At 63.6% G+C, this 55,170-nt stretch carries 58 protein-coding genes, 1 tRNA gene and 1 pseudogene; 17 read left to right on the top strand and 43 right to left on the bottom strand.

All coding sequences use genetic code 11. The features are described 5' to 3' along the window. Positions 1-259 precede the first annotated feature (259 nt). Positions 260-637, top strand: a complete 378-nt coding sequence (locus tag KHC24_RS02795; RefSeq protein ID WP_213359151.1) for a transposase — start codon at positions 260-262, stop codon at positions 635-637. Between the two features lie 114 nt (positions 638-751). Here the strand turns inward: KHC24_RS02795 and KHC24_RS02790 are convergent, their stop codons facing one another. Continuing rightward, the gene (locus KHC24_RS02790) at positions 752-1,735 is read right to left on the bottom strand and encodes a LysR substrate-binding domain-containing protein (protein ID WP_213359149.1); all 984 of its coding nucleotides are present in this window, start codon (positions 1,733-1,735) and stop codon (positions 752-754) included. A gap of 161 nt (positions 1,736-1,896) precedes the next feature. On the opposite strand from KHC24_RS02790, the gene KHC24_RS02785 reads away from it, so the two are divergent. The 9 genes from KHC24_RS02785 (at position 1,897) to KHC24_RS02745 (ending at position 11,005) form a co-directional block, all read left to right on the top strand. Next, on the top strand, positions 1,897-3,390 hold the full coding sequence (locus KHC24_RS02785; protein ID WP_213359146.1) for a sugar ABC transporter ATP-binding protein: 1,494 nt from the start codon (positions 1,897-1,899) through the stop codon (positions 3,388-3,390). Then, on the top strand, positions 3,387-4,370 hold the full coding sequence (locus tag KHC24_RS02780; RefSeq protein WP_213359144.1) for an ABC transporter permease: 984 nt from the start codon (positions 3,387-3,389) through the stop codon (positions 4,368-4,370). The genes KHC24_RS02785 and KHC24_RS02780 overlap by 4 nt, the downstream gene beginning before the upstream one ends. Then, positions 4,367-5,344 carry an ABC transporter permease gene (locus KHC24_RS02775; protein WP_213359141.1) on the top strand — a complete coding sequence of 326 codons (978 nt, stop codon included), beginning with the start codon at positions 4,367-4,369 and terminating at the stop codon, positions 5,342-5,344. The genes KHC24_RS02780 and KHC24_RS02775 overlap by 4 nt, the downstream gene beginning before the upstream one ends. Then, positions 5,341-6,294 (top strand): substrate-binding domain-containing protein, encoded by a 954-nt coding sequence (locus KHC24_RS02770; RefSeq protein ID WP_213359139.1) that lies wholly within the window; start codon positions 5,341-5,343, stop codon positions 6,292-6,294. Before KHC24_RS02775 ends, KHC24_RS02770 begins: the two co-directional genes overlap by 4 nt. Before the next feature lie 17 nt (positions 6,295-6,311). Beyond that, the gene (locus tag KHC24_RS02765; protein ID WP_213359137.1) at positions 6,312-7,220 is read left to right on the top strand and encodes a polysaccharide deacetylase family protein; all 909 of its coding nucleotides are present in this window, start codon (positions 6,312-6,314) and stop codon (positions 7,218-7,220) included. Beyond that, a complete protein-coding gene (locus KHC24_RS02760) occupies positions 7,217-8,077 on the top strand; it encodes an aspartate dehydrogenase (protein ID WP_213359136.1) in 861 nt (286 codons plus the stop codon). Before KHC24_RS02765 ends, KHC24_RS02760 begins: the two co-directional genes overlap by 4 nt. Before the next feature lie 12 nt (positions 8,078-8,089). Beyond that, positions 8,090-8,875 carry an SDR family oxidoreductase gene (locus KHC24_RS02755; RefSeq protein WP_213359135.1) on the top strand — a complete coding sequence of 262 codons (786 nt, stop codon included), beginning with the start codon at positions 8,090-8,092 and terminating at the stop codon, positions 8,873-8,875. Positions 8,876-8,892: 17 nt separating this feature from the next. Further along, positions 8,893-9,594 carry an RraA family protein gene (locus tag KHC24_RS02750; RefSeq protein WP_213359134.1) on the top strand — a complete coding sequence of 234 codons (702 nt, stop codon included), beginning with the start codon at positions 8,893-8,895 and terminating at the stop codon, positions 9,592-9,594. A 73-nt stretch (positions 9,595-9,667) separates the two neighbouring features. Next, positions 9,668-11,005: an amidase family protein gene (locus KHC24_RS02745; protein ID WP_213359132.1), complete on the top strand. Its 1,338-nt coding sequence runs from the start codon at positions 9,668-9,670 to the stop codon at positions 11,003-11,005. 605 nt (positions 11,006-11,610) lie between these two features. Here KHC24_RS02745 and KHC24_RS02740 read toward each other — a convergent pair. After that, complete coding sequence (locus KHC24_RS02740) at positions 11,611-12,867, bottom strand: M20 metallopeptidase family protein (protein WP_213359130.1); 1,257 nt, start codon at positions 12,865-12,867, stop codon at positions 11,611-11,613. Next, positions 12,864-14,687, bottom strand: a complete 1,824-nt coding sequence (locus tag KHC24_RS02735) for a phospholipase D-like domain-containing protein (protein WP_213359128.1) — start codon at positions 14,685-14,687, stop codon at positions 12,864-12,866. The genes KHC24_RS02740 and KHC24_RS02735 overlap by 4 nt, the downstream gene beginning before the upstream one ends. A 413-nt stretch (positions 14,688-15,100) precedes the next feature. Between KHC24_RS02735 and KHC24_RS02730 the strand changes: the two genes are divergently transcribed. Further along, positions 15,101-15,858, top strand: a protein-coding gene (locus tag KHC24_RS02730; RefSeq protein WP_213359125.1) for an IS5 family transposase whose coding sequence is annotated in 2 segments (ribosomal slippage) — positions 15,101-15,434 and positions 15,434-15,858 — 759 coding nt in all. Because the reading frame shifts where the segments join, the coding sequence is not laid out codon by codon here. Positions 15,859-15,920: 62 nt separating this feature from the next. Here KHC24_RS02730 and KHC24_RS02725 read toward each other — a convergent pair. Continuing rightward, entirely contained in the window at positions 15,921-18,956 is a 3,036-nt protein-coding gene (locus KHC24_RS02725) for a class I SAM-dependent methyltransferase (RefSeq protein WP_246546083.1), read from the bottom strand. 157 nt (positions 18,957-19,113) lie between these two features. Continuing rightward, positions 19,114-19,764: a hypothetical protein gene (locus KHC24_RS02720; RefSeq protein WP_213359122.1), complete on the bottom strand. Its 651-nt coding sequence runs from the start codon at positions 19,762-19,764 to the stop codon at positions 19,114-19,116. Between the two features lie 138 nt (positions 19,765-19,902). On the opposite strand from KHC24_RS02720, the gene KHC24_RS02715 reads away from it, so the two are divergent. The 4 genes from KHC24_RS02715 to KHC24_RS02700 all read left to right on the top strand — a co-directional run bounded on the left by KHC24_RS02715 (position 19,903) and on the right by KHC24_RS02700 (position 27,319). Next, positions 19,903-20,139, top strand: a complete 237-nt coding sequence (locus KHC24_RS02715; protein WP_213359119.1) for a helix-turn-helix domain-containing protein — start codon at positions 19,903-19,905, stop codon at positions 20,137-20,139. Positions 20,140-20,793: 654 nt separating this feature from the next. Continuing rightward, entirely contained in the window at positions 20,794-23,055 is a 2,262-nt protein-coding gene (locus KHC24_RS02710) for a hypothetical protein (protein ID WP_213359117.1), read from the top strand. Positions 23,056-23,662: 607 nt separating this feature from the next. After that, entirely contained in the window at positions 23,663-25,753 is a 2,091-nt protein-coding gene (locus tag KHC24_RS02705) for a helix-turn-helix domain-containing protein (protein ID WP_213359115.1), read from the top strand. A gap of 348 nt (positions 25,754-26,101) precedes the next feature. Continuing rightward, positions 26,102-27,319, top strand: a complete 1,218-nt coding sequence (locus KHC24_RS02700; RefSeq protein WP_213359113.1) for an MBL fold metallo-hydrolase — start codon at positions 26,102-26,104, stop codon at positions 27,317-27,319. Positions 27,320-27,406: 87 nt separating this feature from the next. Here KHC24_RS02700 and KHC24_RS02695 read toward each other — a convergent pair. The 3 genes from KHC24_RS02695 to KHC24_RS02685 form a co-directional block, all read right to left on the bottom strand. Then, positions 27,407-28,164 (bottom strand): IS5 family transposase gene (locus tag KHC24_RS02695; protein WP_213359111.1). Its coding sequence is split into 2 segments (ribosomal slippage): positions 27,407-27,831 and positions 27,831-28,164, totalling 759 coding nucleotides; the frame shifts between segments, so codons are not numbered across the junction. Positions 28,165-28,264: 100 nt separating this feature from the next. Continuing rightward, positions 28,265-29,719, bottom strand: a complete 1,455-nt coding sequence (locus tag KHC24_RS02690) for an argonaute/piwi family protein (protein ID WP_213359108.1) — start codon at positions 29,717-29,719, stop codon at positions 28,265-28,267. Beyond that, positions 29,716-31,038, bottom strand: coding sequence for a DUF4365 domain-containing protein (locus KHC24_RS02685; RefSeq protein WP_213359106.1), 1,323 nt, complete (start codon positions 31,036-31,038; stop codon positions 29,716-29,718). Before KHC24_RS02685 ends, KHC24_RS02690 begins: the two co-directional genes overlap by 4 nt. A 925-nt stretch (positions 31,039-31,963) precedes the next feature. On the opposite strand from KHC24_RS02685, the pseudogene KHC24_RS02680 reads away from it, so the two are divergent. After that, a pseudogene (locus tag KHC24_RS02680) lies at positions 31,964-33,061 on the top strand (recombinase family protein); the annotation flags it as partial. A 51-nt stretch (positions 33,062-33,112) separates the two neighbouring features. On the opposite strand, the gene KHC24_RS25510 reads toward KHC24_RS02680, so the two are convergent. The 3 genes from KHC24_RS25510 to KHC24_RS02670 all read right to left on the bottom strand — a co-directional run bounded on the left by KHC24_RS25510 (position 33,113) and on the right by KHC24_RS02670 (position 34,094). Next, a complete protein-coding gene (locus KHC24_RS25510; protein ID WP_309299356.1) occupies positions 33,113-33,310 on the bottom strand; it encodes a hypothetical protein in 198 nt (65 codons plus the stop codon). A gap of 261 nt (positions 33,311-33,571) precedes the next feature. Then, positions 33,572-33,646, bottom strand: a tRNA-Glu gene (locus tag KHC24_RS02675). Between the two features lie 97 nt (positions 33,647-33,743). After that, on the bottom strand, positions 33,744-34,094 hold the full coding sequence (locus tag KHC24_RS02670; RefSeq protein WP_213359105.1) for a DUF1428 domain-containing protein: 351 nt from the start codon (positions 34,092-34,094) through the stop codon (positions 33,744-33,746). A 65-nt stretch (positions 34,095-34,159) separates the two neighbouring features. Between KHC24_RS02670 and KHC24_RS02665 the strand changes: the two genes are divergently transcribed. Then, on the top strand, positions 34,160-34,660 hold the full coding sequence (locus KHC24_RS02665) for a MarR family winged helix-turn-helix transcriptional regulator (RefSeq protein ID WP_213359104.1): 501 nt from the start codon (positions 34,160-34,162) through the stop codon (positions 34,658-34,660). Between the two features lie 445 nt (positions 34,661-35,105). Here KHC24_RS02665 and KHC24_RS02660 read toward each other — a convergent pair whose 3' ends face one another. The 32 genes from KHC24_RS02660 to rpsJ all read right to left on the bottom strand — a co-directional run bounded on the left by KHC24_RS02660 (position 35,106) and on the right by rpsJ (position 55,013). Then, entirely contained in the window at positions 35,106-35,876 is a 771-nt protein-coding gene (locus KHC24_RS02660) for a polysaccharide deacetylase family protein (protein ID WP_213359103.1), read from the bottom strand. A gap of 481 nt (positions 35,877-36,357) precedes the next feature. Next, positions 36,358-37,443, bottom strand: a complete 1,086-nt coding sequence (locus KHC24_RS02655) for an RluA family pseudouridine synthase (RefSeq protein WP_213359102.1) — start codon at positions 37,441-37,443, stop codon at positions 36,358-36,360. A gap of 46 nt (positions 37,444-37,489) precedes the next feature. Continuing rightward, positions 37,490-37,870, bottom strand: a complete 381-nt coding sequence (crcB, locus tag KHC24_RS02650) for a fluoride efflux transporter CrcB (protein ID WP_213359101.1) — start codon at positions 37,868-37,870, stop codon at positions 37,490-37,492. Positions 37,871-37,911: 41 nt separating this feature from the next. After that, the gene (locus KHC24_RS02645) at positions 37,912-39,228 is read right to left on the bottom strand and encodes a replication-associated recombination protein A (protein WP_213359098.1); all 1,317 of its coding nucleotides are present in this window, start codon (positions 39,226-39,228) and stop codon (positions 37,912-37,914) included. 7 nt (positions 39,229-39,235) lie between these two features. Beyond that, positions 39,236-40,663, bottom strand: coding sequence for a Do family serine endopeptidase (locus KHC24_RS02640; RefSeq protein ID WP_213359096.1), 1,428 nt, complete (start codon positions 40,661-40,663; stop codon positions 39,236-39,238). Positions 40,664-40,812: 149 nt separating this feature from the next. After that, positions 40,813-41,241: a 50S ribosomal protein L17 gene (rplQ, locus tag KHC24_RS02635; RefSeq protein ID WP_213359095.1), complete on the bottom strand. Its 429-nt coding sequence runs from the start codon at positions 41,239-41,241 to the stop codon at positions 40,813-40,815. A gap of 73 nt (positions 41,242-41,314) precedes the next feature. Then, a complete protein-coding gene (locus tag KHC24_RS02630) occupies positions 41,315-42,340 on the bottom strand; it encodes a DNA-directed RNA polymerase subunit alpha (protein ID WP_370638254.1) in 1,026 nt (341 codons plus the stop codon). Positions 42,341-42,461: 121 nt separating this feature from the next. Beyond that, positions 42,462-42,851, bottom strand: a complete 390-nt coding sequence (gene rpsK, locus KHC24_RS02625; RefSeq protein WP_213356507.1) for a 30S ribosomal protein S11 — start codon at positions 42,849-42,851, stop codon at positions 42,462-42,464. 115 nt (positions 42,852-42,966) lie between these two features. Continuing rightward, complete coding sequence (gene rpsM, locus KHC24_RS02620; protein WP_213359093.1) at positions 42,967-43,335, bottom strand: 30S ribosomal protein S13; 369 nt, start codon at positions 43,333-43,335, stop codon at positions 42,967-42,969. A 198-nt stretch (positions 43,336-43,533) separates the two neighbouring features. Further along, positions 43,534-44,118, bottom strand: a complete 585-nt coding sequence (locus KHC24_RS02615; RefSeq protein WP_213359092.1) for an adenylate kinase — start codon at positions 44,116-44,118, stop codon at positions 43,534-43,536. Next, positions 44,115-45,446 carry a preprotein translocase subunit SecY gene (secY, locus tag KHC24_RS02610; RefSeq protein WP_213359091.1) on the bottom strand — a complete coding sequence of 444 codons (1,332 nt, stop codon included), beginning with the start codon at positions 45,444-45,446 and terminating at the stop codon, positions 44,115-44,117. Before secY ends, KHC24_RS02615 begins: the two co-directional genes overlap by 4 nt. A 52-nt stretch (positions 45,447-45,498) precedes the next feature. After that, positions 45,499-45,990 (bottom strand): 50S ribosomal protein L15, encoded by a 492-nt coding sequence (gene rplO / locus KHC24_RS02605; RefSeq protein ID WP_213359090.1) that lies wholly within the window; start codon positions 45,988-45,990, stop codon positions 45,499-45,501. 22 nt (positions 45,991-46,012) lie between these two features. After that, positions 46,013-46,204, bottom strand: a complete 192-nt coding sequence (rpmD, locus tag KHC24_RS02600; RefSeq protein WP_213359089.1) for a 50S ribosomal protein L30 — start codon at positions 46,202-46,204, stop codon at positions 46,013-46,015. Positions 46,205-46,233: 29 nt separating this feature from the next. Next, complete coding sequence (gene rpsE / locus KHC24_RS02595; protein WP_213356496.1) at positions 46,234-46,785, bottom strand: 30S ribosomal protein S5; 552 nt, start codon at positions 46,783-46,785, stop codon at positions 46,234-46,236. A gap of 40 nt (positions 46,786-46,825) precedes the next feature. Continuing rightward, positions 46,826-47,188: a 50S ribosomal protein L18 gene (gene rplR, locus KHC24_RS02590; RefSeq protein ID WP_213359088.1), complete on the bottom strand. Its 363-nt coding sequence runs from the start codon at positions 47,186-47,188 to the stop codon at positions 46,826-46,828. Between the two features lie 12 nt (positions 47,189-47,200). Beyond that, entirely contained in the window at positions 47,201-47,734 is a 534-nt protein-coding gene (gene rplF, locus KHC24_RS02585; RefSeq protein WP_213359087.1) for a 50S ribosomal protein L6, read from the bottom strand. Between the two features lie 20 nt (positions 47,735-47,754). Then, entirely contained in the window at positions 47,755-48,153 is a 399-nt protein-coding gene (gene rpsH, locus KHC24_RS02580) for a 30S ribosomal protein S8 (RefSeq protein ID WP_213359085.1), read from the bottom strand. Between the two features lie 13 nt (positions 48,154-48,166). Further along, positions 48,167-48,472, bottom strand: coding sequence for a 30S ribosomal protein S14 (gene rpsN, locus KHC24_RS02575; RefSeq protein WP_213359083.1), 306 nt, complete (start codon positions 48,470-48,472; stop codon positions 48,167-48,169). A 60-nt stretch (positions 48,473-48,532) separates the two neighbouring features. Next, the gene (rplE, locus tag KHC24_RS02570; protein WP_213359081.1) at positions 48,533-49,090 is read right to left on the bottom strand and encodes a 50S ribosomal protein L5; all 558 of its coding nucleotides are present in this window, start codon (positions 49,088-49,090) and stop codon (positions 48,533-48,535) included. Next, positions 49,083-49,400, bottom strand: a complete 318-nt coding sequence (rplX, locus tag KHC24_RS02565) for a 50S ribosomal protein L24 (protein WP_213359080.1) — start codon at positions 49,398-49,400, stop codon at positions 49,083-49,085. Before rplX ends, rplE begins: the two co-directional genes overlap by 8 nt. Next, positions 49,400-49,768 (bottom strand): 50S ribosomal protein L14, encoded by a 369-nt coding sequence (rplN, locus tag KHC24_RS02560; protein WP_163073307.1) that lies wholly within the window; start codon positions 49,766-49,768, stop codon positions 49,400-49,402. The genes rplX and rplN overlap by 1 nt, the downstream gene beginning before the upstream one ends. A gap of 86 nt (positions 49,769-49,854) precedes the next feature. After that, positions 49,855-50,103 (bottom strand): 30S ribosomal protein S17, encoded by a 249-nt coding sequence (rpsQ, locus tag KHC24_RS02555; RefSeq protein WP_213359079.1) that lies wholly within the window; start codon positions 50,101-50,103, stop codon positions 49,855-49,857. Between the two features lie 10 nt (positions 50,104-50,113). Continuing rightward, positions 50,114-50,323, bottom strand: a complete 210-nt coding sequence (gene rpmC, locus KHC24_RS02550; protein WP_213359078.1) for a 50S ribosomal protein L29 — start codon at positions 50,321-50,323, stop codon at positions 50,114-50,116. Between the two features lie 11 nt (positions 50,324-50,334). Further along, complete coding sequence (rplP, locus tag KHC24_RS02545) at positions 50,335-50,748, bottom strand: 50S ribosomal protein L16 (RefSeq protein ID WP_213359077.1); 414 nt, start codon at positions 50,746-50,748, stop codon at positions 50,335-50,337. Between the two features lie 27 nt (positions 50,749-50,775). After that, positions 50,776-51,483 (bottom strand): 30S ribosomal protein S3, encoded by a 708-nt coding sequence (gene rpsC / locus KHC24_RS02540; RefSeq protein ID WP_213359076.1) that lies wholly within the window; start codon positions 51,481-51,483, stop codon positions 50,776-50,778. Beyond that, positions 51,483-51,863 carry a 50S ribosomal protein L22 gene (gene rplV, locus KHC24_RS02535; protein WP_018390605.1) on the bottom strand — a complete coding sequence of 127 codons (381 nt, stop codon included), beginning with the start codon at positions 51,861-51,863 and terminating at the stop codon, positions 51,483-51,485. Before rplV ends, rpsC begins: the two co-directional genes overlap by 1 nt. An 11-nt stretch (positions 51,864-51,874) precedes the next feature. After that, positions 51,875-52,153 (bottom strand): 30S ribosomal protein S19, encoded by a 279-nt coding sequence (gene rpsS / locus KHC24_RS02530; protein WP_213359075.1) that lies wholly within the window; start codon positions 52,151-52,153, stop codon positions 51,875-51,877. 17 nt (positions 52,154-52,170) lie between these two features. After that, positions 52,171-53,004, bottom strand: coding sequence for a 50S ribosomal protein L2 (gene rplB / locus KHC24_RS02525; RefSeq protein WP_213359074.1), 834 nt, complete (start codon positions 53,002-53,004; stop codon positions 52,171-52,173). Positions 53,005-53,026: 22 nt separating this feature from the next. Beyond that, the gene (locus KHC24_RS02520; RefSeq protein WP_213359072.1) at positions 53,027-53,323 is read right to left on the bottom strand and encodes a 50S ribosomal protein L23; all 297 of its coding nucleotides are present in this window, start codon (positions 53,321-53,323) and stop codon (positions 53,027-53,029) included. Beyond that, on the bottom strand, positions 53,320-53,940 hold the full coding sequence (rplD, locus tag KHC24_RS02515; protein ID WP_213359070.1) for a 50S ribosomal protein L4: 621 nt from the start codon (positions 53,938-53,940) through the stop codon (positions 53,320-53,322). The genes KHC24_RS02520 and rplD overlap by 4 nt, the downstream gene beginning before the upstream one ends. Then, positions 53,940-54,683 (bottom strand): 50S ribosomal protein L3, encoded by a 744-nt coding sequence (gene rplC, locus KHC24_RS02510; protein ID WP_213359068.1) that lies wholly within the window; start codon positions 54,681-54,683, stop codon positions 53,940-53,942. Before rplC ends, rplD begins: the two co-directional genes overlap by 1 nt. 21 nt (positions 54,684-54,704) lie before the next feature. After that, positions 54,705-55,013, bottom strand: a complete 309-nt coding sequence (rpsJ, locus tag KHC24_RS02505; protein WP_068022220.1) for a 30S ribosomal protein S10 — start codon at positions 55,011-55,013, stop codon at positions 54,705-54,707. Positions 55,014-55,170 lie beyond the last annotated feature (157 nt).

The following is a 55,170-nucleotide window of genomic DNA, read 5'->3' as shown; positions in this document are numbered from 1 at the left end:
TACGGGGCGAAGGAGCGGCTGGAGAAAAATCGGCTTCGCCAGCAATCAGGCACGAGGCCACCGAAGCCCGGAGCCAACTGCCGCTCAATTCGGCCATTTATCCCCGAGAGAGATGGTCTATAGTACTGCCCATATTAAGCGCATGCTCAGCAGATGTGCGGCTGACGGTCTCCGTGCGTCATCGCCTCGCGGAGGGCCGGGCCCTCGGAAAGGAACCGGACCGCCATCTGATCCGTCAACGCCAGCTGAGGACCGATCCGTGCGACACTCACAGTTCACCGACACTGAGATTTTCCACCTCGTCCGCGAAGCCGATGCCGGGGTTCCGGTCGATGAGATCTGCCGCACGGCTGGGGTTTCACTGCGCACCTTCTACCGTTGGCGCCGGCGCTTTGGCGGGTTGAGCGTCCCCGCTGTCGAACGTATGAAGGAGTTGCAGGCAGAGAACCTGCGACTGCGCCTGCTGGTCAGCAACCTGTCCGAGCGCCTGCACGACGCGCCCTTCTCGGACGGACGGCCACCATCGGGCCAGGGCAATCCGGCCGGGCTTCACCCGAGCCGCGCCTCAGTGCTGGCCGCCGAGCGCTGCGGGGGCGCCGTGGTGGGCCGCTTCGCCGCAGTGCGAGTTACCCGGTGAGCAGAACACGCAAGGCAAGCGGAAGTACCGTCCTATCTCGCGCGCGACGCCAAAACTTGCAGATGTTCTACCAACGAATGCGGAGCGCCGTTGCAGCCGGACGAATCGAGACGGCTATAGGCCACGCTCGGCAATGGAGGTGATGTTGTGCGCGCGTAACGCTACGGCTTCATCGAGGATCCATGATCGGAAAATCTGCACCCGCGGATCGTCCAGCCGCGATTCATGGATGAGAAGATAGTATTCGCCCGCGCTCGCGATCTCGCTGGAATAGGGAATGCAAAGGCCCCGCGCGCCCTCCTCCTGCGCCAGCAGGATATCCGGCACCAGCGCGATGCCGCGCGCCTGCCGCGCCGCATCGAGCGCCATGAAGAAGTGGCCGAACTGCAGGTGTGGATCGCTCTCCGCCTCGTAGCGAACGCCATTGGCTCGCAACCAGTCGGGCCAGGCATAGCGCCGCGTCGTGGTGTGGATCAGCGGATAGTCGAGGATATCGGCCGCCTCACGGACATCGCCGGTCAGCAGCGCAGGTGCGCAGACCGGTACGAGACGATCCGGGAACAGTTCGTCCGCGTGCACGCCGTCCCAGCGGGTGACCATGGGCAGCTCGATGCGCGGCTGGCCGCGCTCATAGCGCCGGCCCGGCAGGCGGCCGACCCGGATGGCGATGTCGGCATCATGGGCAAGGAGGTCCGCCGCCTCGATCGAAGAGACGATACGTGCCTCGATCTCCGGATGGCTGGCGATCAGAAGATGCAGCCGGGGCATCAGCCAGACGGTGGCAATGGTGGGAAGCGCGCTGATGGTGATGGCGGGATCGCTGCGCCGGCGCGTCAGGCGCAAGGCAGCGCGTTCCAGCTCGTCGAACACCCCTTCCACCACGCGGTAGAACTGCTCGCCCTCCGCAGTGAGCTCGATGCGCCGCGTATGGCGCACGAACAGGTCCTGGCCCAGCTCGACCTCGAGCTCCTTCACCTGCCGGCTGACCGCGCCCTGGGTGAGATGAAGCTCGTCGGCCGCGCGGGTGAAGGAGAGATGGCGCGCAGCAGCCTCGAACCCCTTCAACGCATTCAAAGGCGGCAGTCGCCTCTTTCTCATTCAGCACCTCCACCATGCATGAACGTAGATCATGCATGAGTGCCGAACAAATCGTTTGTGACAGGCCCACCCGCCCGGCATCGTAGCTGCACCCGATTTCCACCGGCCCGCCACCATCGTCGCACGCACCCCGGACCGCCAGCGTCCGGGCGAGGATTCCCATGCCCGCATCCGATGAAGCGCTCCTCGCCACCGGCATCGCCAAGACCTACGGCGCGACCTGCGCGCTGCGCGACGCCCGGCTCGCCCTGCGGCGGGGGCGCGTGCATGCGCTGCTCGGCGAGAACGGTGCGGGCAAGTCGACACTGGTGAAGATCCTCGTCGGCGCGGTGACGCCCGATTCCGGCCGTCTCGAGCTGGGCGGCGTACCCGCCGCCTTCGGCTCGGTGACGCAGGCGATCCGCGCCGGCATCGTGCCGATCCACCAGCATCTCAGCCTGTTTCCGGAATTGAGCGTGCACGAGAATCTCTCGGCCTTCGCTCTCTCCGGCGGCGGTGGGCTGTGGGCGGGGCGGCGTCTCGTCGATCCCTCCCGCGCCCGCGGATGGCTTGCCGAGGTCGGGCTCGAAGTCGATCTCGCCGCGCCGCTCGGCACCTTGTCGCTCGGCGAGCGTCAGCTGGTCGAAGTGGCCCGCGCGCTGAGCCTCGATTGCCGCGTGCTGGTGCTCGACGAGCCGACAGCCGCCCTCAATGCCGGCGAGGCCGACCGGCTATTCGCCGTCGTCCGCCGGCTCTGCGCGAACGGCACGGCAGCCCTGTTCATCTCCCACCGCTTCGACGAGATCGAGGCGCTCGCCGACGACGTCACCGTGCTGCGCGACGGCCGCACGGTGATCGACGCCGCGCCCATCGGCCGCCACAGCCGCGAGACGCTCACCCACGCCATGCTCGGCGCGGGCGTCGAGGCCGGACCGGAGCGCCTTTGCGCGCGTGCCGAGCCGGTGCTGGCCGGGCGTGGCTTTGCCGGCCGCGGCGACACCGACATCACCGTCCATGCCGGCGAGATCGTCGGGCTCGCCGGGCTCATCGGCTCCGGCGCGCTCGCTCTCGCCGCCTGGCTGGCCGGTGCGCAGGCCGGCGCGGGAGAGCTTTCGGTGGCGGGGCACGGCTTCACCCCCGGAGACCGCAGGCGCGCGGCGGCGCTCGGCATCGCCTATGTTCCCGCCGATCGTCATGTCGAGGGCCTGTTCGCGCCGCTCTCGGCGCGGCGCAATGTCTCGATCTCGGCGCTGGGCAGGTTCGCGCGTCTCGGCTGGCTGCGCACTTCCGAGGAGGCGGAGCGGATCGATCCGCTGCTGCGCCGGCTGAAGCTGCACCCCTCGCGTCCCGAGGCGGAAGCGGCCACCTTCAGCGGCGGCAATCAGCAGAAGCTGCTCATCGCACGATGCCTCGCCCTGCCGGGACTAAAGGCGATGGTCCTGCTGGAGCCGACACGCGGGGTGGATGTCGCCGCGCGCGGCGTCATCCACGATGCCATCCGCGAAGCCGCCGCCTCCGGCGTCGCGGTCCTTGTCGCCACCAGCGACCTCGACGAACTCATGGTTCTCGCCCACCGCTATCTCGTGGTGCGCGACAACAGGCTTGCCGCCGAGCTGCCGCAGGACGCCCCGCGCGCGGCGCTGCTGTCGGCGCTGTCGGGGAGCATCGCGGCATGATGAGCAAGCGCCTGCCGGGCCGCCCCTCCTCCCTGCGCCTGCCCCGCCCGCCAGCGGTGGCGCTGGTCTGCCTCGGCCTGTTCCTTCTGTGCTGCCTGTTCGTGCCGCGCTTTGCCAGCTTCGGCAATCTGGAGAACGTGCTGCGCGTGGCGGCCATTCTCTGCATCGTCGCCTGCGGCCAGGCGATCGTCATCATTCTCGGCGGCATCGAGTTCTCGTTCGGGGCTTCCGTGGCGCTGGCCAGCGTGGTGACGGTGATGGCGCTGCCCGCTGCGGGCCCAATCGCCGGCCTTGCGGCAGGAGGCGCGACCGTCATCGGCGTCGGGGCGGTGAATGGCTGGCTGGTCGGGCGCATGGGGTTGCCGCCGGTCATCGCCACACTAGGCACATTGATGATTGCTTCCGGCACGGCCGCCTGGCTGGTCGGCGGCCTGCCGCTCGATGCGCCGCCTTCCGCCGCCTTCTCCTGGCCGGCGCGCGGACGCGTCCTCGGCATTCCCGTGCCGATCCTCGCCGCCATGCTCGCCTGCGTCGTGCTGCATGGGCTGCTCGCATATGGGCGGATCGGCCGGCTCTGGTACCATGTCGGTGCCAATCCGCTGGCCGCCCGGCTCGCGGGGATCGATGTCGCCCGCATTATCCTCCTCGGCTATGCGGCCGCTGGCGCCTTTTGTGCGGTCGGGGCGATCATCCTGACGAGCCGCGTGGCGTCGGGCCAGCCGGCGCTCGCGCCGAACCTGCCTTTCGAGACCATCGCAGCCTGTGCCATCGGCGGCTTGCCGCTGTCGGGCGGCCGGGGGCATGTGCTGCAGGTCGTGTTCGGCGTGCTCACCGTCGCCATGCTCAACAACGCCGTGGTGCTCATCAACCTGCCGGTCGCCTGGCAGCTCGTTCTGCTCGGCCTTGCGGTGCTGGCTGCAGTCGGCCTGCAGAAGGACTGGGCCGCTCTGAAGCGCCTCGCCGGGAGGGCTACCCGATGAGACCCCTCAGCGACAGCGGCGCCCGTTTCCTCGTCGCGCCGGCCTCCATCCTGGCGGCATCGGCTCTGTTCGGGCTCGCCACGCCGGGCTTCCTGACGCTCGACAACGGGCTCAGCATCGCCGGCCAGATCTGGATCCTCGCCCTGCTGGCGGTCGGGCAGATGTTCGCCATCACCGTGCGCGGCTTCGACATCTCGGTCGGCGCGGTCGCCGCGCTGTCGGGGACGCTGGGCGTGATGGCGGCGAACGCTTTCGGCATGCCGGCGCTGCTTCTCGCCGTACCCGTCGGCTTTGCCTGCGGAACCGTGAATGGCTGGCTGGTCGGCCGAGCCGGCTTTCAGCCGATCGTCGCCACGCTCGGCACGCTGCTGGCGGTGAAGGGTCTCGCGCTTCTCGTTACCGGTGACGGGCAGGCGGTGCCGCTCGCGGCGGGGGATACGGCCGGGCTCGCCTTCGACGCGGTGATCGGCCTGCCGCCGCTCGGTTGGGCGGCGCTGGCCTGCATAGCCCTCGCCCATGTGCTTCTGCGCCATCTGGTCCTCGGCCGGCGCATCCTGATGCTCGGCTCGAACCCGGAGGCGGTAGCGCTGGTCGGCGGGGCGCCCTGGCGCATCGAAATGAGCGCCTACCAGCTCTGCGGCGCCTTCGCCGGACTTGCCGGCGCGCTGATGGCAGCCCGCGCCGGCGCCGGGCTGCCGACCGAGGGTGCCGGCATGGAGCTGCAATCCATCGCCGCGGCGGTGATCGGGGGCACCGCGCTGGCGGGCGGACGCGCCAATGTGTGGGCGGTGCTGGCCGGCGCGGCCTTCGTCCAGGTGGTGCTCACCGGACTGAACCTGTCCGGCGTCTCGCCCTTCTTCGCCCAAATCGCCGTCGGCGCCGTGATCATCGCCTCGGGGCTGATGGATATGGGCCTGCGCTTCCTTCTTTCCCGACTTTCCAGAACCTTCCGACAACAAGGGACATTCCAATGAAGCTGTTCCGTGCCGCCTCCCTCGCCGCCTTGCTGCTGTCCACCGCCGTCGCGCCGGCCCTCGCCGCCGAACCGGTCATCGGGGTTTCGGTCCCCAATCTCGGCTCGTCCTTCTGGATTTCCGTGCTGTACGGCGTCGACACCGCCGCCAAGGCCGACAAGGCGAAGCTCGTCACCCTCAGCGCCGGCGGCGATGCCAATTCCAGCCAACAGATCTCGCAGATCCAGGACCTGATCCAGCGCAAGGTCGACGCCATCATCGTCGGCGCCACCAATGGCGACGCGGTGAAGGCGATCGTCGAGCGGGCTGTGGCCGCCGGCATTCCCGTGGTCGGCATCTCCTCGCCGCCCAACACTGACAAGCTCGCCGCCGTGGTCAGCGCCGACCATTACGACATGGGCAAGCTGCAGGCCGAGTGCCTGGCGAAGGCGATCGGCGGCAAGGGCGAGGTGGCGATGATGGCCGGCCCGAGCGGTCAGGCCTGGTCCGACCTGCGGGCGCAGGGCTTTAGGGACACCCTCGCCAAGGTGGCCCCGAACGTGAAGATCGTCGCGGAATCGCGCCTCGCCGACAACCGCAACGCCGCGCTGACCACCGCCGACGACTGGATCCAGCGCTTCCCGGACCTCTCCGGCGTCTATAGCGCCACCGACGACATGGCGGCGGGCGTGGTCTCCGCGCTCAAGAGCGCCGGCAAGGGGGCGGTGAAGGTCTCGGCCTCCAACCTCTCGCCCACCGCCCAGCAGATGCTGAAGGACGGCGACCTCGCCTGCACCTCGATCCAGCAGATCGTCGCGCAGGGCAAGGCGGCGCTTGATCAGGCGGTAGCGGCCGCGACCAAGGGCAAGGTGGAAGCGAAGGTGGTCACGCCCGCCGTGCTTGTCACGCCGGACAATGTCGGCAGCATCGACCTCAGCCTCGTCGTCGCCCCCGCCGATTATCGGCCCTGATCGCCTGGAGCCCTTTCATGCTGCCGTCCCATGACCGCTTCGCCTATTCGCCCATCACCGCCCGGCCGGACTTCTCCTGGCCGGACGGCAAGCGCCTCGCCGTCTATGTCGCGCTGTGCGTGGAGCACTTCTCTTATGGCTCCGGGCTCGGGCTCGCCTATTCGCCGGGGCTCAGCCATCCCAATTCTTACAATTGGGGCTGGCGCGAATATGGCAACCGCGTCGGCGGCTGGCGGCTGATCGAACTGTTCGAGGAATACGGCCTTCCGCTGACCGTGCTGCTCAACAGCGCCTGCTACGATCATTGCCCGGATCTCGTCGCCGCCCATCGGCGGCGCGGCGACGAGATCGTCGCCCATGGCCGCACCAATTCCGAGCACCAGAACGGCATGGACGAGGCGAGCGAGCGCGCGATCATCGCCGAGGTAACGGCTCGCATCCGCGAGGCCGAGGGCGCTCCCCCCGCCGGCTGGATGAGCCCCGGCGCCCATCCCAGCGCGCGCATCGAGGACCTGCTGGCGCAGGCCGGCTACGGCTACACGCTGGACTGGCCGATCGACGACCAGCCGGTGTGGATGAAGACCGCAGGCGGCCCGCTACTCGCCATGCCCTATCCCCACGAGGTCAATGACGTGCCGATGGTGGTGCTGCATGACGGCACCGCCAACGCCTTCGCCGATATGGCGATCGACAATCTCGAGGAAATGCTGGCGCAGTCCGAGCGCCAGCCGCTCGTCTACGGCATTACGATCCACACCTTCATCGTCGGCCAGCCCTTCCGCCTCCGGCAGTTCCGCCGGGTGATGGAGGCGCTTGCCCGCCATCGCGACCGCATCTGGTTCACCACGGCGGGCGCCTGCGCGCAGCATTACGCGTCGCTGTTCCCGGCGCCCGGCGGTCTCTCCACGCAAGGCACGCAGTCATGAGTTCTCCCGACACCGAGCCGGCACCCGCGCCGGCCACGCCCGATCACAGCAGGGGCGTGCTTCGCGTCGCCATCGCCGGCCTCGGCGCCGTCGGCCTGCGCGTGGCTCATGCCCTAGATGAGGGCATGCCCGGCTGTGCGCTCGTCGCGGTCTCTGCCCACGACCGCGTCCGCGCGGCCGAGCGGCTGGCGCATCTGCGGCGCCCGGTGCCGGTGGTGCCGGTCGAGGAGCTGGAGGCCCTTGCCGACATCGTCGTCGAATGCGCGCCCGCGGCACTGCTGCCCGCGATCGCCGAGCCCTTCCTCAGGGCCGGCAAGACGGTGATCGTGCTCTCCTCCGGGGCGATCCTGTCGCATCAGAACCTTATCGAGCTGGCCCGCACCCATGGCGGGCAGATCGTGGTGCCGACCGGCGCCCTGCTGGGACTCGATGCCGTGACGGCGGCGGCGGAGGGCGAGATCCGATCGGTGCGCATGATCACCCGCAAGCCGGTGAAGGGGCTGGTCGGGGCGCCTTATCTGGTCGAGCACGACATCGCCATCGACGACATCACCGAGCCGCTGCGCGTCTTCGACGGCACCCCCCGTGAGGCGGCCATCGGCTTTCCCGCCAATCTCAACGTGGCCGTGGCGCTGGCACTGGCCGGCATCGGGCCGGATCGCACCCGGCTGGAGATCTGGGCCGATCCCGCGCTCACCCGCAACACCCACACGATCGAGGTCGACGCGGATTCGGCGAGCTTCACCATGTCGATCGCCAATGTGCCGACCGACAATCCCAAGACCGGGCGCATCACCGCGCTCTCGGTCATTTCCTACCTGCGCAAGCTGAACGCGCCGCTGCGGGTCGGATCGTAGAAAGTCATTCCCATGGATCTGGAACTGAACGGACGCACGGCGCTGGTTCTCGGCGCCGGGGGCGGGCTCGGCCGTGCCATCGCCCGGACACTGGCGGCGGAAGGAGCGAGGGTCGCCCTCGCCGACATCGACGCCGAGGCTCTGACGGCCACCCAGGCCGCCATCGAAGCCTCGGGCGGAGTTGCGCTGCCGCTCCTGTGGAACCTCGCCGACATCGACGCCTGCGACGGCCATGTCGCGGCCATCGAGGCGGCGCTCGGGCCGGTCGACATCCTCGTCAACAACACCGTCGGGCCGCCCCCGAGCCCCGCCCATGGCGTCGCGCCGGCAAGCTGGGAGACGCAGTTTCGCGCCATGGTGCTGTCGGTAATCCATCTCACCGATCGCGTGCTGCCGAACATGCGGGCACGCGAATGGGGCCGCATCATCACTTCCACCTCATCCGGCGTGGTGGCACCGATCCCCAACCTCGGCGTCTCCAACGCGCTGCGCTCCGCCCTCGTCGGCTGGTCGAAGACACTGGCACGGGAAGTGGCGCCGTTCGGCATCACGGCCAATGTCGTCCTGCCTGGCCGCATCGCCACCGCACGTATCCGTTTTCTCGACGAGCAGAAGGCGAAGCGTGAGGGACGGACCGTCGACGATATCATCGCCGAGAGCACGGGCTCCATCCCCGTGGGGCGCTACGGCACGCCGGAGGAATATGCCGATGCCGTCGCCTTTCTTGCCAGCGCCCGCGCCGCCTACATCACCGGCTCGGTGATCCGCGTCGACGGCGGCTATCTGCCGAATATCTGACCCAGGGAGACACCCCGATGACCACCACGGACAACGCGCCCGCCCTCACCCCGGAGCAGAAGGCCGATATCCGCCGCCGCTACCTCGCCGTCGACACCTCGAACGTCGCCGACGTGCTCGATACGCTCGGCTTCATGGACCAGAGCCTCGCCGCCGACTTCGCGCCCTATCCCGCGCACAATAACCGCATCGCCGGCTGGGCCTACACGATCCGCGGCCAGAAGACCCCCTATCCGCTCGGCGGCGACGCCGAGAAGATGAAGGCCTGCCACGGCGTCGGCCCGGATGAGATCACCGTGTGGAGCGGCGAAGGCGAAGGCGTATGCTATTTCGGCGAGTTGATCGCCCTCGGCATGAAGGAGCGCGGCAGTGTCGGCGCGGTGATCGACGGGGGCATCCGCGACATTCGCTGGATCGGCGAGCACGGCTTTCCGGTCTTCGCGCGCTACCGCACGCCCACCCAGTCGATCGGCCGCTGGAAGGTCAATGCTTGGCAGGTACCGGTGGTCATGCGCGGCGCCACCAGCCGCACCGTCGAGGTTTCGCCGGGCGACTTCCTGCTCGGCGACGAGGACGGGGTGATCGTCATCCCCGCCGGCGTGGTCGAGACCGTGCTCGTCGAGGCCGAACGCCTCACACGCACCGAGGTCGCCATTCGCGCCGAACTGGCCAACGGCCTCTCGCTTGCCGATGCGCTGGCGAAGTACGGTCACGTCTGACACACAGGAGATCACTCTCGGCCGGCGCCGTTCCATCGCCGGCCGGGAGCTTCCTTTGACGCCGGAGCCGAACATGCCCGAGAGCCTCGACGACCTCGCCGCCGATCTCGCTGCCGGCCGAACCGATCCGGTCCAGTTGGTCGAGCGCGCGCTGGAGCGGGCGCGGGAGTCCGATGCCGTGTTCATCACGCTGATGGAGGAGGAGGCGCTTGCGGAAGCCCATGCCGCCCGCCGGCGCTGGGCGGAGGGGCGATCGCTCAGTCGACATGACGGCATTCCGATCGCGTGGAAGGACCTGTTCGACATCGCCGGCACGCGCACCAGCGCCGGATCGCGCACCCGTGACGATGCGGCGCCGGCAACGGTCGACGCGCCGGTGGTCGCGGCGACACGGCGCCTTGGCTTCATCCCGATCGGCAAGACCAATCTCAGCGAGTTCGCCTTTTCCGGCCTCGGCGCCAACCCGCATTTCGGCACGCCGACCGCCGACCTGCCGGGGAGCGAGCCGCGCATGCCGGGCGGCTCCTCCTGTGGCTCGGCCGTTGCCGTGCAGCGCGGGATCGTGCCGGCGGCCATCGGCACCGACACGGCCGGCTCGGTGCGGGTGCCCGCCACCTTCACCGGCTGCGTCGGCTACAAGGCCTCGCAGGCGCGTTACGACATGGCCGGCGTGTTTCCTCTGGCGCGGAGCCTCGACAGCCTCGGCCCACTCGCCGGCAGCATTGCCGACTGTGCCACGATGGACGCGGCGATGCGCGGCCTCCCGTGGCGACCGCTACCGCTACCGCTTACACCAGCGCCGTTCGTCGTCGACGAATCCATACTGGATGATCCGGCGGTCACGGCGCCCGTCCGGTCTCACTTCGAGGAGGTTCTGGCGCGACTGTCCCGGCACGCGCCGATCCGTCGGCAGCGCATAGAGGCCTGGTACCGCGCACGCGAGGCCATCGCGACGCTCGGCTGGCTCGGCGCCTTTGAGGCACGCCAGCTACACCTCGACACATTGAACGGCCCGAAGCGGACCCTTGTCGATGCCCGTGTGCTGAGCCGGCTCGATGGTGCCGCCCGCATCTCCGGCGAGGCGGCGGCGGAACTCGTCTCGATCCGCGCGCAGGAAATGCACCGCCTGCGAACGGAACTGGGCGGCGCAACTCTCATCCTGCCCACCGTCAAGCATCTCCCTCCTCTGTTGGCGCCGCTGGAGGCGGATTCCGCGCGCTTCGCCGAGGTCAATGTCGCAACCCTGGCGCTGACGATGATCGCCAGTTTCCTCGACATGCCAAGTGTGGCTTTGCCAACGGGATTCACGGCGGAGGGTTTGCCGCTCTCGACCCAGCTTTGCACGGTCTCGGGGCAGGACGACCAGGCGCTCGCGCAGGCGAACTGGCTCGAGCAGCTTCTACGGACCTGATCGCAGGTCCTGCTTCGTCCCGTTGGCACTGTCGAAAGTGCGGAGGTTTACGAATCTCGTTTATGAAGCGCAGGTTCCGGAGAGGGGGATGCCTCTCAATGACGCGCCAAGGCGCTGAATCGCCTCGCAGATTGGACGTCGGAAGATAGCGCGCCCAGGGATAGCCGCCGTCAGTGCCCCCGCAACTGGTGCGGTAACCATTGGGATGGCCTCGGCGACCTAATCATGACTGACGCCAGGAGCTCGCGATAGTTACTTGAAACTCAATCCGCTGACTGCCTTTGGGAGCGTGTGATCTGCTGGCAGCTTAATCCTTGGCCCATCCGCATTCGGCTGATGTATCGCGGCATAGCGGACCATCGGCGGTACTTGGCGCGCCGACCGAAACGAAACTACGAACACCTATGTCATTGAAATTGCGTTGGTTTAGAAAGCGCCGAGGAATGAGCTCATGCAGCATGATGCCGACACTGGCGCTCCCGCTTCACCATGTGGGTCTCGTAGCCGAGCCCAACGCACCACACCCCTTTGAGGAGGCGATAATCTTCCACCACTGGTGTCGACTTAGTCCGTGGTGAGACGTCCGCCGGTCGTTGCCCCCAATTTCAGTGAAGTTTCGCAGTCGCGAGACTCGCCATCGCGACGAGCAAGCGCACGCCATTGTCGATCGCGTCAGGATGGATGGTGAATTCGCTCTGGTGGACGCCCACGCCGCCCAGGCTGTCTTTGGCGATGCCTTGCCCAAAATAAACGGCAGGCAGCACTTGCCCATAATAGGCGAAATCCTCGGAGGTCATGTAGCGTTCGGTCGAGACCGTCAGTGTGATCCCCGCCACGCCGGGGAGATCGGCTGCAATTGCGCGGATCGTCTCCAGATCGTTGACGGTCGGCGGTGTCCCTGGCGTCACGCTCCACTCGGCGGTCGTTCCATAAACGTGCGCCAGCGCCATTGCCCTGGTCGAGATCAGGTTGTTGAGCGTGCCCGTTGTCGCGCTGTCGCCGAGCGGCTCGAAGGCGCGCAGCGTCCCTTCGATCGTTACCTCGTCCGGCGTCGCGTTGATTGACGTCGAGTTGGTAGCGACCTTCGTCACTGAGATGAGCGCCGGGCGGTTCGATACATCCCAGCCGCGCGCAGGCAGGTTGGCAAGCTCGACGATCACCTTCGCCGCCGTCACGCCGAGGTCGGCGCCTTCGAACGGCATCGCGGCGTGCGAGGCCGTCCCGCGCAGGATCAGCTTGAATGTATTGCTGCCGGCCATCGCCGAGCCTTGCGAAACGCTGACCTCGCCGACAGGCTGGCCGGGCACGACATGCTGGGCGAAGATCGCGCGAACGCCGAGGCGCGACAGCACGCCGTCGGCGACGATGTCGTCCGCACCACCCTTCACTTCTTCGGCAGGCTGGAACACGAAGACGATCTTGCCGGTGAAGTTTTCGGGATGCATGCGCAATTCGGCAGCGGCGCCGAGCAGCATCGCGCTGTGAACGTCATGGCCGCAATTGTGCATAAGGCCCGACGTCTGCGAGCGCGGATCGTGGCTGACCGGCTCGTCGCCAGTATCAAGCCGACGTGCGTCCATGTCTGCGCGAAGCGCGATCGTCGGGCCAGGCCTGCCACTGTCGAGGATGGCGATCACGGCCGAGGGCAGCGAGGGGACGTTGTCGAACGTGAAGCCGCCGAGCGCCCGCAGCCGGGCTACGATATAGGCATGGGTCTTGGGCAGGTCCTTTCCAAGCTCGGGGTTACTGTGGAGATAGACATATGCGTCGTGTGCCTCATTCGCGCCGGCCGGCGACGCTAATAGGAGTGCGGCAGCGAAGGTAGAGGAGATGAGCTGTCGCGCGATCCCGCGTGATCTCATGTCGGTTTCGCTCCGGACATCTTGGTGAACATCGCCACGCGCTTCATGCGCAGGCTTCCCGGCTTATATTTACCGAGCCAGCCGTCGGTCCCGTCGAGAAAGAGGCTGGCTCTCTCGTCGGCGGCGGCATTGGCAGCGGCGGCGCTATTGGCCGGTGTCCGCGCCCGGGTCTCCTCGCGGACCGATCGAAAATAATAGTGAAAAAAGAGCCGATTGAACTCGGTGAAATAGATGTCCGCAACCCGTGTCTCGCCGCGGATCAGCAGCATGTTCTCGTCATTGTCGTTTGTCGAGGCGGTCGAGAAGTTGGCCGAGCCGGTGACGACGATCGGGTCGGCGCCGAGCGGGTCATGCAGGAGGAACTTCGAGTGGATGTAGCTCACATGCACGTTGAGCCCGAGCGAGCGCGCATTCGTCTCGCGCGTCCAGCGGTAGAGCGGATCCTCGATATAGGATCCCCAGGCAGAATAGACATTGTGCTTGGCACCGAGCCGGACAAAGGGCTTGGTCGCACCTTTGCGCGCCTTGTCCTGCTTTTCGAGCATGAGGAACATCAAAGGCCCCGCCCCGTCATTGAGAACGAGCTTCTCCTTGAACAGCGCCCCGATGCCGAAGGCCAGCGTGATGCAGCCGAGCGATGCGGACTCATCGAGCGCAGCCGCGTACATCTCTAGAACTTGGCCGGCCGCGCGAGGGCTGAACACCGGCGTGGTGCCGGCGGGAATCGTCCTCCAGTCGGTAGGCGTCGCCAGCAGGTCGCCGACGCTCTTACGGCATGCGGCCATCGCCTTTCTGGCACCGGCCGCATCTTCGGCGCCGGTCTTGCCCGGGTCGGTTGCTAGGAGAGCCCAATAGGCCTTGAAATGGCCCGCCACGCCGGGATCGCGCAACCAGTGTCCGACATTGGTCTGGCCATGGATGCCACCCATCGAGAGATTGGTCGAGCCGGTCCATACCTCCGCCGGGGCTTGCGCCGCGCCCGTGAGGAGGACCATGAACTTGTTATGCGCGATGGCGTCGGGATTGTTCACGCGCCAGCGTGCGACCGCGCTCTCAGGAAGCTTGGCGTCCTGCACCGTGCCGAAATTGTCGTCTCGCGGGAAGTCGGGGTACACCTTGCCGTTCTTGTCGGTATAGCCGTTCTTCTTCGCATCGATTACCAGTTTGACCGATACGCCGCGATCGATCGCAGCCTTGAGCCGCTCAGCTACCGGAAGGTAGCGGAACTCGTAGAAGGCACCGAGCAGCGTGTCCCCGGCCTCGGCGTTATCGATGAAGGCGAGGATCGCTTCGTCGAGCGAACGGCTCAGCCATTCGAGAGCGGCGGTGCGGCCGGGTTCGGCGATTTTGTCCGGCGCCTTGTTCTTGAACTTACGCGCATATGCCTGACTGCTCGCGACACCGCGGTTGAAGAAGACGTCGTGCACGCCTTTGCTGAACAATTTCTCGGTCGTCACGGTGATCGGGATGGGTTTGGCCGAGCGGTCGAGGTTCTTGGGCGTCCCTTTGAGCGGATAAAAATAATAGGTGTAGGTCCGCCCATCCTTCGCGGTGAAATCATCCCATACGAAGCTCTGGATCGGCTGAGAGAATGTTGAAACGATAAGATTAGCGTCAGGATCGGGGTATATGCTTTCGAAAACCTTGAAGCCGTACATGAAGTACCGCTCATTCTCGGTCGGATCCTCGCGCTCGACGGCAAAGCCGAGCAATCCATCAACCTTCTCCCGATCGAAATCGATGCCGAACGAAACAGTGTTGGTGCCACTGACTGCAAAGATCTGATATCCACCCACCTTATTCGATTTGAAGCGCATCATCCTGCCCCTTGAGGATACTGCGAAACGAGACTTCGTTATTGTACATTGCAAGGACGGGAATGCGAGCAATATTTACGAAAATATAAAGACCAAAGCTCTTTACGTTGTCGATCCGATCTTTAGAAGGTGAAGCTTCGGCATCATCCGGCCTGTTCGTGAAGGACGAGAAAGCTCATGCCAAAAGGGGCCATTTTGCTGTCGAATCGGACGGGACCCGCCGTGAGTCGAAGCTTCCGCGGATGGTGGATTCCGCGCCATCACAACCTCAGTCAATGGAGACGGTGGATCACAACAGAGCCCAACGTCACCCTTACATCGAATCGGCATTCAGGGAGGCCCTCTAGGGCTCGGACCCATAAAATGGTTGGGTTCTCCGGCCCTGTGTGATTCACCGCTTCCGGGAGGAAGCACGAATGAATCCGGATCGTTTCTGGCTCACGGATGCGCAGTTCGCTCGGATCGAGCCACATCTACCGAGGGATACGCGCGGCAAGCCGCGTGTTGACGACCGCCGCGTGATCAGCGGCATCGTCCATGTTCTCAAGTCCGGCGGGCGTTGGATCGACGCGCCACCCGACTACGGGCCACGCAAGACGCTTTACAACCGTTATGTCCGCTGGGCTGCCAAAGGCGTTTGGACCGATCTCTTCCATGCTCTGGCCAGCGCTGGCGGTCCCCCGCCCCAGGTGCTTATCGATAGCTCCGCCGTGAAGGCGCACCGCTCGGCATCGGGCGGAAAAGGGGGGAGCGCAACCAAGCCATCGGCCGCTCTCGCGGCGGGCGCACGACCAAGATCCACGCGCTGACGGATCGCCAGTGCCGGCCCATCGCCTTCCTGCTCACCGGAGGCCAAGTCGCCGATTGCAGGGTGGGATCGGCTTTGCTGAAGCAGATGCCGGCAGCCCGCATCCTCCATGGTGACAAGGGCTACGACAGCAACGCCATCCGCAGCCAGGTCGAGGAGAACGGCACCATGCCCAACATCCTGCCCAAGGCCAACCGGCGCGGGAAGAACTGTTTCTCCCCCGTTCTCTACCGCAACCGAAACGCCATCGAGCGCATGTTCTGCCGCCTCAAGGACTTCCGTCGCATCGCCACCCGATACGACCGCAACACCGTCAACTTCCTCGCTGCCGTCTGCATCGCGGCCACCGTCAGCTACTGGTTATGAGTCCCGACCCTAGTCACACAGCGCTTTCTGGGGCAGTTATCGATTGATTTCGCAATCAAACATCACGAAATTAACTCATATACGATATCATTGATCTCGCGACCCTCGGGCATAGCATCAATATATTGGCGAATATGCCGGCGCGTGGCTGCAAAATGAATGTCTGCGTTAAGCGGAAAAGACGCAGCGATCACTTCGGCTGCGGCACCTAACTTCGACAGCCGGACGTGCATTTCATTTGTGATATCAAAAGGGGGAATGGGCAATTCCCACACGTGCTTCGCAATATCGCGCTCATCTTTTCCATACGACATGAACGGACGCGCAAGCTCGGTCGTTATCGGCGCATTCAACACTGCACAAATGTAATCAGCCTCTTGAATCGATCGAACCGAACACCAATATAGTCCACTTGCTATAATTGCTCGTCTATTTGAAATTTTTGCAGCCACAATATGCATACCAGACCTGTTATAAACTACTCTGAGCTCCGGTATTGGCAATTGACGAGTGAGTTTAGATTGAAAATCCAATTGTTGTAGCAATGTTAAACGATCATTTGAGCGCCCTTGACTCCACAAGATTTTCGCTTTTGACCACCAATTATGGAGACCCGGATACATCTCTATCTGATCTTCGCTCAACAATGATCTCGATGTACATGGAATGACGGCGGCCATATCATCAATAGATCGATACGGGTAAATTCCATCGCCCGTATATATAGGTCGTACAAATTCGGTCTCCACCACACCAGATACACTTTCGGCGGACTTCCAAGGCTTCTTTTCTTGCACGCTGCGTGATGATTTTAATGCAACGCGCCCAGCCGGCAGTCCAAGAGTTGTCGCAGCCTGCCGTTCAACGACAAAAGCGACACGCGGCAGTATAATGGCTCCTTGCGAGAAGGAGGGTGCATATGGAGATCGTGCCAGTGCGCTGCTTCGCTGCAGTCTGCCATTCGTCCGGCTAAGGACGGCCTGGGCCTGATCCCACGGTGTATTCGTTGCAGGCAAGCGACCCGACCAGATTTCGGCCTCTTCAGGCATTGGAAGGGGGCGGCCATTCGCCCGAGATCCAAAAACGACACTGGAGGCACGCGGAAAGAAATGGGGTCGAATCCGCCGCAAGTCCCAAGGTGGCGAGAATGCGATCGCCATACCGAGCGTCGCATCACCATATTGGCCAGAGCGAAATCCGCGGTAGTGTTCGCGGTCGATTGCCGTGTTCGGGAGGACGAGACCGAGCTTGCCGCCATTCCGCAAATAGAGTTGGCATGCCCTTACCGCAAAAAGGCCCGCCAAGTCCTGCTGGGTTGCCAACTCCCCCCCTGCCCATAGGCCACGCGCTTCCGACATCCGCCTGAACACGGACTGCATTTCGGGCGTCATATGCCGGTAGGCTAGCCAAGGCGGATTACCGATCAAAACATCGATCCGATTCGCTTCACGCGAGAGCCACATGGGTCGAGCAAGGTTTCGAACATAATAGCCCCAGATGTGATCGCGCCCCTCGTCATGAAGGCGGCACATAGTCCGGAATGTCCCCTCCACCACTGAACGGTACTGCTGCGGAACTGCCAATCTTTCGAAAACGGAGTTCAGCGATGGGGCTGCCCCGCCGGAGCGCCGCCCGGCCGCTCTATCAGCCATCTCGTTAACTAGTTCATCGAAGCGCGCTGCGTCGTCTAGGAGTGCGTCGGGAAATCGTAGCTCAGAGGCAACTAGCTCCCGATTGTCGTCCGCACGGATCGTCAAATTACCGGCGGTCCAAAGATCAACCGACTGCTCCTGCCACTGGAGTGAATCGCCCAAGTAGACCGGAATCTGGATCGTTCCCCGAGCCGGATCGATAAGCCGGTCACGGCCGATTGCAAGCAGGTAGGTCACTCGCGCCAGCGTAACGGCCACGGGATGGAGATCCATACCGATGACATGGCGCGTCACTCCGTGGATTTGCTCCGGCACGGTCATGCCAGCGTTATCCGCCGCAGCAATATAACGTCGGATGGCATGGAAAAGGAAAGTGCCGGAGCCACACGCGGCATCCAGAACCCGCTGCTTGAGCGGTGCATCAACCACTTCTTCGACGACGATGTGGGCGAGCCAGTCCGGGGTATAGTATTCTCCTAGGCGCCTGCGCGTATCCGCCCCTATGATGCTCTCATAAAGCACCTTGAGGACATCCTGCTCCACCGCGCTCCAATCGAAGCGCGCAAGCCGACGACTCAGTGTCCGGACAAAGATGCGACCTTCCTCGATTTCGACAATCCAATCGAAGAAATCTTGCTCGATAACTCCATATATTCCGCTCTCGTCAAATCGTTCGCCGCCAAGCAACGCAGCTGGTGCGATTGTCTCGGGATGAAGCCCCAGCACCGCGTGAGCGATAATCTCAGCTGAATTTACGAGTAACGTATGCTCGATGAAGAGGTCGTCGGTGTCTTCGAATTGAGTGCCAAGAGCAGACGTCAGAAGGCGCGCCCATAGCTTGCGCTTCATTACTACGCTCGGATCATTCCTGTTGCGCTCGTAAATGGTTGATAGGGTCGCCCTGTCAAGGAGATAGGAGCTGCTGGTTGCGCCTAGGCGGGACTCGATCGCATCCGCCGTCGGAATTAGCCCATGGGTCGTTGCAAGAACGCCTTCAAGCCACACAATCAGCGGTTCGATCTCGCCAGATTTGAGGCTGATCTCCGAAACTTGGCGAAGCTCCTTGTCCACCAAGTGATAACAGTACCAACCCGTACCATCGGTTAGGATCCCGACATAGCGGAGCCCCGTCTGTTCAGCCCTTAATTCGACATAGCCCGCAAGCTGCTCTTCGGCATCCCGCCGAATTCGCTCGGAACGCAAGTCACGCTTCACCTCGATGACGGTTGCGCCGACTTCCACATCGATGCGCCGACGGTCGCCAAGCTGAGACTCCAGTTGGACGAGGGACAAATCGTCCTCTTCAAGCGCAAAGGGAGCATCGAGAATGAACTGGCGGATATCGGCTTGTATCTCCGCTTCGGTCCGTCGGTTATCGCGGGTGACAAGTCGCAAGAACGTATCGCTGAGTGAGGTCGGCATGATGCTGTTTGCAACTTCCTGCATGGCATAGCGCATCCATCTGCCGGGAGTGGACGGGCCCCCCAAGCTGACCTCAACGCACTTGTGGTGGGGGATAGAGCGTCAAATAGTTGACGACGACAAGGGGGAGTGATCGAACCCGCACGGCTCGGGGCTTGCGCCGGTCTTGTTACGGCGAGAGTTAAGGCCCCTGGCGCCGAATCGTCGCCAATCTTCCGACATCCCTGCGGATGCGTCGCAGTTCCGGCCACGGGAAGTGCCGCCCCTCGGCGCCATCGGCGCCGACGGCAATCAGCACGTCAAGTTTCGCCGAGAGGCCACGCAGAGAGGTGGCGTCTACCGCAAAGAGCTTCACGATCAGGCGCTCCTCATCGGCGGAAGCCGCCGCCTCTTCCTGTCGGGTGACTGAGTAGCCAATGGCGCGGTCCGCGTCGTCCCAGCGCTCCTGATGAGCGCGCAACGCCTCCGCGACTTCAGCGCGCCGCGTGACAAGCCACGGCACATCGGCCGCAAGCTCATCGAACTGCCGCAGAGAGCTGACCCGCACCGGGGACGGCAACTCGGCCGCAGCAAGAACCGCCTGCGGAAAGCCGATCGTCCGCGCGAGTTCGGACTCCAGACGCTGCTGCTTCCGGCATAGAGCGAGCGTGCGCCGATGCGCGGCGCGCCACGCCTTCCATGCAAGGACAGCAGCATCCGTCGTGCCACCATTCTGCCGTGCGGCTGCAGCCGATGTGTTGAAGGAAGAGCCGCCGACCGTCAGCAGGGCGGCAGAGAGAATGTCCCTCCGGGATGGCCGGGACAGACTCATGCTAGTCTCAGAATCAGCCATGATCCGAGCTCCACGCAGCTTGGGTTGTGGTCAGGCCGGATGCGTGGGGCAAACACGTGTCCGGCCGTCTAAGGCCCAGAAGGATAGCGACGACATGAATCAACAGCAATCAAAAATCACTACAGTGTCGTGATTCATATGAATGCTGCGCAATGCAAAATGGCCCGCGCCGCTCTCGGCTTGGGCGTGCGCGATTTGGCGAACCAGGCTGCTGTTTCCACACAAACCGTGACCCGTTTCGAGCGCGGTGAGGCATTGAAAGCGGCCACGGTTGAGCGTCTTCAAGCGGCGCTCGAAACCGCCGGCATCGAGTTCATTCCAGAGAATGGCGGCGGCGCCGGTGTGCGTTTCAGCAAGCCATCAGCGCCTGAATAGGCCTCCGCGACCGTAACTCCTGCGCAAGATCGCTACGGCTTCAGCGCGGTTCAGCCGCAGTTCCTTTGCTCTTTCTGTGCACCGCGACCGACGGTCTTAAGCGGGTCGGTTGCGCGTCACCGACAGCCGTTTGGCGTCGGGCATGACGATCCATGGCGAACTCGCTACGCACTTAGAGGCTCCCTGCACCAGTCTGGTAGCGGATTTCTGGACAGTTTGACGGAAAGCCAGTAGCGCTTGGCGCCTATGGCGCGTTTTCTGCCGCTCCGTCATAGTATCACAGCGATGTAACGTGATTTCGTTCGGGGCTAGTGATGAAGTTCAGCTTGAGGGCAGGATAAAAGCGCGCACATTGCGCGGCGGTCGGATCGTTGATTTCTTAGAATATTTGGTAGATCTCGACACTTTGCGCCGCTTGATAGAAATGTGCGTGCTTCTCGGAAAGCTTGTTGGCTGAACGATTAGCCACACATTGCTGCCGTCTGATGCTGGCCTGAGGGCCATCACCCTCGGTTTTGGATCGCGAGGCCTGCCACTTCTGGATCGTGGCCGAGCGAAGGGCTTCTCGGCAGAAACGCCGCCCTGATCGAGGCGAGTCGCCTCTCCACAACGTGCCTGCACTGATCGCCTATGCCCCGTACGAGCTTCGCGCGCATGCTGGTGAAGTTCTGCCAGCAGCGTGCACCGACCGTCCTGTCGCCTCGCGACGCCGATCTCTTCCAGAACTGGCTCCTCGATCTCCTCGCCGCACGCATGCCACCGCCCCTGACGGAGCGCGATTATGACTGGCACGCGATCGCTCACGCCTGTGATGTGGATCACGCCGATCTGCAGCGCGCCGGCCGTGTGCTCGCGCCTGGCCTTGATGCGCTGCGCCGTGAACTGGCGCGCCGCGGCCACGTCACGGTGAAGCGTGCCGCAGCGCGCCGGACACCGTCCGGCTCGGAGAGGGGCAAGCTTCAGCGTGATGCTGAGCGGCTCGACGCTGCGCCGCGCCGACGCGGTCCTCGGGCAAAGCCGATCATCGAGTTCCCCGAGAACGACGGGCATCCCTGGACGGACCCGACCTCATTCGCTGATGCGCTCGATCTTCACATGCGCCGCCATGGCGACACTGCGAAGCATCTCGCCCGTGTCTTTGAGGCGAGCGCGACCCAGGTCGATGCCACGGCACTCAATCTGTGGCGCCGCGGCGTGAAGGTGCCGCGCGCCTCCCGAAGTCTCGCGGCGCTGGAGCTCATCGAGCGGCGCTACCGTCTGCCGCCGGGGTACTTCCGGTCGAAACTGCCGAACGCAGACCGCTGCACCTCGGCGGGGGCCATTGCCGGCATCAGTCGAGCCGAGCGGCGACGCCTGGCCTGGCACCTGCCGCATGATTTCGATCGACGCCCGTTGAGGGAGCGGGAGGAGATCCTTGAGTGGGTACAGCGCGTGGTGATTTCGGGGACAACCGACTATCGGCGCTTCCAGGCTGCCGCCATGAAGCATCGCTACTCGATCCGCTTTCCCGGCCTGCTCGATCAGTCCTCCCGGCCGCGCGGGCTCTACAGGTTTTGCCGGGAGGAGGATGGATCGCTGCCGGACCCGGACCTTGCAAGTGCGGCGCTCGATGCGCCGCCCCAGCTCGCCGAGGAGATGGCTGATCTCGTCCGGTTCAAGACGGCGACGCTGACTGCGTTTGGCTATCAGCGCAACGGTGTCTGGGGCGAGGAGACGGCATCCCAGAAGGTCGAACATCTCGGTCTGATGTTCGGTGCGCTGGCAGCTTCACCCAGCGGCGCGGTCCATGGCTTCGGCGTGCCGCTGGAGAATCTGAGCTTCAGTCTGCTGGTCTTCCCGATCGTGTGGGACTGGTACATTCAATGGCGGGAGCGTCGGCGCGGCTTCTACACCGCGTGGGAAGTCGACATGCTGCGGATCGCTGCCGCGCTCACCCGCGCCGAGACGGGTTGGCTGCGGCAGAACCCGCAGTTGGCGGAACGCATCCGTCCTATTCCCAATCTGATCACCGAGCGCGACGTTGCCGCTGCGCGTGCTGACTGGGACACAGCCTGCGAGCAGATGCATCGCCATGGCCTCGCCCGCGCGCGGGAGGTGCAGCGCGTGGCCCGCATCCATCGTGATCCCTTCGAGCCGATCATCGCGGTGCTGGAGGCGGACAGCCCGGTCGCAGAGTATCGCAAGATCACCGAGGAGATCCTGCGGTTGATGCCGGACGAGAAGCGCTACCCGCGCGCGGCGGCCGAGGCGGTGCGGGCGTTCCTAATGCTGCGGCTCGGCCTGCATCTTGGCCTTCGGCAGAAGAACCTGCGTCAGCTGCTCGTCTGTCCCCGCGGCCGGCTGCCGACCTCGGAGCGCCGCCTCGCGGAGATGAAACGTGGCGAGTTGCGCTGGAGTGAGCGCGACCGGGGGTGGGAGGTGCTCATCCCCTCCGTCGCCTTCAAGAACGCGAACTCGTCCTTCTTCGGTAGCAAACCGTTCCGGCTGATCCTGCCGGACCTCGGCGGCCTCTATCACTATCTGGAGGCCTATATCGACCGCCACCGCCGAGTACTGTTGAAGCACGCCGCCGATCCCAGCACGCTGTTCGTCAAGACGGTGAAGCTGACCAGCAAGGATGCCGCGTACTGCCAAAACACCTTCTACGAGGCCTGGCGCTTGGCGATCCAGCGCTATGGCATCCACAACCCCTATACCGGCCGCGGCGCCATCAAGGGCCTCCTGCCGCACGGCCCGCACAATGTCCGCGACGTGCTCGCGACTCACATCCTGAAGAAGACCGGCTCCTATGAGCAGGCGAGCTATGCCATCCAGGACACCCCCGAGATGGTCGCCAAGCACTACGGCCGATTCCTGCCGCAGGACAAGGCCGCTCTGGCAGCGCAGATCCTCAACAAGGTGTGGGAGGCGGCGTGAGGGTAGAACGCCTGATGCGCGAATCTCTCACCGCCCGCGCTGCGCGATTGCGCGCGGCCACGTGGGCAATCCGTTTCATCAGCAGGGCCGGGCGCGCCGTAGGGGCAGATTGACGAGCCGCTCACTGAGGAGAGGAACGGTGCAATCGGGGCCGGTAGCAGACTGGCTGGTCTTGGCTGCCGCTGTGCAGATAGCCGACATTCGGCATCCGACCCCAACCCGGACATTTGCCTCGTCAGTCGCGGCGCTGAAAGCTGCCGTTGATTGGTAACTGCTCAGACGCGCTGGGCGACGCCATCAGCGACTTGCTTGCCGTTCCAGCACGCTAGGTCGAACGGCACGACTGATCAAAAGCGGGCACTCAACTGTTGTCTGTTGAGATCATAGAATGACGTGACCGCCTTCTGCCTTCAGGAAACAAGCCTGCGTGATGCTCTGAGAGTGCGGTCGGAGGGCCGAACCGCAATTTTGCCGTAGGCCATCGCCCGGGCTTGCGCCAAGTCAAAAGCCGTCACAATCTTGCAGAAAGTGTTCCTGCAAGTTTGCAATCCATCTTGCGGGCGTGTTTGTGACGTGTAACATTGACGCGCGATACAAGGAGATTGCGATGTCGATTCCCACTTTTGTCTTGAGACGCGCCCGCGAGGAAGCGGGGCTCAAACAGACCGCGATGGCGGAGCGGTTGTCGGTCAGCGGAAGCGTCATCTCCCGACTCGAGCGCAGCGAAGCGACCGACGAAACCATGGCGCGTCGGTACCTTGAGGCGGTTGGCACGCCGGCAAGCCGCGACATTCTCGAATTTTACGCGCGCGACTGGCGGCTGTCGGAGCGCCCCACCGTGTTCCATCCCGATCGCGAGGTGCTGTGGGCGGGCGAGCAAGCGCTTCAGCGGCTCGAAGCCTTTGAGCGCAGTCCTGAATACGACGCGCTTCTCGCGGTACCGCTCTCGCAGATCCGCACGAACATCGAATCCTCGGCGGCCTTTCTCGGTCAGACCGATCACGCAATGGCGTGGATCGGCACGGTCGGCGTGGGCAAGACCACGGCACTGTCTAACCTCACCAACCTGATGATTTCGGGAAAGAACGGTATCCCACAGCCAGTCTTTCCAGCGACCGGAGGGCGCACCACGACCAGCGAAGTCGTCATCCGGATCGCTCCTGCCTACGGTATCGCGGTCGAACCGAAGAGCGAGGATGAAATACGGCTGCTCGTGGCGGAGATGGTGCGCGCGACCGCCGAGAGTAAGGGCGGCATCTCGACCGAGCTCGATCGCGCGGTCCGCAACATGGCGGACCTCAAGAAAAAGAAAAATCCGGAAGACATCCGCAACCAGATCGATCCGATCAGCGCGATGATCGCAGCGGCCGGCGGCGTTCAGGATGATGTCGTCGAAGAGATCATCAATCGCATGCGGCTCGACGTGCGCACCGAAACCCAGTTGATCCTATCGGAGACCAACGAGGACGGCCTGAACTGGCTTTCCAGGAATATTACCGCGATCAATTACGGGCAGGATTCTCGGTTCTCAATTCCCCAGCGCGTCACCGTGTTCGTGCCCGAAACGGCAGTTCGGCGTTCGCCGTATGAACTCAGCATTATCGACACCAAAGGCATGCACGTCACGACCGAGCGGTCCGATTTGCAGGCACTCATGAACGATCAGCGTACGCTCACCGTGTTGTGCTGCGGGTTCAATGATGCGCCGGGTGCCGATCCGATGAAGCTCATGAAGCAAATCTCGGAACTGGGTTCGGACGCAATCGAGCGCCGGCGCGTGGTCCTGCTGGTGCTACCGCAAGGCGATCAGGCGATGAAGATCATTGACGATTCTGGCGAGCCGCCGGAATCGGTGGAGCATGGCTATGCGATCCGCGCAGCGCAGGTCGAGGATAGTTTGGTCGAGGCGGGTATCGGCCGGCTGCCAGTTCTGTTCTTCAATGCCATTGAGGATTCTGCGCCCAAGGTCTGGGACCAACTCAACCATCACGTCGGCATTATTCGGCAGTATCAAGTCGAGCGACTCGCGCGTTTCGTCGGCTTGTCCGAGGATTTGGTGACCAATGCGGACGCAGCGCGCATCCAGCAGGCCCGAGTGGCGATCGCTGCGGAGGCTTTGGCGATGGCGAAGGCCTATGGTCCTTTGCCGAGTAGCGCGCGTCCGGCGCATCAGACTTTGATCAACGAGATCAAGTCTGGCCATGCGAGTTCCATCGCGGCGTCGATAGCGCGACGCGGCGCCTGGGACAATTTCGAGATATTCCATATGATCGGCACAGGCGTGCGGACCGACGCCAATCGGCGCAGCAACGATCACATGCTCAAGATCACTGGCCGCCTCGAAGCTTTGGAGGAAAAATTCTCCGCGCTTCCCGAGGTGAAGGGCCTGATCGAGACGCTGCGGGAGGATATTGCCGACTGGCGGCAAGAATTCCTCTCGCGTGCGCTCAGTGTAGGGCGCAACACGTTCAAGCCCTATCTCGACGGCTCGATCGAATTCTGGTCGGATCTGCGCGCCCGCTACGGCGGCGGTGGCGGCTATCGCGACGATATCGCGGCTATGGTGGCGACCTGGTTCGAGGAAACCCCTGCCCTTGATGAGGCACGCAAGCGCGTCGATGCGCGCCTCGGCGATGCCTGGAACGAACTGGTTATAGACCGGCTGATCGAGGCAACCAAACTCGGCGAGGAAGGCTGAGATGAACAGGCTCGCAGTGGCCAGGGCGCTAGTTTCGCGCGCGCGCAAACATGCGGAATGGATCGGCGACGACCATGGCGACCCGTATGAAGTGCACCTCATGGACATCGTTCGCGCCGGGACATGGCCCAAAGCTACATCAATCCTGGATGGCGTTGCTGCAGAAACCAGGAGGGATGCCGGAGCATATAACGGACAAGGCCCGGTATCTCGTACTCGGCGAGATCAACGTCAAATCGGCGCATTATCTCAAACGGGCGCTCAAAGGCGTCGAACAGGTAATCGCTCGCTGCCGCGGATTCATACGCGACGCTCGACGAGGGAAAGCGATTGCCGGAAGGTGAATCGATGCAGGTAACGCTGGTTCAGCATGCGGTCGGTCAGGGCGGGCTTTTCTGCGGCACCCTGACGCTCGGCAAGAAGCCGCTCCGCTGGGTCTATGACTGCGGCTCTGACCAGACCGGCGACCTTGCAAGGGAGATCGGCAGAGTGGCGAGTGGCGGCGATCTCGACCTGCTGTTCTTGTCGCATCTCGACAGCGATCATGTGAACGGCGTCGATCAGCTGCTTTCACGCGTGAAGGTTAGCGAGGTGGTTCTCCCCTATTTGAACGAAACTGCGCTGATCGCGACACTGGTGCGAGAGGCGGCCCGCGACAGGCTGAGCGGCGTGTTCGTTGAGGCTGTGAGCGACCTTGCGGGGTGGTTTGGAAGCCGCGGCGTAGAGACAATCACGTTCGTCGATGGGAGTGACGATGAGGATGGTGGCAGTCCGATCGTCCCGCGGGCTCCGGAGGGCGGTGGAGAAGGCGATTGTCACTCCAAATGGACGACCGGCACTCACCCCATCGCGTCGCTGATCGCCGACCCAAACCAAGGCCAGGGTGTTGTGCGGATGCAACGGGTAGCGCCTGGTGCCGCCCAGATCGTGAATTCGGACACGAGCGCGCTCAATTGGATTCTCATACCCTACGTTCATCAGCCCTCGGCGAAGCTCATCCAGGCATTCAACGACGCACTCGATGCCGAGTTCAAGAACACCGACAAGAAGGCGATCGTCCGGACGGCCAAGGATCCGGCAGTGCGCGCGAAGCTGCGCAACTGCTATGATGCGCTATGGAGCGATCACAACCTGGTTTCGATGACGCTCTATGCGGGTCCCATCCAGCAGCAAGCACTCGATGTTGAATTATGGGCAAGGCCGCATTATCGCGATGGATATTGGCACCCGCGGGCTTCCTCTCTGTCCGGAGGCTGGATGCTCACCGGCGACGCGCACCTCGACGGCCTGCGTCGTCGCCAGCGGTTTCTGAAATTCTACGATACCTATCTCCCGCTGATCAACGTCCTGATGCTCCCGCATCACGGCTCGATGCATAATCATAGCGACGAGGTTCTCAACGCAATGCCTGAGCTCAGGATCGGCTTCGCGGCAGCGGGACCTAACAGTTACGGCCATCCGCACGGTGATGTACGTGACGCCGTTCAGGCGCATCGGCGCGCTGTGTTTCATCGGGTCCGCGAAAAGCAGTCGAGCCAGATCATCATGGAGATCGCGATGCTGTGATCAGGGGCAAGTCTACCGTCCCGGATCGATGCCAAAAAATGGCGATGAGGAAGCGCCAACACCCTCGCAATTGTCTAGGCTCAGGACTCATAGCCAGAAGAGCACGGTTGCCGCGAGGGCTATTGCGGAAAGGAAGACGGTCGGACATCGGTCGTAACGGGTGGCGACGCGCCGCCAGTCCTTCAGCCTGCCAAACATGATCTCGATGCGGTTTCGGCGTTTGTATCGGCGCTTGTCGTAGCGGATGGGCTCAGTTCGGGATTTCCGCCCCGGGATGCAGGGCTTGATGCCCTCGGCCTGCAAGGCGTCTCTGAACCAGTCCGCGTCATAACCCCGGTCGCCCAGCAGCCACTGCGCCCTGGGCAGACTGTCCAGCAGGGCTGCAGCGCCGGTGTAGTCGCTGACCTGGCCTGCCGTCATGAACAGGCTGATCGGGCGTCCATTCGCATCGGTCACGGCGTGAAGCTTGGTGTTTATGCCGCCTTTGGTGCGCCCGATCAGTCGCCCGATGTCCCCCTTTTTACCCGCAGGCTCGAAGCCGTGCGGTGCGCCTTCAGATAGGTTGCGTCGATCATAACCGTGCGGTGCTCGGCCTGTGGGATGGACAGGCCCTCCATCATCCGGATGAAGACGCCTGCCTCGCTCCAGCGCTTCCAGCGATTATACAGCGTCTTGTGCGGGCCATAGGCTGCCGGCGCATCGTGCCAGCGCAGACCGTTGCGGTTGACGAAGATGATCCCGCTCAACATTCGGCGATCATCCACCCTGGGCTTGCCGTGGCTCTTGGGAAAATAGGGCTGCAGCCGAGCCATCTGCTCGTTCGTCAGCCAATACAGGTCACTCATCCAGACTCCTCAGGAGCCTGAAATCAGATCGACCAAACCAAATCAATGGGTCCTGAGCCTAGATCTTTTGGGCGCCTATTGGGCGTCACTCACTAATGTCTCAAATATATCGGCCATAATCCGAATTCACCTTCTCTGTGGTAACGTATTTGAGGATCTCGCCGACATTGCGTGCTGCCCGGATCGGTATGGGCAATTTCTGGTTCATCTGCGTCGAATTCCAATTGACTTTAGTCAGCGAGAATACCTCCTCGGCCAGTGTCTTAACGGTGCTGTCGCTGCGCGAATGCGGGCAGATCAGAAGCGGCTTCGGATCGTACATGCCGGGGTAGGTGCCATAGTATGGAATGCTGCCGGTTGTATAGAGCAATCCCTTGCCGCCCATCTCGACAAATGTGCCCCGCATGACCGGGTAGTTCCCATCGCGCAGGACCTTGATGTGCGAGGATTCCTGAACCCATACGAGATCGCGCAGTTCGGTGCCGACCTCCTGCAAAGCGTCAAGGATGCCATCGGCCTCTTCGTCTCGAAACCGCGACGTTTTCAATACGATCACCCGGGCTGGGTAATTCATGTGGTGGGCCTTGTAGGCGGCCAGCGCCCCGCGGATTAGTTCCTTGGCATCCTCCTCGGCCATGTAGGGATGCCGGCCCCGGGTTTCGGTACGGGCGCGTTTACCTTTAAGAATGAAGCCCCTGCCTCGCTCGTCGAACATCTGGGCAGCACTGGTGAAAAGCTGCTGGCCTCCGACCTCGCGGTAGAAACTAATTCCGATGTAGCAGGCCGTAAATTCTCCCTCCTTGGGCATACGGCGCCATGGGATGCGACCAGTGCCCTTATAGTAGAGCGTCGTCATCAGGTTCCATGCTCGGTCGGCCTCGTCCTGAATCTGGCGGCCGGTGGCCTCCTTGACCTTCTGTGGAATGATCACCGAGTCATCCAGCACGTCCTCCCAGGCGATCTGAATCGGAAAGCGCAGGTCCATGGCGCGCGCCTTCAACATACCGCGAAAGTTGGGTGCATCGCTGCCACCGCTGTCCTCCTGCTCGGTCGTGCCGTCTGGGGAGTATCTAGCGTTGACGACCCGCTCGATGAGGTTGATGGGGAGAGCTACGATGGCCACGTTCGGACGCTCTGTCCCCTCGTCAATGGTCTGGAGCTGTTCCATGACCTCGTCTACTGCCATCCTGACCGCCTTCTCATGATTGGGCTCTTTCAGGATAGCTTCGATGCGAACGTGAGGAATGGCCAGCGCGGCATTCTCGGCGAGTTCGAACTTGCAGCGAAACGGGTTCAGGTTTCCCAACCCCGGAAAATCCGGATGCAGGTTGGGATGCTTCTCGGTTTTGCCGGGAAAGCCGGCCGTGGCGTCGTCGAGATAGCGCTTGGTATCCTCGACGGTCTTGGAATTGCCGACGACGGCGATGCGGATGGCATCACCCAGGGGCGTCTGCAACGGACCGGCCTCATGCAGGCCGAGCCGGGGATCAGGATGATGATGTTTGTCGCCGAATTCGAGATAGGGCTCGTCGAAGATGGTGGTTTCGAACTTCATAGGAATTCGATCTCCGACTGAGCACTGCCTTCGGCATCGCCTTTGGCCTTGTTGCTCCCCCAGGCGTCCTCGGGGACCTTGGTGGCGAGGTGCACTTCGGGCGGTTCTCCAAACTTCAGCTGAGCCTCGGAGGTGGGCTCAGCGAACAGATCATCGGCAGCGCCATCCTGTCTGGTGAGAAAGCGGTGCCAAAGGATCAACTGACCGCGCAGGGAGGCGCTGTTGTCGAGGCGCTTCTTGCCCGCGAGCAGCTCTGCCGGATAGGAGTGGGGCTGAAAGCCGTTGGTGGTGAAATAGTAGTTCGGGTTCACCACAAGGAACCACTCGTCTAACAGGTTCTCGAAGCGTGGTATGAACGCATGGTGGCGGACGAAGGCCACTCTTGTCGGATCGGCCTTGTGCAAGGCAACGTTCACGACCTCGGAGCTGGCCTTCTGCTTGGATGACTTGTAGGAAAACGTCCTCGAAGTATTGGGCGCCAGCGCTCTGAAATAGAACTGGCTGCGCTCCTTGTCCCAGCCCAGATCTTTGAACTGATGGCCCAGTGCTCGTCGAAGCAGATGAGCGAACACGTTGCGCTCGTCGACGTCATCGTGGAACGCAAGATGGCGGGTATCGATGGCCTCGACCTGGTCGAGCTCGACGATCTCATGGCAGACGGTCTTCCGCGGATCCTGGAAAGTCCAAAGCGTATCGCTCTTAATCACCCAGTCGAAACGCGCTGGCTCGTCCAGTTCCAGAAGTATCCTGGTGGCGTCCTTCGGCGAGTGAGTGGTTGGCGCCACATACAGCTCGTGCGGAAAGGTGATAGGCAGCATGTTGACGAGCGCATCCTCGCCCCCACCCAACGGCGGGATATAGTAGCCGAAGCCGGCCTTTGGCACCGTTATCGCAGCGAGCCGGTCGACGGCCTCGGCGTCCAGCCGATCCAGCTTCTTGTCGAACTGCAACCTGCGTTCGCCATCGCCGACCCCTCGTGGGATCTCCTTCCAATAGAAGGATTCATCTGATGCGCGGTAGAGCACGATGATAACTGGCAAGTTCGATGGACGCCAATATTCCAGATCATCGCTGCGCAGCAGATAGGAGAAGCCGTTGTCGGTCTCGGAGGCGTATGGGCTCGAGTGTCGTGCCTTCACCTGCACGGCAATCATCTTGGCCAGCGGGACGCCCTTGTCCATGACCTCGACGATCGCATCCACGCCCGCTTCGAGCCTTGACCTGACGTCGAACTGAAACCCTATTTTCAAGAAGCGAAGCTCGGCGGCCGTCTCGCCTATCTGGCCCAGCAGCTGATTTTCGGTGATCTTCTTCGACATAGACGCTTCTCAAGAACATTAAGCGAACAACCAATATTGGGAGTGTGACTTCGAATGTCGAGGGTAATTCTACTGGCAGCCCTCGATAGCCACGCCATTTTTGGTCATGGAAATGCGACCAAAGGGGACTAAGCATCGCGCCGGTGCTTGGAGGCAACGCTGGGCATTTGCGGCTCGGCGTGGATCGAGATGATCCCGGCACCAGCGAGGATTCTGATCGTTTCCGCCCATTGTTCCCCAACGATATCATTCTGATTAGCTCAGAGCATCGACCATTGTGGTCTTGCCTTTAGACGCAAGCCTCAATTTTCTCGGTAAAACCGATAGCCGCCCGATCGTCCCCGCAAGGCTATATGTCAGCTTTCGGGTTCTTGATATTCCAACGTCAACATCCGGAATCGCGGCGCAAAGCGGACGTCGCTGAAAGGGCCGGCGAATGCCAAGTATGGATCGTTGCCGCCAGAGCGCTCCACCAACCGTATCCCGGGAAAGGCTCGCGCGCCGCATCTGACAAGTATTTTTACGCCGCTGCACGCGGTTGCTCTGCGGGGTAGAATCGGTCCCTTGGCGAGTGGGGGGATGCCCGTGATCCTCCGCGCATGCGCCACTCGCGTCCGTTTGGTCCGAAGAAAATAAACTGTGTGGGCAGTGATGCTCCATCGCCAGCTGCGAGCTTAGCTGGCGCACCACTCTCAAAGATCCCGCACCGTGATGCGCGCGTCGTTCGAGATGCTGATCAAAGCCTTGCGCCCGCTGACTCCGTCGAGCATGATTCCAAGGTCGTGCATGTCACAGACGACTGGCCGTCGAACGTTCCGATCACACCGGACGAGGTCGATGTTGTCGAAGCCTTCCTCAGGCGTGAGATTGATGCGCTGCTGAGGTGACGGTGCTGCCAAAGGGACCTGAGGGAGGCGATTGGGCCATGAACGTAACCTTGCCGATCACCAGCCGGGCCGCCCTCTATCTCCGGGTCTCGACCACACGGCAGGTTGACGTCGACCTGTCCATCCCAGATCAGCGCCTCCAGACCGCCGCCTATTGCGAGCGGCAGGGCTGGTCCGTTGTCGCGGAGTATGTAGAGCCGGGTGCGTCGGCCATGGACGACAGCCGGCACGAGTTCCAACGGATGATCGAACGGGCATCCGATGACGATCGCCCATTCGATGTCATCGTCGTCCATAGCTTCAGCCGGTTCTTCCGGGATGCTTTTGGGCTGGAAATGTACATCCGCCGCCTCGCGAAGCACGGCGTGCGGCTCGTCTCCATCACCCAGGAGCTAGGGGATGATCCGGCTCAGGTCATGATGCGGCAGGTCATCGCCCTGTTCGATGAGTACCAGTCCCGCGAGAACGCCAAGCATGTGCTGCGGGCTATGAAAGAGAACGCCCGGCAGGGTTTCTATAACGGCTCCCGCCTGCCGCTTGGCTTCACCCTTGAAGAGGTCGAGAAGCGCGGCCATCGCATCAAAAAACGGATCGTCGTCGACCCCGTGGAGGCCGAGCTCGTGCGGCTGATGTTCGATCTCTACCTGCAGGGAAATGGCACATCGGGTCCCATGGGCATCAAGGAGATAACCAAGCATCTCAACGCCAAGGGCTACCGCACCCGTCTTGGAGCCCGCTACGGTGTCGGCACCATCCACGGGATCTTGACCAATCCCGTTTATGTCGGGGAATGGAGCTTCAACAAGCGAAGCTCGAAGACGGGGCAGGTGAAGCCTCAGCACGAGGTTATCTCGATCTCGGTGCCGGCCATCCTCGATCGCCGAACTTTCGACAAGGTGCAGAAGGCTCTGAGGGCCAAGAGCCCGCACAACAGTCCACCCCGGGTCATCTCAGGTCCGATCCTTCTGACCGGCTTGGCCTATTGCGCCTGTTGCGGCAGCGCCATGACGCTGCGCACCGGCACCTCGAAGAGCGGCAGGGTCTATCGCTATTACAGCTGCTCGACCTCCGGCCGGGTCGGCAAGTCCGCCTGCAAAGGGCGAACGGTGCCGATGGAGAAGCTCGACCATCTGGTAACACGCCATGTCGCTGAACGCGTCCTGATGCCCGAGCGGTTGGAGGCGCTGCTACAGTCCGTCGTTGACCGGCGAGTGAAGGCCGATGCCGAGGTCCAGGCGCGGATCGATGAACTCTCGCGCGAACGAACGACGGCGGAAGACAAGCTGCGGCGGCTCTACCAGCTTGTCGCCGACGGCATCGCTGAGCCAGATGACCTGCTTAAGGAGCAGATTGCCAAACTCAAGGCAGATCGGGATCGGGCGCATTCAGCGCTAGAGCGGATTGAGAATCAGGGTGCAGCCGCAGGCCGGCTAGATCCGGACAAACTTGCCCGCTTCGGGCAGCTCATGCGCTCGAATATCAAAGATGGCGAGGTACCGTTCCGCAAAGCCTATCTGCGGTCGCTTATCGACGCAGTCGAAGTAGACCAGCACGTCGTGCGCATCCACGGATCAAGGACGGTGCTGGAGAGAGCCGTACTCGCCGACCGAGCCACCCAGCCGGGTGTTCGCGGTTTTGTACGGAAGTGGCGCGCCCTAGGGGAGTCGAACCCCTCTCTCCACCGTGAAAGGGTGGCGTCCTAACCGATAGACGAAGGGCGCGCAGGCGGGGCACCTTATAGGGGCGCGCGCGGCATCGCACAAGCCGTCTTGCACGCAGCCATCCACAGCTTTGCGCTCCCCGCGCGCAGGCGCCGTCTCAGGCGTCGAGGATCGGCGCGAAACCGCCGAAAATCATCCGCTTGCCGTCGAACGGCATGTCACCCATTTCCTTGAATCGGGGATCGGACATCATGCGCTTCACGGCAGCATCACGGACGTCCTTGGAAGGGTATTCGATCCAGGAAAACACCACGATCTCGCCCTCCTCCGCCTTCACCGCGCCGCGAAAGTCGGTGAGCTTGCCGTCGGGGACGTCATCGCCCCAGCACTCCACCACCCGGCTGGCGCCAAACTCCCGGAACAACGGCGCCGCCTTCGCGGCCATCGCCCGATAGGCCTCCTTGTTACCGGCCGGAACGGCGAGCACGAAACCATCCACATAGCTCATCGTCGATGCTCCTACATTACCATAGGTTAGATTGACAATTAGGTTGATATCAACATGTATGATGCATGTCAAAGCCGGTCCCCTTCTCCACCACGATCGAGGTGCGCGACACCTGCCTCTGCCTGCATGTCCAGCGGGCGGCGCGGGTGCTGGCCCGCCTGTTTGACGAGGCGCTGCAGCCCTTTGACCTCACCAATGGCCAGTTCTCGCTGCTGATGGCGCTGAACCGCCCTCACCCACCGCGGCTGCGTCCGGTGGCGCATCTGCTGGGCATGGACCGCACCACTCTCACCGCCGCGCTCAAGCCGCTGCAGCGGCAGGGCTTGGTCGAGGTCCGGCCGGATCCGGAAGACGGGCGCAGCCGGCTGCTGCTGCTCACACAGGAGGGAGAAGCCCGCCTGGCCGCGGCTGTGCCGGTGTGGCGCGCGGTGCATGCCCGCATCGAGGCGGCGTTACCGGGCGGCGATGCCGCGGCTTTGCGCGCCGGCCTGGTCGCGCTCGGCACCCGGCCGGGAGAAGAGGCGCAGGGCGCCAAATCGTCCGAGCGGGCGCAGCCTTACACATGAACACCAGTCACGCCTCAGAGGTTGGCGTTGGCGCCTGATCCCGCCTCCCAGCCGAAGACAGGTTGGAATATCGGCCTAAACCGCGTGAAATCACCTAAGGCGACCACTTTTTCCACACGGCCTCTCGCTCCGGCATCCGGGGAAATTATGTGCGGAGCAACTCCATCTCGGGGGCCGGCCCTCCCGTCGATCCGGCTCACCAGATCGTCCAGGCGGCATAGAGGCCACCGAGCGCCACCACCATCACCACCAGCAGGCTGTTCACTACCACCAGCTTGATGAGGGCGCGCTTGGCTTCAGGATCGTCGGCCATGGTCAGGATCCCTCGTCGACGGCGGCGCACGCTGATATCGCCGCACACTACAGGGGCCGTTCAGGAGCCTCTACGGCACGAGTCGTCGCAGCAGCGGTATCGGGAGGCGAGAGAGCTGAGGCCTTTCGTCGCCTATTGCGGCGTCGCCGCCGTCGCAACGCCGCGCGCCACCACATGGACGATGCGGTAGCCCCGCTCCTTCATCGCCTTGAGCAGCGCCGGCACCATCCGCGCGGTCTGCAGGCGGGTGTCGTGGAACAGCACGATGCCGCGCCCGGCATGCGCCATGCGCGTCAAAACCAGTTCCAACTCGACCTCCGGCGTCATCGGCTCCCAGTCGCTCGCCCAAAGGTCGGCGCCGAACACGCCCATATTTCGTCCGGCGACATAAGCGAGCAGTTGCGGGGAGGAGCCGAAGCCGGGAAAGCGGAAGAAGGGAAAATGCGGCGATGCCGTCGCGGTACCGTAAGCGGCGCGGTCGACGCTGGCGATGCCGCGCTCGATGTCGCGCACTGCCTTATCATAAGGCAGATCCGCCAGCGTCATCGGATGGGTCTGGCTGTGATAGCCGATGCCGTGCCCCTCGGCGAGGATGCGCTTCACCAGCGCCGGACTCTCGGCAGCGCGGGTGCCCACCAGGAAGAAGGTGGCCCGCACGCAACCGGCCGCCAGCGCCTTCAGCACCATCGGCGTGGTACCGGCGGAGGGACCGTCGTCGAAGGTGAGCACGAACTCGCCCTCGGCGAGATCCAGCGTCTGTGGAAAATGCTTGGTACCGACCTCGAGCCCGGCGGGATCGACCTCCAGCACCCGTGCAGTACCTGGTCCGGCGGCACAATCGCCGGCAGCGAGGGCCGCCATGGAAAGGCCCGGCAGCAGTGCCGTCAGGGCCAGCAAACACATCAGAAATCGCATGACGCCACCGGAACACGTGGGATGCGGTGTCCTATCCCAGTGCCGGGCGATCTGCCAGCCTCGGGCGGCATGGCTGCCCTTCCGCGGGCACATTGATTCGGGCGGCGATACCGCCGACACGACCGATGCGACTTGGTGATGGTTTATAGGCCGCGACATCCCTATAGGGGACACCGTCACTTGCGTGAACAGGCCGGCAAGAGAAGTGAAAGCTTCGGTCGCCCGCAATGCCGACCGAAGCCTTCCTCAAGCCCATAAAAATTGCCCAAACGATCACTGCCGGCTTCAAAGAAGCCTAGTATTGTTTGTCAGACGACTGACCTCACAGCCAGCGTCTATATGCTTAAATGAACTGACACCTATCGCACCGCATTGCAGCATAACTTTCAAGCCCTAAAATTAGGCAGGCACTTCTCAAAAAACGGCAAACTTTCCGAAATCCCAATCACCCACCTTACGTTACGTGCGATTAAGTCTCCGGCGCGTCGACAATGGGGTCATATTGCGACGCATCAAACCCCAGAACACTCCAACTCTGCTGCATATGCGGAGGAAGCGGCGCCGAAACATCGATCAGCCCCTCCCCTCGCGGATGCGGAATCACCAGCCGCCGCGCCAGAAGGTGCAGGCGATTCTGCAACCCACCGGGCAATGGCCAGTTCTCGATATCGAAATACTTCGGGTCTCCGACAATTGGATGACCGATATGCGCCGCGTGAGCACGTAGCTGATGGGTGCGGCCGGTGACAGGCTTCATCGACAGCCAGGACAGCTTCTGCGCCGCCTGGTCGACCACGGCGTAGTAGGAGACCGCGTGACTCGCCTCGTCGTCGCCATGGCGGGCGACGCGCATGCGTTCGGCGGCTTCGTCCTTGGCGAGATAGGTGGAGATCCGCCCCTGCCGCGGCTTGGGCACGCCGGGCACCAGCGCCCAATAAACCTTGCGCGCCGAACGCGAGCGGAAGGTCTTGGCCAGCGTCGAAGCAGCGATCCGGCTCTTGGCGATCAACAGGATGCCCGACGTATCCTTGTCGATACGGTGGACGAGGCGCGGTTTCTGCCCGTCCTCGGCGCGCAGCGATTCCATCAACCCGTCGACATGGCGATAGGTGCCGGAACCGCCCTGCACGGCAAGGCCATAGGGCTTGTTCAGCACCATCACGTCACGGTCCTCATAGAGGGTGATGGATTTGAGGAAGACGGCGTCCTTGTCGTCGGCCACCGCACGCTTCACCGCCGGCGCCGCCAGCGTGTCCGGCGCTCCCGTGGCGCGCGGCCGAGGGGGCGGCACTTCGCCGCGGGCGACGGCTTCCTGGGCTTCCAGATAGTCCGCGGCGGAGGGTTGGGGTTTTTCCTCCAGCGGCGGGATCCGCACGCTCTGACCGGCGGCCAGCCGGGTATTGCTCTTCACCCGGCCGCCATCGACCCGCACCTGGCCGCTCCGCAAGAGCTTCTGCAGGTGACCGAAGGACAGGTCGGGGAAATGCGTCTTGAACCAGCGGTCCAGCCGCATGTCTTCTTCGTCGCGGGCGACGGTACGTGTCTCGACGGCCATGGTGATGTCTCCTTAGCCAAGGAGATAGCCGAGCCGCGCCCGTGCGTCACGCAAATGCGCGTATCAGGGCCAGGCCGGCGAACACCGCGACGACCGACAGTCCGACACTGCCCGCTACATAGGCAAGTGCCGACCAGGGCTCGCCACGCTCGATCAGCAGCGCCACGTCGAGCGAGAAAGCGGAAAAGGTGGTGAAGCCACCGAGAATGCCGGTGACCGCAAATAGCCGCGTCGGCAGCGACCAGGCCTCGCCAGCGCGAAAGGCGAGCCAGCCAGCGATCACGCCGATCAGAAAAGAGCCGAGAATGTTGATCGCCATGGTGCCGCCGGGAAACCCGCCGCCGACCAGCCGCGGCGCCGTCAGGTTCACACCATGCCGCAACATGCCACCCAGCCCGGCACCGACAAACACCACCAGCCAATTCATCCCCAGTCCCTACTATTTACCCTGCCCTGCCCCGGCCGGCGCTACCGCCCGCGCCGCTCGGCCCGCAGCTTCGCCCAATAGTCCAGCCGCTTCTTCACCTCACGCTCGAAGCCGCGCTCATTGGGCGCATAGAAATCGGCGCGGCGGTCGCCCGCAAGCTCGTCCGGGAAAAAGGTCTGGCCGGCATAAGCGTCCGGGAAATCGTGATCATAGAGGTAGCCGGCATGGTAGCCGAGCTCCTTCATCAGTTTGGTCGGCGCATTGAGGATATGCTTGGGCGGCTGCAGCGAGCCGGTCTTCTGCGCCAAAGCGAGAGCGGCGTTGAATGCCGAATAAGCGGCATTCGATTTCGGCGCCGTGGCGACATAGGCGATGGCCTGCGCCAGGAACAGCCGCCCCTCCGGCCAGCCGACCCGGTCAAACGCCGTCCAGGCAGATACCACCTGCGGCATGGCCTGCGGATCGGCCATACCGACATCCTCGGAGGCGGCGCAGCACAGCCGGCGGAAGATCGTGCCGGGATCTTCTCCGCCTGAAAGCATCCGCGCCGCCCAGTACATGGCGGCGTTCACGTCGGAGCCGCGCAGGCTCTTATGGAAGCAGCTGAGAAGATTGTAGTGCTCGTCCTGCCCCTTGTCGTAGATCGGCGCCCGCTTCTGCATGGTCGCCGCGAGCCCGGCGACGTCGAGATCCCTGTCCGGCGGCAGGCGGAACAGCTCCTCCGCCATCCCCAGCAGATAGCGCCCGTCGCCATCGGCCATGCCCGCGAGCGCAGACCGCGCTTCCGGTTCCAGCGGTAGGCGGCGTTCCTCCAGTTCCTCGGCGCGGGCGAGCAACCGCTCCATCGCCGCCGCGTCCAGCGGCTTGAACACCAGCACCCGCGCCCGCGAGAGCAGCGCCGCGTTCAACTCGAAGGACGGGTTCTCGGTGGTCGCGCCGATCACGGTGATGGTGCCGTCTTCCATTACCGGCAGAAAGCTGTCCTGCTGGGCGCGATTGAAACGATGAATTTCGTCGACGAACAGCAGCGTGCCGGTCCCGACCGCACGCCGGCCACGCGCGGCCTCGAACACCTTCTTGAGGTCGGCGACACCGGAGAAGATCGCCGACACCTGCTCGAAATGCAGGTCGGTCTCGCGGGCGAGCAGCCGCGCCACCGTGGTCTTGCCGGTGCCGGGGGGACCCCAGAAGATCAGCGAGCCGATCGAGCGGCTCTCCGACATGCGGGTGAGGATGCCGTCGGGGCCGGTCAGATGCTCCTGCCCCACCACTTCATCGAGACGGCGCGGGCGCAGCCGGTCGGCGAGCGGGCGTGGCGCCCCCGCCTCCATTCCGGCTTGCGCGAACAGATCCGCCATGGCGCGCCTAACCCGGCAGCATGGCGGAGATCTTGCGCCCGCCGCGCTGGACGGTGATACGCCAGATCCGCGACGGCGCCTGCGTCGCCCGCGAGAGATCGGCGGTGCGGGCAATCGGCAGGCCGTTCACCTCCAGCACCACGTCACCGACGCGCAAGCTCGTGCGGTCGGCGGGCGAGCCCTCCTCGATGGAGGTGACCACCACGCCCTGGTCGACGTCCACCGTACGCATCTCCTCCACCACCGCCGGCGACAGGTTGACCACGGTAGCACCGGTGAGCGGCGAACGTCCGCCAATCGTGGTCTCGTCGCGCGGCGAGGTCTCCGGCGCCGGCTCGAGCGGCAAGGTAAGCGAGAGTTCCCTACCCTGACGCACCACGGCAATCGCCACGGTGCCGCCAAGCGGGCGGGTGGCGAAGCGATAGCCGAAGGCGTCGGGATCGTCGACCTCCTGCCCGGCAATGGCACTCACCAGATCGCCGACCCGCAAGCCCCCCTTCTCCGCCGGGCTACCGGGCGTCACGCTCTGCACCAGCGAACCGACCGGGCGCGGCAGGTCGAGCCCCTCGGCGATGTCCGGCGTCACCCGTTGCAGCTTGGCGCCAAGCCAGGGCCGGCGCACCGAACGTCCGCCATCGAGCGCCGATTGCAGCACCACCCGCACCATGTCGGCGGGAATGGCGAAGCCGATGCCCTGCGAGCCGCCCGAGCGCGAGAAGATCGCCGTGTTGATGCCCACCACCCGGCCGGCGACATCGACAAGAGCGCCGCCGGAATTGCCGGGGTTGATGGCCGCGTCGGTCTGGATGAAGAACTGGTAGTCGGTAATGCCGATCTGGGTACGGGCGAGCGCCGAGACGATGCCCTGCGTCACCGTCTGGCCCACGCCGAACGGATTGCCGATGGCGAGCACGATGTCGCCGACCTGCAGGTCGTCGGAACTGCCGAGCTCGGCAAAGGCGAAATTGCCCTTGCCACCCCTCAGCTTTAGCACCGCGAGATCGGTGCGCGGGTCGCGCAACAGGATATCGGCGTCGAACTCGCGTTTGTCGGCCAACGCCACCCGCACTTCGTCGGCGCCTTCGATGACATGGTTGTTAGTGATCACGAGACCGCCGGCATCAACCATGACGCCGGAGCCGAGCGCCCGCTGCATGCGCTCGCTAGGACCGCCGAACCCCGGGCCTCCCGGCCCGCCCGGCACCCCGAAGAAGCGGCGGAAGAAAGGATCGTCGAACAGCGGATTGCTCTGCCGCGCCTGTACCGTGCGCATGGCATAGACGTTGACGATGGCCGGCGCCGTGCGCGCCACCACCGGAGCGAAGCTCAACGATATCTCGGCGCGGGAGGTCGGCACGCGGGGCGTCTGCGCCGCTACCGGCTGCAGGCTAACGAGGAGAGTGAGGAGAGCGAAGGAGAGAGCTGTGCGTTGCATGGCGGAAATATAAGCGCCGGCCCGTGGCGGAAGAAAGGGCGGCCGCGGCGGCGGCGCCGAAACCGACCATGAATCGGCATCCACCACAACGAAGAAGGGCGACCCGCGGGCCGCCCTTCAATCTACGTATTCAAAATGGACAGACCGGATCAGACCGCAGCGCCCTCTTCAGCCTTCTGCGCCTCGAAACGGGCAAGATCGGCGGCGCCCTTGGCGCTCTCGTCGCGATCGACGAGTTCGATCACCGCGATGGCGGCCGAATCACCGTGGCGGAAGCCCGCCTTGATGATGCGGGTATAGCCGCCATTGCGCTCCTTGTAGCGCGGGCCGACGACGTCGAACAGCTTGCGCACGACGGCGACATCGCGGATCTCGGCGATCGCCTGACGGCGGGCATGCAGGCCACCGCGCTTGCCGAGGGTGATCAGCTTCTCGACCACCGGGCGAAGATCCTTCGCCTTGGGAAGGGTGGTGAGGATCTGCTCGTGGGTAATGAGCGCCTGGGCCATATTGGCGAACATGGCCTTGCGGTGTTCGGCAGTCCGGTTGAACTTCCGGTAAGTCTTGCCGTGGTTCATGGCAAAATTCCTAAAATGCGACGGCCTTCGAGCCGGGGAATGGGGGGAGCGACTCGAACGCCGCGCTCACTGCTCAGTAATGATCTTCGAACCGCTTGGCGAGATCCTCGATGTTCTCCGGCGGCCAGCCCGGCACTTCCATGCCGAGATGCAGGCCCATGCTGGCGAGCACTTCCTTGATCTCGTTCAGCGACTTGCGGCCGAAGTTCGGGGTACGGAGCATTTCCGCCTCGGTCTTCTGGATCAGGTCGCCGATGTAGACGATATTGTCGTTCTTCAGGCAGTTGGCCGAACGAACCGAAAGTTCCAGTTCGTCGACCTTCTTGAGAAGCGCCGGGTTGAAGGGCAACTCCTGCATCGCCGGGCTTTCGGCCTCACGCTTGGGCTCTTCGAAGTTCACAAAGATCTCAAGCTGGTCCTGGAGAATGCGCGCCGCATAGGCGAGCGCATCTTCCGGGCCGATGGAACCGTTGGTCTCGATGGTCATGGTCAGCTTGTCGTAGTCGAGAATCTGGCCCTCGCGGGTGTTCTCGACCTTGTAGGAGACCTTCTTCACCGGCGAATACAGGCTGTCGACCGGGATGAGGCCGATCGGCGCGTCCTCGGGACGGTTGCGGTCGGCCGCAACATAGCCCTTGCCGGTATCGACCGTAAACTCCATGCGGATCTCGGCGCCGTCATCGAGGGTGCACAGCACCAGCTCGGGGTTCAGCACCTGCACGTCGCCGACGGTCTGGATGTCGCCGGCGGTGACGATGCCCGGACCTTGCTTCTTCACCACCATGCGCTTGGGACCATCGCCCGCCATCTTGATGGCGATGTCCTTGATGTTAAGCACGATGTCGGTAACGTCCTCGCGGACGCCCGGGATCGACGAGAACTCGTGCAGCACGCCGTCGATATGGACCGAAGTCACCGCCGCGCCCTGCAGCGAGGACAAGAGAATACGGCGCAGCGCATTGCCGAGCGTCTGGCCGAAACCACGCTCCAGCGGCTCGGCGACCACGGTCGCGAAGCGCTTCGCATCGCTTCCGGCGGAGACTTCGAGCTTTTCGGGCTTGATGAGCTCTTGCCAGTTCTTCTGAATCACTTGCGTCACCCTTGCTCTCGACGGAGCCGCGGGCACCCTGCCCTGCGGCCGCCGCTCCCGCCCGGAGGCCGGAGAGAATGCCAAACGCAGCGGACCCGGCGGCGACATGCGCCGCCGGTCGGCGAATGCGTCAGACGCGCCGGCGCTTGCGCGGACGGCAACCATTGTGCGGGATCGGGGTAACGTCGCGGATCGACGTCACCATGAAGCCCGCCGCCTGGAAGGCGCGCAGTGCGGATTCACGACCCGAACCGGGGCCCGACACCTCGACCTCGAGGGTGCGCATGCCGTGCTCGGACGCCTTGCGAGCGCAATCCTCGGCCGCCACCTGCGCCGCATAGGGCGTGGACTTGCGGGAGCCCTTGAAGCCCATCGCGCCGGCCGACGACCAGGCAATGGTGTTGCCCTGCGCATCGGTGATGGTGATCATGGTGTTGTTGAACGACGCATTCACATGCGCCACGCCGGAGGCAATGTTCTTGCGCTCGCGACGCTTAATGCGGGTAGTATCCTTGGCCATCGACTTCTCGATCCTTCAGACGCGCCCGTAGTGCCAGGCGCTCGGGACAAACACGCTCAAAAAGCCCGCGACAGAGCCGCGGGCACGAAAGAAGCGGGCCTCAGCCCGCCCCGACTTACTTCTTCTTGCCGGCGATCGGCTTGGCCGGACCCTTGCGGGTGCGGGCATTGGTGTGGGTGCGCTGACCGCGCACCGGCAGGCCGCGACGATGGCGCAGGCCGCGATAGCAGCCGAGATCCATCAGCCGCTTGATGTTCATCGAGACTTCGCGGCGCAGATCGCCTTCCACGAGATAGTCGCGATCGATGGCCTCGCGGATCTGAAGCACTTCCTGGTCGGTCAGCTGGTTGACGCGACGCTCCAGGGGAATACCGACCTTCGCAACGATATCGGCCGCGTTCTTCGCGCCGATGCCGTGAATGTACTGCAGCGCGATGATGACGCGCTTGTTGGTCGGGATATTAACGCCTGCGATACGGGCCACTTGCCGTCTCCATGTGAACCGGCGAACCGGAATAAACCTAACCCGCGCCGGTGGAGGCCGGCCCATGCGGATATATATACAAGGCGCCGCCCGACATCGCGGACGATGTCGAAGGACGACGCCTGCCTAAGTGAAGCGCGGCTCATAGTGCGATTCCGGCGGCGAGTCAAGCTCAGCGCCGGAAAACACGCTCGCCACCTACACGGTTTCGAGAACCTCGGCGATCGCCTTCTCGACTTCGTCGATCGGACGCATGCCGTCGACCGCGACCAGCAAGCCGCGCTCAGCATAATACGGAGCCACAACGGCGGTATCGCGGTTGAAGGCTTCCAGCCGGGTCTTGAAGATCTCCGGGTCGTCGTCCTTGCGGACCGGCTCGCCGCGCTCCCGCGTTTCCTGTGCCCGCTGCAGGATACGGCCGACCAGCTTTTCCTGGTCGACCTTGAACTCGATCACCGCATCGAGCTTCTGCCCCTTGCGAGACAACAGCCCATCGAGCGCCTCGGCCTGCGGAACGGTGCGCGGGAAGCCGTCGAGGATGAACCCCTTGGCGGCATCCGGCTGGTCGATACGATCGGAGATGATGCCGATCACGATATCGTCGGACACCAGCTGACCGGCATCCATCACTTCCTTGGCGCGCAGGCCGACCGGCGTTCCATTCCGCACGGCCTCGCGAAGCATGTCGCCGGTGGAGAGCTGCACGATGCCGTGCCGCGCCACCAGGCGTTGTGCCTGAGTTCCCTTGCCCGCTCCCGGCGGACCAAGAAGAATCAGCCTCATCGACGCTTCCCCCTGAGCTTGGCCTTCTTGACCAGCCCCTCATATTGATGCGCCAGCAAGTGTCCCTGAACCTGGGCTACCGTGTCCATCGTCACCGAGACGACGATGAGCAGCGACGTACCACCGAAATAGAACGGCACTGCCGCGTAGGAGATCAGGATCTCGGGAAACAAGCAGACGATCGCTAGGTAAGCCGCACCGATGACGGTGATGCGAGTCAGCACATAGTCGATATACTCCGCCGTGCGTTCGCCGGGACGAATGCCGGGGATGAAGCCGCCATGCTTCTTCAGGTTGTCCGCGGTCTCGGTCGGATTGAACACGATCGCGGTGTAGAAGAAGCAGAAGAACACGATCAGCAGCACATAGAGCAGCATGAACAGCGGCTGTCCGTGGCCGATCAGCGTCGTTACCGTGGTTAGCCAGGCCGGTCCCTGCCCCTGCGTGAAGCTGGCGACGGTGGTCGGGATCAGCAGCAGCGATGAAGCGAAGATCGGCGGGATCACGCCCGACGAGTTCAGCTTCAGCGGCAGGTGCGAGGACTGGCCCTCATACACCTTGTTGCCGACCTGGCGCTTCGGGTACTGGATCAGCAGCCGGCGCTGGGCGCGCTCCACGAACACGATGAACATGATGACCGCGACGGCCATCAGGATCACCGCGATGATCAAGCCGGTCGAAATCGCGCCTTGGCGGCCGAGTTCAAGCGTGTTGGCGACCGCCGAGGGCAGCTCCGCGACGATGCCGGCGAAGATGATCAGCGAAATGCCGTTGCCGATGCCGCGCGAGGTGATCTGCTCGCCGAGCCACATCAGGAACATGGTGCCGCCGGTCAGCGTGATCACCGTCGAGATGCGGAAGAACCAGCCGGGATCCGAGACCACGGCACCCGAGCCTTCGAGGCCGACGGCGATGCCGTAGGACTGGAACACCGCGAGCACCACCGTGAGATACCGGGTGTACTGGTTGATCATCTTGCGGCCGGACTCGCCCTCCTTCTTCAGCGCTTCCAGCGTCGGCGAGACGGTGGTCAGCAGCTGGATGATGATGGAGGCGGAGATGTACGGCATGATGTTCAGGGCGAAGATGGCCATGCGCGAGACGGCGCCGCCCGAGAACATGTTGAAGAGGCCGATGATGCCCTGCTGCGCGGTACGGAAAACGTCCGCGAGCGCGTCGGGATTGATTCCCGGCATCGGAATATAGGTGCCCAGCCGATACACCAGAAGCGCACCCAGCGTGAACCAGATGCGCTTCTTCAGTTCTTCGGCTTTTGCCAGAGCACCAAAATTGAGGTTAGCCGCGAGTTGTTCCGCTGCGGACGCCATGATGGCTGCGCTCCTCGCCTGTGCCCTGTATTCGGAAGACCTGACTTAAACGTCAGGCCACCGTTTCGCCAGAGGTCTCCGACACTGCCGGCAGCGTCACGGTGCCGCCGACCTTCTCGACCGCCGAGATCGCCGACTTGGTGGCATGCGCCACGTCGAGGGAAATCTTCGCGGTCAGTTCGCCGGAGCCCAGGACGCGGACGCCGTCCTTGGCACGGCGCAGCACGCCGGCGGCGACCAGGGTCGCCTCGGTCACGGGCTGCTTGGCATCCAGCTTGCCGGCATCGATCGCGGTCTGGATGCGGCCGAGGGACACCTCGTTCCAATCCAGCGCGAAGATATTGGTGAAGCCGCGCTTGGGCAGACGGCGATGCAGGGGCATCTGACCGCCTTCGAAGCCCTTGATCGCGACGCCGGTGCGCGAGGTCTGACCCTTCACGCCACGGCCGCCGGTCTTGCCCTTGCCCGAGCCGATGCCACGGCCGACGCGCATGCGCTTCTTGCGCGAGCCGTCGTTGTCCTTGATCTCGTTGAGATTGCTCATCGCCTGTCTCCTTCGCCCGCCGTCACGCTTCGACGACGCGAACGAGGTGGCGGACCTTCTGGATCATGCCACGCACGGCCGGGGTGTCCTCAAGCGTCGACTGACGCCCGATCTTGTTCAGTCCGAGACCGACGAGCGTCGCCCGCTGGTCCTCCGGCCGGCGGATCGGGGAACCGACCTGCTCGACCGTGATCGTGTTGCTGCTCTTCGCCATGATACGCTCCAATCCCTGTCCGAAGCGCGTCAGTCGGTAGCTTCGGCGTCGTCGATGCGACGGCGCGACTGAAGCTGCGACACTTTGAGGCTGCGGCGAGCCGCAACCAGGCGCGGGCTGTCCTGGTTCTTCAGGGCATCGAAAGTCGCCCGGACCATGTTGTACGGGTTGGACGAGCCGAAAGACTTCGCCACCACGTCCTGCATGCCCAGCGTCTCGAAGACGGCGCGCATCGGGCCGCCGGCGATGATGCCGGTACCGGCCGGGGCGGCGCGCAGCACCACCTTGCCGGCGCCGTGGTGACCATGCACGTCATGGTGCAGGGTACGGCCCTCGCGCAGCGGCACGCGGATCAGCGCGCGCTTGGCGGCGTCCGTGGCCTTGCGGATGGCTTCCGGCACTTCGCGGGCCTTGCCGTGGCCGAAGCCGACGCGACCCTTCTGGTCGCCGACGACGACCAGCGCGGCGAAGCCGAAGCGACGGCCACCCTTCACAACCTTCGCGACACGGTTGATGTGGACCAGCTTGTCCACGAACGTGTTGTCGCGATCTTCGCGTTCACGCTCACGTTCACGAGCCATGATCTTATCCTCGTCGTTCTGCGGGAGATCCCGCTCGTGATTAGAAGTTGAGACCGCCCTCGCGGGCGGCCTCGGCGAGCGCCTTGACGCGGCCGTGATAGATGAAGGCGCCGCGGTCGAAGACCACGTCCTTCACCCCGGCCGCGACGGCACGTTCCGCCACGAGCTTGCCGATCGCCGCAGCCGCCGCGACATCCGCGCCGGTCTTGAGGCTTTCCCGCAGATCCTTCTCCAGCGACGAGGCGGCGGCGATGGTCACGCCGCGCGCATCGTCGATGATCTGCGCATAGATGTGCTTCGACGAGCGATGCACCGAGAGGCGCGGCCGCCCGTTCGCCGCCGAGCGCAGGGCCCGGCGGACACGCGCCTTGCGGCGCTCGGTAGCGTCCTGAAACTTTGCCATGGTACCGATCCGTTACTTCTTCTTGCCTTCCTTGCGGAAGATGAATTCGCCGGCGTACTTCACGCCCTTGCCCTTATAGGGCTCGGGACCGCGATAATCGCGGATCTCGGCGGCGACCTGCCCGACCTTCTGACGGTCGATGCCGGTGACGACGATTTCCGTCGGCTTCGGCGTGACGATCTGGATCCCTTCCGGGATCGCGTAGATCACGTCGTGGCTGTAGCCGAGCGACAGGTTCAGGTTCTTGCCCTGCACCGCCGCCTTGTAGCCGACGCCGCTGATCTCGAGCTTCTTCTCGAAGCCCTTGGTCACGCCTTCGACGAGGTTCGACACCAGCGTGCGGGAAAGGCCCCACATCGCCATGTGCCGGTTGCTCTCGCCGCGCGGCTTGAACGAGATGACGTTGCCGTCGAGGCTGGCGCCGATTTCGTCGACGATCTTGACCTCGAGAGCGCCTTTCGGGCCCTTGACCTTGACGGTCTGGCCGTCGATCGCGGCGGTAACGCCGGCCGGGACGGTGATAATGGCTTTGCCGATCTTGGACATGTGCTCTCTCTCCCTCCCGATCAGAAGACCGTGAAGAGGACCTCGCCGCCCACGTTCTTATCGCGGGCTTCGTGGTCCGCCATCACGCCCTGGGGCGTGGAGACGACAGCGACGCCAAGACCATTGGCGACGCGCGGAAGGGTCTTGACCGACGAGTACACCCGGCGGCCAGGCTTCGACACGCGAGAAATCTCGCGGATCACCGGCTCGCCGTCATAGTACTTCAGCTCGATCTCGAACTCGGTACGGCCATTGACCGGCTCGGAAGCCGAATAACCGCGGATGAAGCCCTCAGCCGCGAGAACCTCGAGCACCGAGGCGCGCAGACGCGAGCCGGGGGTCGAGATCTTTTCCTTGCGGCGCATCTGCGCGTTGCGGATGCGGGTGATCAGGTCGCCAATCGGATCAGACGTAGACATGGATCGGCCCTCCTCACCAGCTCGACTTAACGAGACCGGGCACCTGGCCCTGCGAGCCGAGCTCGCGGAGCGCAATGCGGCTCATCTTCAGCTTGCGATAGAACGCCCGCGGGCGGCCGGTCACTTCGCAACGATTGCGAACGCGAACCTGCGCCGAGTTGCGCGGCAGTTCCGCCAATTTGAGGACCGCGGCAAAGCGCTCCTCGATCGGCAATTCCTTGTTCTGGATCAGGGCCTTGAGCCGCGAGCGCTTGCCGGAATAGTTCTTAGCAAGCTGCCTGCGGTGTTCGTTCTTCTCGACGGCGCTTTTCTTCGCCATATGCTTCTGCTCCTAGCTCTCCGCGTTTGGGGCTCCCGCCCCACGGCCGGAAGGGGATGCTTACTGACGGAACGGGAAGTTGAAGGCCTTCAGAAGCGCGCGCGCCTCGTCGTCCGTCTTCGCCGTCGTGCAGACGATGATGTCCATGCCCCACATCTGATCAACCTTGTCGTAGTTGATCTCGGGGAACACGATGTGCTCCTTGATGCCCATGGCATAGTTGCCGCGGCCATCGAAGCTCTTCGGGTTCAGGCCGCGGAAGTCACGCACGCGCGGCAGCGCGATGGTGACCAGGCGGTCGACGAACTCGTACATGCGAACCTTGCGAAGGGTGACCTTCGCGCCCACCGGCTGGTTCTCGCGCAGCTTGAAGTTCGAGATCGCCTGGCGGGCGCGGGTCACGACCGGCCGCTGGCCGGCGATCTGCGCGAGGTCCGCCGCGGCGGTCTGCACCTTCTTGGTGTCGGCAGTGGCTTCGCCCACGCCCATGTTGATGACGATCTTGTCTATCGCCGGCACTTCCATGGGATTCTTGTAGCCGAACTGCTCGATCATCTGCTTGCGGATCTCGTCCTCGTAAAAGGACTTCAACCGCGGGGTGTAGCTAGCCTCAGCCATCGATCTTCTCCCCCGAGCGCTTGGCGATACGGACCTTGGTCCCGTCTGCCTGCACAAGGAAACCGACGCGGGTCGGCTTGCCGTCCTTCGGATCGGCGATCGCGATGTTCGACAGGTCGATGGACGCCTCTTTCGAGATGATCCCACCTTCCTGGTTCGCGCTCTGCCGCTGATGGCGCTTCACCAAGTTGACGCCGCGAACCTTCGCGGTGCCTTCCTTGGGAAGAACCGAAATAACCTCGCCCGAGCGACCCTTGTCGCGACCGGCGAGAACGACGACCTTGTCGCCCTTTTTGATCTTCGCCGCCATCACAGCACCTCCGGCGCCAGCGAGATGATCTTCATGTGGTTCTTGGCGCGCAGTTCGCGCGGAACCGGTCCGAAGATACGCGTGCCGACCGGCTCCTTGTTGTTGTTGATCAGCACGGCCGCATTGCGGTCGAAGCGGATCACCGTGCCGTCGACGCGACGGATGTCCTTGGCGGTCCGAACGACCACCGCCTTCATCACATCGCCCTTCTTCACGCGGCCGCGCGGGATAGCTTCCTTCACCGACACCACGATGATGTCGCCGACATGGGCGTATTTCCGCTTCGAACCGCCAAGCACCTTGATGCACATAACGCGACGCGCACCGGAATTGTCCGCCACGTCGAGATTGGTCTGCATCTGGATCATGACGCACCTATTTCTCGTAAAACTGCGCGCTGCGGTGAAGCTGGCGCACCCTCAACCCCGTTGCCGGGAAGCTCACTCCGGGAAGCTCAGACTTCTGCCCGCTTCTCGCCCTGGATAACAACCCAGTTCTTCAGCTTGGACAGAGGACGGCTCTCCTCGATCCAGACGGTATCGCCTTCCTTCCAAGCATTCGCCTCGTCATGGGCGTGATACTTTTTGGAGCGGCGGACGGTCTTCTTCAACAGCGGATGCGTGAAGCGACGCTCGACACGGACCACAACGGTCTTGTCCTGCTTGTCGCTCACCACGACGCCCTGCAGCAAACGCTTCGGCATCGTTATCTCCTCACTTCGCCAGGGCCGCGGACGCGGCCTTCTGCGCCTGGATCGTCTTGATCCGCGCGATATCGCGACGGATCTGACGCACGCGCGCGGTGTTCTCCAGCTGACCGGTCGCCTTCTGGAAGCGCAGGTTGAACTGCTCCTTCTTCAGGCTCAGCAGCTCGTCGCTCAATTCGTCGACGGTCTTGGTCCGGATGTCGGAAGCCTTCGTCATCATTCCCTCCGTCACTCGGCGATACGTTCGACGAAGCGCGTCTTGATCGGCAGCTTCGCAGCGGCCAGCGTCAGCGCTTCACGGGCGATCTCCTGGCTCACGCCATCGATCTCGAACATGATTCGGCCGGGCTTGACCTTGGCGGCCCAGAATTCGGGAGCGCCCTTGCCCTTACCCATACGGACTTCGGTCGGCTTCTTCGACACCGGCACATCCGGGAACACCCGGATCCACACCCGGCCCGCACGCTTCATGTGACGGGTCAGCGCGCGGCGCGCGGCTTCGATCTGACGAGCGGTGACCCGCTCGGGCTCCAACGCCTTCAGCCCGAACTGGCCGAAGTTGAGGTCAGTCCCGCCCTTCGCAACGCCGTGGATACGGCCCTTGAACTGCTTGCGGAACTTCGTGCGCTTCGGTTGCAGCATATCGCGCCTCTTATTCCTTTGTCACACTCACGCCGCGTCGCGGCGCGAGGGACGACCACCCGACGGCTCGTTGTCCGAAAGGCGCTTATCCTGCGCCATCGGATCGTGCTCGAGGATTTCGCCCTTGAAGATCCAGACCTTGACACCGCAGGTGCCGTAGGTCGTGAAGGCGGTCGCAGTACCGTAATCTACGTCCGCGCGCAAGGTGTGAAGCGGCACACGCCCTTCACGATACCATTCCAGACGCGCAATTTCGGCGCCGCCCAGGCGGCCGGAGCAGTTGATACGGATACCTTCGGCCCCGAGACGCATCGCCGACTGCACCGCGCGCTTCATGGCGCGACGGAAAGCGACGCGACGCTCGAGCTGCTGGGCAATCGATTCGGCGACAAGGCGCGCGTCGATTTCCGGCTTGCGGATCTCGACGATGTTGATGAAGACTTCCGAGTTGGTCATCTCGGCAACCTTCTTGCGCAGCTTGTCGATGTCCGCGCCCTTCTTGCCGATCACCACGCCCGGACGCGCCGAGTGAATGGTGACGCGGCACTTCTTGTGCGGACGCTCGATCACGATCTTGGAGACGGCCGCCTGCTTCAGCAGCTTGAACAGCATCTCGCGGATCTTGATGTCTTCGTGCAGCAGCTGGCCATATTCGCTCTTGCCGGCGAACCAGCGCGAATCCCAGGTGCGGTTGATGCCGAGCCGAAGCCCGACCGGGTTGACCTTCTGACCCATCAGGCCTTCTCCTCGACTTCACGCACCACGATGGTGATATGCGAGAACGGCTTCTCGATGCGGCTCGCACGACCGCGGGCGCGGGCGGCGAAACGCTTCATCACGAGACCCTTGCCGACATGCGCCTCGGCGACGATCAGATCGTCGACGTCGAGCTCATGATTGTTCTCGGCATTCGCGATCGCCGATTCCAGGCACTTTTTCACGTCGCCGGCGATCCGCTTGCGGGAGAACTGAAGGTCGGCGAGCGCCGTCGCGACCTTCTTCCCGCGGATCAGCCCCGCGACGAGGTTGAGCTTCTGGGGGCTGACGCGAAGGTTACGCGCAACCGCCTTGGCTTCCGTATCCGCGAGCGTGCGCGGACGAGCTGCCTTTCCCATGACCCCTGCCTCTACTTGCGCTTGGCTTTCTTGTCCGCCGCATGCCCGTAATAGGTACGGGTAGGGGCGAACTCGCCGAACTTGTGGCCGACCATGTCCTCGTTCACCGAGACCGGGACATGCTTGTTGCCGTTATAGACGCCGAAGGTGATGCCCACGAACTGGGGCAGGATCGTGGAGCGACGGCTCCAGATCTTGACGACCTCATGGCGTCCCGAGCTGCGTACGGCTTCCGCCTTCTTGAGGAGGTAGCCGTCGACGAACGGACCTTTCCAGACCGATCGAGACATAATTCAGATTCCCTCGCTCACTTCTTGCGGGCGTGACGGCTCGACACGATGAACTTCGTGGTCGACTTGTTCTTCCGGGTCTTCTTGCCCTTGGTAGGGAAGCCCCAGGGGGTGACCGGATGACGGCCGCCCGAGGTACGGCCTTCGCCGCCGCCGTGCGGATGGTCGACCGGGTTCATGGTCACGCCGCGGTTATGCGGCATGCGACCCAGCCAACGGCTGCGGCCGGCCTTGCCGAGGTTGGTGTTCATGTGGTCCGGGTTGGAAACCGCACCCACCGTACCGCAGCACTCGCCGTGAATCAGGCGCTGTTCGCCCGAGTTCAGACGGATGATCACATAACCGTTGTCGCGTCCGACGATCTGCGCATAGGAGCCGGCGGAGCGGGCAATCTGGCCGCCCTTGCCGATCTTCATCTCGACATTGTGCACGATCGTGCCGACCGGCAGGTTGCCGAGCGGCGCAGTGTTGCCGGGCTTCACGTCGACGTTCTTCGAGGCGATCACCTTGTCGCCCACAGCAAGGCGCTGCGGGGCCAGGATGTAGCTCAGCTCGCCGTCCTCATACTTGATGAGGGCGATGAACGCCGTGCGGTTGGGATCGTACTCGATCCGCTCCACCACGGCCGGCACATCGCGCTTGGCGCGCTTGAAGTCGACCAGGCGATAGCTCTGCTTGTGGCCGCCGCCGCGGAAGCGGACGGTCACCCGGCCGGTGTTGTTGCGGCCGCCAGCTTCCGACTTGCCCTCGGTCAGCGTCTTGACCGGCTTGCCCTTGTAGAGGCCCGAGCGGTCGACGATGACGAGCTGACGGAGGCTCGGCGTTACCGGCTTGAAGGTTTTGAGCGCCATGTCTCTGATCCCTTGTCCCGGCTCACAGACCCGTCGTGATGTCGATGGTGTGGCCCTCGGCGAGGGTCACAACCGCCTTCTTCACGTCGTTCTGTACGCCCTTGCGGCCCTTGAAGAACTTCGTCTTCCCCTTGCGGACCAGCGTGTTGACGCTCTCGACCTTGACGTCGAAGAGCTTCTCGACCGCCTCTTTGATCTGCGGCTTAGTAGCCGTCAGAGCAACCTTGAAGACGACCTTGTTATGCTCGGACGCAGCCGTGGCCTTCTCGGTGATCACCGGGGACACGATCACATCGTAGTGGCGCGGATCGAGACTCATTTGAAGCGCGCCTCCAGAGCGTCGACAGCCGCCTTCGTCAGCACCAGGGTCTGGCGACGCAGGATGTCGTAGACGTTGATGCCCTGAACGGGCAGCACGTCGAGGTGGATGATGTTGCGCGAGGCAAGGCCGAAATTGGCATCCACCTCGGCGCCGGAGATCACCAGCGCATTGGACAGGCCGAGGGACGCCAGCCGCTCCTTGAGCAGCTTGGTCTTCGGTTCGGCCAGCGTCGCGTCGTCGAGGACGATGAGCTGCTGCTCCTTCGCCTTGGTCGACAGCGCGTGCTTCAGCGCCAGCGCCCGGACCTTCTTGGGAAGGTCGGAGGCATGGCTACGCTGCACCGGACCGAACGCCTTGGCGCCGCCGCGGAACTGCGGAGCGGAAGCCGCGCCGTGGCGAGCGCCGCCGGTACCCTTCTGCTTGTACATCTTCCGCTTGGTGCGGTTGACGTCAGCGCGCGACAGGGTCTGGTGGGTACCAGCCTGGCGACGCGCCAGCTGCCACACCACGCAGCGGTGCAGGATGTCCTGACGGGGCTCGAGACCGAAGATCTCGTCCGACAGCGTCACGGAGCCGGCTTCGGCCCCTTCGAGAGTTTTGACGGCGAGTTCCATCACACGGTCTCCTCGGTCGCGGCCTCGGCCGCGGGAGCGACATCGGCGACAGGAGCCTCGACCTCGTCCGGCAGCCGGAACTTGCCCGGCTTCGGCGCTTCGGCCGGCAGAGCCTTCTTCACCGCGTCGGCGACGATGATCCAGCCACCCTTGGTGCCCGGAACCGCGCCTTCGACGGCGATCAGGCCGCGCTCCACATCCGTGAGCACCACCTTGAGATTCTGGGTGGTCACGGTCTCGACGCCCATGTGACCGGGCATCTTCTTGTTCTTGAAGGTCTTGCCCGGGTCCTGACGGCCACCGGTCGAACCGATCGAACGGTGCGAGACCGACACGCCGTGGGTTGCACGCAGACCGCCGAAGTTGTGACGCTTCATGCCGCCGGCGAAACCCTTACCGGTGGAGGTTCCCGTCACGTCGACGAACTGGCCGACCACGAAATGGTCCACCGTGAGCTCGGCCCCGACCGGGATGAGCCCGTCTTCCTCGACGCGGAACTCCGCGAGCTTGCGCTTGGGCTCGACCTTCGCCACCGCGAAGTGCCCGCGCATGGCGCGCGTCGTGTTCTGCGGCTTTGCGCGGCCGACGCCGAGCTGAACCGCGACATATCCGTTCTTGTCGATCGTCCGGTGGGCAACCACCTGGCAATTATCGACTTTCAGCACAGTGACCGGAATATGTTCGCCTGCATCGGTAAAGATGCGGGTCATTCCGACCTTCTGGGCGATGACGCCTGACCGCATGGCCGTGTCCCCTCGCCTTTCTCAGAGCTTGATCTCGACGTCGACACCCGCAGCGAGGTCGAGCTTCATCAGCGCGTCCACGGTCTGGGGAGTCGGGTCGACAATGTCCAGCAGACGCTTATGCGTCCGCATCTCGAACTGCTCACGCGACTTCTTGTCGACGTGAGGAGAGCGGTTGACCGTGAATTTCTCGATCCGCGTCGGCAGCGGGATAGGTCCGCGAACCTGGGCGCCGGTGCGCTTCGCCGTGTTGACGATTTCGCGCGTGGAGGCGTCCAATATACGGTGATCGAACGCCTTCAGGCGGATCCGAATGTTCTGGCCGTTCATTTGACTTCAAGGCTCCCAGAGGGCTCGCCAATAGGGCTCTATTACGAGCTCCACGAAAAAGGGGCGCAGGCGAACCGGCGCCCCTCGGGATTTGCTTCCTACTTCACTCGATGATGGCGGCGACGACGCCGGCACCGACGGTGCGTCCGCCTTCACG

Source organism: Ancylobacter defluvii, assembly GCF_018390605.1.
In the GTDB taxonomy this organism is placed as follows: Bacteria; Pseudomonadota; Alphaproteobacteria; order Rhizobiales; family Xanthobacteraceae; genus Ancylobacter; species Ancylobacter defluvii.
The sequence above is the reverse complement of the archived record's forward strand: the minus strand, read 5'-3'. Positions and strand labels throughout refer to the sequence as shown.

Excerpts from the sequence above, each read along its gene's own strand:
- rplN (WP_163073307.1), bottom strand. The coding sequence starts at position 49,768 with ATGATCCAGATGCAGACCAATCTCGACGTGGCGGACAATTCCGGTGCG.
- rplV (WP_018390605.1), bottom strand. The coding sequence starts at position 51,863 with ATGGGAAAGGCAGCTCGTCCGCGCACGCTCGCGGATACGGAAGCCAAG.
- rpsK (WP_213356507.1), bottom strand. The coding sequence starts at position 42,851 with ATGGCCAAGGATACTACCCGCATTAAGCGTCGCGAGCGCAAGAACATT.
- rplD (WP_213359070.1), bottom strand. The coding sequence starts at position 53,940 with ATGGAACTCGCCGTCAAAACTCTCGAAGGGGCCGAAGCCGGCTCCGTG.
- rpsC (WP_213359076.1), bottom strand. The coding sequence starts at position 51,483 with ATGGGTCAGAAGGTCAACCCGGTCGGGCTTCGGCTCGGCATCAACCGC.
- KHC24_RS02765 (WP_213359137.1), top strand. The coding sequence starts at position 6,312 with ATGCTGCCGTCCCATGACCGCTTCGCCTATTCGCCCATCACCGCCCGG.
- secY (WP_213359091.1), bottom strand. The coding sequence starts at position 45,446 with ATGGCGTCCGCAGCGGAACAACTCGCGGCTAACCTCAATTTTGGTGCT.
- rpmD (WP_213359089.1), bottom strand. The coding sequence starts at position 46,204 with ATGGCGAAGAGCAGCAACACGATCACGGTCGAGCAGGTCGGTTCCCCG.
- KHC24_RS02745 (WP_213359132.1), top strand. The coding sequence starts at position 9,668 with ATGCCCGAGAGCCTCGACGACCTCGCCGCCGATCTCGCTGCCGGCCGA.
- rpsH (WP_213359085.1), bottom strand. The coding sequence starts at position 48,153 with ATGTCTACGTCTGATCCGATTGGCGACCTGATCACCCGCATCCGCAAC.
- rplO (WP_213359090.1), bottom strand. The coding sequence starts at position 45,990 with ATGAGCAATCTCAACGAGATCAAGGACAACGACGGCTCGCGCAAGAAG.
- KHC24_RS02700 (WP_213359113.1), top strand. The coding sequence starts at position 26,102 with ATGCAGGTAACGCTGGTTCAGCATGCGGTCGGTCAGGGCGGGCTTTTC.
- rplQ (WP_213359095.1), bottom strand. The coding sequence starts at position 41,241 with ATGAACCACGGCAAGACTTACCGGAAGTTCAACCGGACTGCCGAACAC.
- KHC24_RS02645 (WP_213359098.1), bottom strand. The coding sequence starts at position 39,228 with ATGGCGGATCTGTTCGCGCAAGCCGGAATGGAGGCGGGGGCGCCACGC.
- KHC24_RS02615 (WP_213359092.1), bottom strand. The coding sequence starts at position 44,118 with ATGAGGCTGATTCTTCTTGGTCCGCCGGGAGCGGGCAAGGGAACTCAG.
- KHC24_RS02655 (WP_213359102.1), bottom strand. The coding sequence starts at position 37,443 with ATGGCCGTCGAGACACGTACCGTCGCCCGCGACGAAGAAGACATGCGG.
- rplE (WP_213359081.1), bottom strand. The coding sequence starts at position 49,090 with ATGGCTGAGGCTAGCTACACCCCGCGGTTGAAGTCCTTTTACGAGGAC.
- KHC24_RS02750 (WP_213359134.1), top strand. The coding sequence starts at position 8,893 with ATGACCACCACGGACAACGCGCCCGCCCTCACCCCGGAGCAGAAGGCC.
- KHC24_RS02740 (WP_213359130.1), bottom strand. The coding sequence starts at position 12,867 with ATGAGATCACGCGGGATCGCGCGACAGCTCATCTCCTCTACCTTCGCT.
- KHC24_RS02665 (WP_213359104.1), top strand. The coding sequence starts at position 34,160 with ATGTCAAAGCCGGTCCCCTTCTCCACCACGATCGAGGTGCGCGACACC.
- rpsN (WP_213359083.1), bottom strand. The coding sequence starts at position 48,472 with ATGGCGAAGAAAAGCGCCGTCGAGAAGAACGAACACCGCAGGCAGCTT.
- KHC24_RS02520 (WP_213359072.1), bottom strand. The coding sequence starts at position 53,323 with ATGAGTCTCGATCCGCGCCACTACGATGTGATCGTGTCCCCGGTGATC.
- rpsJ (WP_068022220.1), bottom strand. The coding sequence starts at position 55,013 with ATGAACGGCCAGAACATTCGGATCCGCCTGAAGGCGTTCGATCACCGT.
- KHC24_RS02660 (WP_213359103.1), bottom strand. The coding sequence starts at position 35,876 with ATGTGTTTGCTGGCCCTGACGGCACTGCTGCCGGGCCTTTCCATGGCG.
- rplF (WP_213359087.1), bottom strand. The coding sequence starts at position 47,734 with ATGTCCAAGATCGGCAAAGCCATTATCACCGTCCCGGCCGGCGTTACC.
- KHC24_RS02670 (WP_213359105.1), bottom strand. The coding sequence starts at position 34,094 with ATGAGCTATGTGGATGGTTTCGTGCTCGCCGTTCCGGCCGGTAACAAG.
- crcB (WP_213359101.1), bottom strand. The coding sequence starts at position 37,870 with ATGAATTGGCTGGTGGTGTTTGTCGGTGCCGGGCTGGGTGGCATGTTG.
- KHC24_RS02790 (WP_213359149.1), bottom strand. The coding sequence starts at position 1,735 with ATGAGAAAGAGGCGACTGCCGCCTTTGAATGCGTTGAAGGGGTTCGAG.
- rplC (WP_213359068.1), bottom strand. The coding sequence starts at position 54,683 with ATGCGGTCAGGCGTCATCGCCCAGAAGGTCGGAATGACCCGCATCTTT.
- KHC24_RS02720 (WP_213359122.1), bottom strand. The coding sequence starts at position 19,764 with ATGGCTGATTCTGAGACTAGCATGAGTCTGTCCCGGCCATCCCGGAGG.
- KHC24_RS02710 (WP_213359117.1), top strand. The coding sequence starts at position 20,794 with ATGCTGGTGAAGTTCTGCCAGCAGCGTGCACCGACCGTCCTGTCGCCT.
- KHC24_RS02690 (WP_213359108.1), bottom strand. The coding sequence starts at position 29,719 with ATGAAGTTCGAAACCACCATCTTCGACGAGCCCTATCTCGAATTCGGC.
- KHC24_RS25510 (WP_309299356.1), bottom strand. The coding sequence starts at position 33,310 with ATGCGCCCGATCCCGATCTGCCTTGAGTTTGGCAATCTGCTCCTTAAG.
- KHC24_RS02760 (WP_213359136.1), top strand. The coding sequence starts at position 7,217 with ATGAGTTCTCCCGACACCGAGCCGGCACCCGCGCCGGCCACGCCCGAT.
- KHC24_RS02685 (WP_213359106.1), bottom strand. The coding sequence starts at position 31,038 with ATGTCGAAGAAGATCACCGAAAATCAGCTGCTGGGCCAGATAGGCGAG.
- rplX (WP_213359080.1), bottom strand. The coding sequence starts at position 49,400 with ATGGCGGCGAAGATCAAAAAGGGCGACAAGGTCGTCGTTCTCGCCGGT.
- rpsS (WP_213359075.1), bottom strand. The coding sequence starts at position 52,153 with ATGTCTCGATCGGTCTGGAAAGGTCCGTTCGTCGACGGCTACCTCCTC.
- KHC24_RS02770 (WP_213359139.1), top strand. The coding sequence starts at position 5,341 with ATGAAGCTGTTCCGTGCCGCCTCCCTCGCCGCCTTGCTGCTGTCCACC.
- KHC24_RS02775 (WP_213359141.1), top strand. The coding sequence starts at position 4,367 with ATGAGACCCCTCAGCGACAGCGGCGCCCGTTTCCTCGTCGCGCCGGCC.
- KHC24_RS02785 (WP_213359146.1), top strand. The coding sequence starts at position 1,897 with ATGCCCGCATCCGATGAAGCGCTCCTCGCCACCGGCATCGCCAAGACC.
- rplP (WP_213359077.1), bottom strand. The coding sequence starts at position 50,748 with ATGCTGCAACCGAAGCGCACGAAGTTCCGCAAGCAGTTCAAGGGCCGT.
- KHC24_RS02735 (WP_213359128.1), bottom strand. The coding sequence starts at position 14,687 with ATGATGCGCTTCAAATCGAATAAGGTGGGTGGATATCAGATCTTTGCA.
- KHC24_RS02755 (WP_213359135.1), top strand. The coding sequence starts at position 8,090 with ATGGATCTGGAACTGAACGGACGCACGGCGCTGGTTCTCGGCGCCGGG.
- KHC24_RS02640 (WP_213359096.1), bottom strand. The coding sequence starts at position 40,663 with ATGCAACGCACAGCTCTCTCCTTCGCTCTCCTCACTCTCCTCGTTAGC.
- KHC24_RS02725 (WP_246546083.1), bottom strand. The coding sequence starts at position 18,956 with ATGCAGGAAGTTGCAAACAGCATCATGCCGACCTCACTCAGCGATACG.
- KHC24_RS02780 (WP_213359144.1), top strand. The coding sequence starts at position 3,387 with ATGATGAGCAAGCGCCTGCCGGGCCGCCCCTCCTCCCTGCGCCTGCCC.
- rpmC (WP_213359078.1), bottom strand. The coding sequence starts at position 50,323 with ATGACGAAGGCTTCCGACATCCGGACCAAGACCGTCGACGAATTGAGC.
- KHC24_RS02715 (WP_213359119.1), top strand. The coding sequence starts at position 19,903 with ATGAATGCTGCGCAATGCAAAATGGCCCGCGCCGCTCTCGGCTTGGGC.
- KHC24_RS02705 (WP_213359115.1), top strand. The coding sequence starts at position 23,663 with ATGTCGATTCCCACTTTTGTCTTGAGACGCGCCCGCGAGGAAGCGGGG.
- rplR (WP_213359088.1), bottom strand. The coding sequence starts at position 47,188 with ATGGCAAAGTTTCAGGACGCTACCGAGCGCCGCAAGGCGCGTGTCCGC.
- rpsQ (WP_213359079.1), bottom strand. The coding sequence starts at position 50,103 with ATGCCGAAGCGTTTGCTGCAGGGCGTCGTGGTGAGCGACAAGCAGGAC.
- rplB (WP_213359074.1), bottom strand. The coding sequence starts at position 53,004 with ATGGCGCTCAAAACCTTCAAGCCGGTAACGCCGAGCCTCCGTCAGCTC.
- rpsE (WP_213356496.1), bottom strand. The coding sequence starts at position 46,785 with ATGGCTCGTGAACGTGAGCGTGAACGCGAAGATCGCGACAACACGTTC.